Below are 57,439 nucleotides of genomic sequence, written 5' to 3'. Positions count from 1 at the left end.
CATGCTTATAGCCTGTAAAACGTTCTTCTTCTGCAGCCGAGAGAAGCACGCCGTCTTTAATCAGGCAGGCCGCAGAATCATGAAAGATTGCATTGATACCGAGTGTATACATATTCAGGGGATTAGTTCTCATACCCTAACGCAGGCGCCCGGTCTAACGATTTGACTATTTTGTTTTTCAGTAATTGACCAGTAGCCTGGCGTATTTACACACCAGCTGGAAACCGGTATGCGGCTACAGAATTGGAGGAGAGGCTGTTTGAGACGCGGAGGCTCCCGCCTTGCTGCTGCGTAATTAGCGCGCGGGGGTGTAAATTACGCATTGTGCTAACATGCGAAACACAAGTGCGGTCCCGGTGTTACCACATAACGCAAAGTTATTGTTAAACAGTGCTTTGCGCTTATCTGATTACCGCTATTATCAGGCCTGCAACCAGCTCATTTATGATCAATATTATTCTCGCAGAAGACCATCAGATTGTACGCAACAGTATCCGGGCTATCCTTGACGAGCAGGATGATTTTGCTATCCGGGCGGCAGTGGCCGACGGGTTCGAAGCGCTGAACGCGCTTCGTACAAACGTCCCTGCAGATGTCGTTCTTGCCGACATCAATATGTCTGGTCTTGACGGTATCAGCCTCCTTTCAAAAGCGCGTGAACTGAACTATACGGGAAAAGTTCTGTTCTTATCTTTGCTGGACAGTGAGAAGTATATCGCCGGCGCTTTCCTGGCCGGGGCAGACGGGTATCTGCTGAAAGATGTTGGCCCTGAGGAACTTGTGTTTGCCATCAGGCAGGTGCATTCGGGCTACCGGTATCTCAGCTCAACGCTTGCAGATCATTTTATTAATAAATTTCTTGGTAAGCCGAATGTAAGGCTCGCTAACGCGCGATCTATGGATTTTACCGCCCGGGAGATTGAAATTCTGCGCCTGATCAGTGAAGGTATGACGAACAATGACATGGCCGGTATCTTGAATATCAGCAAACGAACGGTAGAAGGACACCGGCAGACGCTGCTTGAAAAAACACATACAAGAAATACCGCCGCGCTGATCCGTTTCGCTATAACAAACGGTTACGTGATCTGATGGGCCACTCCCTCATAAATTTTTCCGTTTTCAGGGTCTGTTATGGTCATTATCCGGATCGCCGTTTTCGATCGCTGAGGTGTCGCCAAGCCCGAAACCCGGATCGCGCCGTTCAGACTCGGGGCTTCCGGACTCCTGCTGTTGCTGCGGAGATTTTGTCTGTTCTGCATTGTCCTGCATTTTTTCAATGATGCTTTCATCGTTTGCGCCTCGGCGGATGTCGGTCTCATCGCCGGTTCGCACATCATCAGATGCTCTGCCTACAGGTTTTTTGTTGCCTGATTTTTCTGAATTATCCATCATACTGTTTAGATTTATTTGTTCGATGTTGTCGTGTTCTGAGACCGCTTTTTCTTGTTTTTCCATACAAAGTAGAGAACAACTACTGCGATTAAAAAGACGATGCCAAATACCAGGGGAACGATCATAATTTATGTTTTTCTTATCCCGGTAACATGAAGTTTCAGAACAAGTTTTGCTTAATTCTCAAAGGCGTAATCGCATGCCCGATGTTGCGGCAACTACGCCCGGTACGGTGCTGCAGACCGGTCCGGCATCGGCACTTTAGCACCAACCCTCAATTAATGTATCCGGGAAACGGCTCTCCGTAAAAATACCTGAACAGAAACCATGCAGAACAATTACCGGTCAGAACGGTTGTTTGTAAGCACCCTGTTAAAGGCAAGTTCTTGCAACGTAAACCGGGGCATCTTAAATCAACCATAAAAAACATATGCAAAACGAATCACAACAAAATCCGGAAGAGGAGATTCCAAACCTGGAACAGTTTCAGGTAGGCCGGGCGCCTGCCGACGAAAAACACACAGACTCAGCATCTGAAGGTGACGAATTTGACAGCCCGGATGGCCAGAATGCCGAAGAAAATGAATATACACCCGGCGAGATCCAGTATGCGGATGGCGAGGGTACCCGGCTGGACGAAGAGATCGCAGATGACGGTGACGGGCTCACAGACGAAGATGTCGCGGGCGGAGGCGATGAAACATTTGATGAAGCCGAAGAGATCGACGACGAAGACCTGTCAGATGATACCTATCTGGAAGACGAGGACGACGATCTGGAAGAAAAATAAAGCATATGCCGGTATTGTCTTTTTCCGACCTTTTGTGCCGGTTGGGATTGGCAGTGCTGCTCGGAGCGGTGGTCGGTCTTGAAAGGGAGAGAAGAGAGTGGGCAGCCGGCCTCCGCACCCATGCATTGGTCTGCCTTGGTGCCTCGCTGGCTATGATCGTCTCAGCCTATGGTTTTGCCGATGTAATTGTTTACGAGGGTATTGAACTTGATCCGTCGCGTGTTGCCGCTCAGGTAATCAGCGGGGTTGGCTTTTTAGGCGCCGGAACTATTTTATTCTTTAAACAGCAAATCATTAAGGGCTTAACTACGGCCGCCGGTTTATGGGGCGTGAGCGCAATCGGCCTTGCCTGCGGCGGTGGCCTCTTCATTGCCGCTGTCTCAGCCACCATTTTGTTTCTTTTTATCCTGGTCGGCGTTAGCTGGGTGGAGAAACGGTTTTTTGGCAAACGTGCGCAAACCGTGTTGTCTATCGAAACAGAAAACCGCGAATCACTGCTGGACGAGATTCGCCAGGTACTAAATGAAGCCGGGCTGGTGATAAACAAGATAAGTCTTGTACCCGGCAGCGGCGCGCCTGATCACCTGCAAATTACCCTGGGCAAATTTTCGTCTCCGGAGAAACTGGTGCAGGCAGGCGGGCAAATATCCAAATTGCCCGGAATCACAAAGATTGAGTGGTAACCGGCCCTTCCTGCATACACTGACTCAAATTTTTATAACAATTTATCCTTGATTTAAATGGACGCATTCAATATTCATATTCCTTATGACCAGGAGCAAATAACGCTAACCATTCTTCCTGTGGAGGGTGGCTTTCAGGTAATCTATTATGGAAGAATTGCGGCCCTGGTCAGGCAGGGTGAAAACGCCTGGGAAAAGGCATCGCTTGCTTCTACAGACCTGGGCGATCTTCCGCTTTATGACCCTGATGCTTTTCCTGAAAATCCGCCCTTTTTGGTCAGCGATGAAGTAATCGCAGCTATCGGACAAGAAATTGATATACACCTGCAAACCATAGAACATTAACTTATGCATGAGGAATACACGCCTGCCACAGATCTGTACGAGCTAGAACAGTTACCTGGATCTGAATACCCACTGGGGGCCACGTGGGACGGTGCCGGTGTCAACTTTTCCATCTATGCCCAAAACGCAAGCATAGTCTGGCTTTGTCTGTTTGATACCGCCGACCCGGATACCGAGCAGATCCGTGTACCGCTGAAGAAGTTTACGCACGGCGTCTGGCATGGTTACTTTCCCGGCCTCAGGCCCGGGCAGTTATACGGTTTTCGTGCAGAGGGGCCTTATCAGCCGGAGTTGGGTGAGCGCTACAACGTTAACAAACTTTTGCTCGATCCCTATGCAAAGTCTACCTACGGCGATCTGCGCTGGGATGAAGCGCTGTTTGGTTACCAGATGGGTCATGAGGAGGCAGACCTGACCTTTTCTGACAAAGACAGCGCGGCATTTATGCCAAAGAGTGTCGTCGTCGATCCATCGTTTGACTGGCGGGACGACCATCTGCCGCGTATACCGCCCGAGCGGTCCGTTATCTATGAAGCACATGTGAAGGGACTGACCATGCTTCACCCGGATATTCCTGAGGAACTGCGCGGAACATACGCTGCAATAGGCCATCCGGTTATGATCGCTTATTTGAAAGAACTTGGGATCACAACGATAGAACTGTTGCCGGTGCATACCTTTGTATCTGATCATCATCTGCATGAAAAAGGCCTGAGTAATTACTGGGGCTACAACACGATCGGTTTTTTTGCGCCTGAAAGACGTTATGCAGCGGGCAAGGAGCCGGGAACCGAAGTTGCAGAATTCAAGGAGATGGTTCGCAGCCTGCACGAAGCAGGTATCGAGGTGATACTCGATGTGGTATATAATCATACGGGCGAGGGTAACCAGATGGGTCCCACGCTTTGTTTCCGCGGTATTGACAATGCTGAATATTATCGTCTGGAGCCAGACCTCCCCCGGTACTACCGGGATTATACCGGTACAGGTAATACGCTGAATACCAGGCTTCCCAATGTACTGCGCCTGATCATGGATAGCCTCCGCTACTGGATATCTGAAATGCATGTAGATGGCTTCAGGTTTGATCTCGCATCGACACTTGCCCGCGAACTTCATGATGTAAACCGGCTGAGTGCCTTCTTTGATATTATTCACCAGGATCCCCTCATTTCGCAGGTGAAACTCATTGCTGAACCCTGGGATGTGGGGGAGGGCGGCTACCAGGTGGGTAAATTTCCCCCTGGCTGGAGCGAGTGGAATGGCATGTTCAGAGATCTTTGGCGCCGGTTCTGGCGCGGGGATGAAGGTACGCTTGCGGAAATGTCCTGCCGTTTTCTCGGTAGCCCCGACCTTTATCAGGCCGACTCGCGCCTGCCGACGGCAAGTATAAATTTTATTACTGCGCATGACGGCTTCAGTTTGTATGACCTTGTCAGTTACAACGAAAAACACAATGAAGCGAATGGCGAGGATAACCAGGATGGTGAAAGCGAAAACCTTTCATGGAATTGCGGTGAAGAGGGTGAAACAACTGAAGAAGCCGTGCTCAACCTGCGCCGCCGGCAGCAGCGTAATTTTTTGTGCGGTTTGCTGCTTTCACAAGGCGTTCCGATGATGACGGCCGGCGCAGAATGCGGAAAAACGCAGCATGGAAACAACAATGTGTATTGCCAGGACAATGAAATTTCCTGGCTAAGCTGGACAGCCCGTGATCATGACCTCTTTGCTTTCACGAAAGCGCTGCTGGCGTTCAGGCGGGATAACCCTTTGCTTAGACAGGACACCTGGGTTATGGGCGACCGCGCACCGGGTAGTCCCGTTAAAAAGATTGCATGGTTCTCGCCGGCCGGCTCAGAAATGAAAACAAAAGACTGGCATGAGCATGGTCGGAAGACATTATGCATTTTTCTCAGCCCCACCAGTCTTGACCAGCCCGCGGGCTCATCAGAACTGTTTCTGATTTTTAATGCTTCACATGAGGCGGTTCAGATCACGTTCCCCAAGCGGCCATACCGCAGAAACTGGACGCTTGCATTTGCCAGTCTTACCCCTGAAGAGCAGGCTGGCCTTGCTTTTCAGGAGGAATTTTCCTGTCCGCCGCACAGCGTTCTGGTCTTCAGGCCCGGCGCATAAAAAAACGGGCGGGAGCAATCAACCGCCCCGCCCGTTTCTTTTGAACTTCGTTCTTATGCTTCTTTATCGCCGGCCGTATCCAGAAGTCCGGCAACGAGACTTTTCCACTGCGGGTAAGAGAATCCAAGTTTTGCGCCGAAGCCAACAAATGCATTTCTGATATTATCAAGCATATTGCCGGTCTCCAGGTTAGCCTGCTCGTTACGGCCGTGTTCTTCTGCAGTTACCTCGTTTCCAATCCGTTTGACCTGGAACGTTGATGTGGCGGTATCTTTCAGGAAATGTGCTGTGTTTTCGCTATCACCAAGGGGATGTCCGGATGGCCGCACACGCAGGGTTGTAACCTCGGTGTTTTCATCCTTGTCTTCCCGTACCTCCTCAACAATAACCCAGTCATAACCTTCGCCGGTACGGGTGCCGGGACCAGGTATGTCGATCCGGATAAAGTCGCCATCAGCCGGCTGCCGCTCCGCCGGGCGGCCGGCATAGTCAAAAAGTTTGAAGGCTGACATCGGGAGTTTTGACATTTCGCCCCAGCGGTCTATATCGAGTAACCGGCGTCGTACCAGCTGGTAAAAAGCCTCTGCGGCCTCGGTATTCGGTAGCGTGATCCGTTCTACAGCATCCATCTGGGCGCCTTTCTTTTGCCCCGGAACGTGTTCAGACCCGGGACCGCTGTTCGCATTGTTGTCGCTTATTTTCATAGGTTCTCTCTTTATCGTTTTAACAGCATCTAAACAGCCCTGCACCAGGCCAGGCTGACTTTCTTTATAACCAGCGTGGCAACGGAATGTTTAGGGCCTGACCATGGGACATGGTCAAATAAACTTTTCCCCTTCATGCCGTGTTCTTTCAAAAACTAAACCTGCATACATGGGACTAAAAGAATATGTTGCCAAACGGTCTAAAGAAAAAACTGCTGAACCTTTTGGGGGCACGCCGGATGGACAGGAACTTCGTTTTGTTGTTCAAAAGCATGCAGCGTCGCACCTTCACTATGATTTCCGGCTGGAAATGCGCGGACTGCTGAAAAGTTGGGCGGTACCGAAAGGCCCATCAACAGATCCTGAGGTAAAAAGGCTGGCCATGATGGTAGAGGATCATCCATACGATTACCGCACATTTGAAGGAACCATTCCCAAAGGTGAGTATGGCGGGGGTACGGTCATGGTTTGGGATGAAGGTACTTACCAGCCCGCTGAAGATGCAGATACCGACCTTGAGCAAATGCAGAAAAACCTGCTGCATCAGCTGCATGCGGGCAAACTGAAATTTGTACTGAAGGGAAAAAAACTTAAAGGCGAATTTGCGCTTGTTAAGGCGAAAGGCAGGGGCGAAAATGCCTGGCTGCTGATGAAGATAAAAGACCGCTACGCTAACACCGCCGATATTACAGCAAAGGACAAGTCGGTGTTATCAGGCAAAACCATGGATCAGATTACCAGGGCAGCAGGTCAGCCTGGCGGGAGCGCGGACAGCCCGGCATCTGAGCCGGCAGACGATGTAAGCCAGGCATTGGAAGAAAAAACTGCCCAACTGCCTGCGGCGGAGAAAAAGCTGGTCGATGCTGTCGAAAAACAAAGTAAGTCTGCGCCGGCTGCAGGTAACAATCTTAAAAGCCTGTTAAAGGACAGTGTAAAACAAGCCTTCTATACAAAAGTCTCGCCAATGCTGGCCACCCTGGTAAACGCGGCGTTTGATGATGCAGGATGGTTATATGAAGTAAAATGGGACGGCTACCGCGCAGTCGCTTTTAAAAAGGGCAGGCAGCTTGAAGTGAAGAGTCGTAACGATAAATCGTTTAATGAAAAGTTTTATCCCGTTTACGAAGCCATGAAGGACTGGAATGAGGATGTGATTGTTGATGGCGAGATCGTTGTAGTGGGTGAAGATGGTAAGGCAAATTTCGGCGCGTTGCAGAATTGGAGAAGTGAAGCCGATGGCAGCCTGCTATATTACCTGTTTGATGTGTTATGGTACAAAGGACATGATTTGCGGTCGCTTCCTCTGGTCACCAGAAAGGCGATTCTCAATGAAATCGCTCCCGCCAACTCACTTATCCAGATCAGCCGTGATTTTGAGACTTCGGGAATAGAATTTCTTGAAGCGGCCAAAAAAATGGGTCTTGAAGGTATCATGGCAAAACGGCGCGACAGCGCATACCATATGGGCGACCGGACCAGAGACTGGCTGAAGATCAAAGCCAATAAGCGTCAGGAAGTTGTTATAGGTGGGTTCACGCGGAATGAGAACACAAAAAAGCCCTTCAGCTCGCTGCTTGTGGGTGTCTTTGAAGGCAAATCGTTTGTGTATACAGGTAAGATCGGTACCGGTTTTTCTGTTAAGACCCAGAAAGATATGCTTGAACAGTTTCTGCCTTTACAAACAGATAAACCGCCCTTTTCGGTGGAACCGGACGTAAATAAACCCAGCCGCTTTCGGCCGAATCCGCCAAGGGCGACCGTAACCTGGCTGAAACCGGAACTGATCTGCGAGGTGAGTTTTGCCGAAATGACCAGCGATGGGGTCATGAGGCACCCTTCGTTTGAAGGTATGCGGACGGATAAGCGGGCCCAGGATGTTGTACTTGAAACCGAAGCCGATACCAAAACAGTGATAAGCGAAGACCGCAATCTTGAGACCTATGTGAAGCCCGGGCCAAAGAAGAGCCGCAAGACGCTGCTGAACCCCAGCGAGGCTACTCAGGTAAAAAAAGTGAATGGGCACGAACTCAAATTCAGCAACATAAAAAAGGTGTTCTGGCCTGTTGAGAAATACACCAAAGGTGATCTGCTGAATTATTATTACCAGGCGGCGCCGTTTATCCTGCCTTATCTGAAAGACCGCCCTCAGTCTATGAACCGTTTTCCGAATGGTATAGATGGCAAAAGTTTTTATCAGAAAAACGTAAAAGGCAAGGTACCCTCGTGGATGTCTACCTATGCGTATCACAGCGATGCAGATAACGAGGATAAGGAATACCTGATTGCGAACGACGAGGCGACCCTTTTATTTATGATCAATCAGGGCTGTATTGAGTTGAATCCCTGGAGCAGCACGGTCAAAAAACCGGATCATCCTACATGGTGTATGATCGATTTTGACCCTGATAAAAACACATTCGACCAGGTTGTGGAAGCTGCGCGGGTTACGCATGACATTCTTGAAGATATGGGCGTACCATCTTATCCCAAGACGAGCGGTTCAACCGGGTTGCATATTTACATCCCGCTTGGCGGAAAGTATACCTATGAGCAATCGAAAGAGTTTGCGCGTGTCATTGCACGTCTGGTGCACCGTGAGCTTCCGGAATATACCAGCATCGAGCGGGCCATACGTGATCGTAACGGGAAAATGTATATTGACTTTTTGCAAAACCGCCCGCATGCCACCATTGCTGCCCCGTACGTGGTCAGGCCAAAACCAGGTGCAACTGTGTCTATGCCCCTGCATTGGGATGAAGTTAAAAAGGGACTGAAGATGAAAGATTTTACCATCAAGAATGCGATAGAACGGATGCGGAGTGAGGGGGACCTCTTCAAACCCGTGCTGGGCAAAGGAATAGACCTGCGCAAAGTGATCAGCAAACATCAGGCAGCAGCCGCTGCCGAAAATGAAGAATAATACCGGCTTTTCTTGTATACGCGAGTCGGCTACACAATTAAGATCAGAGCAGTGAAACATATATTATTTTTTGGCGACAGCCTGACGGCGGGCTACGGTCTGACCAATGCGGCACAACAGTCATTTCCGGCGCTGATTAAGGCAGAACTGGCGCGTAAGGGCTACGACTGGACTATAACAAATGCAGGGCTGAGCGGCGATACAACGGGTTCCGGTTTAGCGCGTCTGCCCCGGTATCTTGATAAACCGGTTGATGTTTTTGTACTTGGTTTAGGTGCAAATGACATGATAAGGGGTTATGCACCGCAGGATACAAAACGTAACCTGGGCGAAATCATAGCGCAGGTTCAAGACCGCAATGCGGCTGTAAAGACGCTTCTGCTGGGAATGGAACTGCCGCCCTGGGTGCCGGCCGGCCTGGCCGGCGGGTTCAGGGATATTTACCGGGGCGTATCAGATGAGAAAAAAACGGCACTTCTTCCTTTTTTGTTGCATGATGTTGTTGGCCACCGCGAACTGAACCTGCCAGACGGGATGCATCCAAACGCATCAGGCTATAAGGTAATCGCAGCTGCTGTCTGGAAAATGCTCGAACCTTTGCTGGTCTGAGACAAGCGTTCAGGCCCATCAGGAATACAATTTTTTGCTTTTTGGAAAACTTCATATGGCCGGCCCTGTTCAACAAATGGACAATTAATCGCCAGCAAAAAAAACAAAACCTATGAAAGCAGCCGTGTTCCATAAACCGGGTCATATCAGCTATGATACCGTCGAAGATCCCAGAATTGAAGACCCGAGAGATGTTATTTTGAAAGTGACCTCTACCGCTATATGCGGTTCAGATCTGCATATTCTAAGTGGTGCGGTTCCACAAAAGTCAGACATGATTATGGGACATGAGTTTATGGGCGTCGTTGTCGAAAAAGGAACAGCTGTGACTAATCTCAACATTGGCGACCGGGTTGTTGTTCCGTTTCCGATTGCCTGCGGCCAGTGTTTTTTCTGTCAGCATGGTGCCTCGCCTGCGTGCGAAAATTCCAATTATAAACATTACGGGCCGGATGGCGGGCTGATGGATGAAAAAGGCGCGGCCTTGTTCGGATATACAGACCTGTATGGCGGCTACTCAGGCGGTCAGGCGGAATATGTGCGTGTGCCGTACGGCGACATCAGTCCGCGGGTTATTCCTGAAACCATCAGCGATGAGCAGGCGCTTTTTCTGACCGATATTTTTCCTACCGGATGGTCGGCCATTGACTGGGCACAGTTAAAAGGCGGAGAAGTAGTTGCAATCTTCGGTTCGGGTCCGGTTGGCCTTATGGCTCAGAAAGCGGCCTGGATCAATGGCGCGAGCCGGGTTATTGCTATCGATCCGCTTGAATACCGTTTAAAAAAAGCACAGCAGGTTAACCAGGTTGATATTCTCAACCCCAACGAGGTCGATGTCGTCGAAGCAATTCGCGACATGACGGGTGGAAGAGGAGCTGATGTCTGTGTTGATGCGGTGGGCTTTGAACCGGACCGGACCTTTATGGACAAGGTAAAAGCGACTGTAAACTTCGAGAAAGGGAGCATGAAAGTGCTTGAAACCTGTTTCCGCGCGGTGCGCAGAATGGGTACTGTATCAATCATGGGCGTTTATGGCAGTCCGTACGATAATTTTCCTATGCATCGCATTTTTGATAAAGGAATCACCATCAGGCAGGGACAGGCGCCGGTTCTTAACTACATAGACCACCTCGTGTCGCTGGTTGTAGAGGGCCGGGTTACGCTTGATGACATTATTACACATACCATGCCTTTGAGCGATGTTGCCAAAGGTTACGAATTATTTGATCAGAAACAGGACGACTGTGTGAAGGTTGTCCTTAAACCTTAAAGTCATGAAACAAACAGAGTATGCACTGGTCACCGGTGCCACATCAGGCATTGGCTATGAGCTTGCCAAATTACTTGCCAAAGATGGTCACAATCTGATCCTGGCTGCCCGTACGCAAGCCGATCTGGATCAGGTGAAAGGCGAATTTGAATCTTATGGCGTGAACGTTCAAACTTTCGCGGTTGATCTTTCCGTAAAAGACAATGCCCTGGGTTTTTGCCGGGAGGTACAGGACACGGGCCTTCGCGTGACAACGCTGGTGAATGATGCCGGAGCAGGCCTGTATGGTCAGTTTAAAGATACGGATCTGGAGCGCGAGTTGTCCATAATTGAACTCAATATTTCTTCCCTGGTTATTCTGACCAAACATTTCCTGAACGATATGCTTGCAAACAACGGCGGTAAAATCCTCAATCTTGCCTCGATAGCCAGTAAGTTGCCTGGACCATGGCAATCCGTTTATCATGGCACCAAGGCTTTTGTGCTTTCATTCAGCGAAGCGATCAGGGAAGAGCTGAAAGACACCTCAGTAACGGTGACGGCACTATTGCCCGGACCTACCGACACCAGGTTCTTCGAAAGCGCCGATATGCTTGACAGCAAAATGCTTGATGATGAAGACGCCCTGTATGATCCCGCGCAGGTTGCGAAAGACGGTTATGAAGCCATGCTGGCAGGGAAAGACAAAGTCATCTCCGGGTTCAAGAACAAAGTGCAGGTTGGTATGTCGCACATGATGCCGGACAGCATGGTGGCGCATAACATGAATGAACAGCAAAAGCCTTCAGAAAAGAGCAGCGATAAATAGTGGTTTTACCAGAATGATAACCTAAAACAGAACACAGAAATGATAGATGATCACGCAAGCCCGGCACCCCGTGATGGTGAACGGGTAAGTGCCTGGCAGCCGGAAGGCATAAAAACAGCGTCCGCATCGCCCGGCGCTGGTGATTTTTTTGATGTAATTATTGCAGGAGCCGGCCTGTCGGGAATGACGACCGCTTTGCTGCTGCAACAGCAGGGAAAAAAGTGTCTGGTACTGGAAGCTTCGAGTCCGGGCTTCGGAACCACCGGCGGCACAACAGCGCACCTTAATAACTTTTTTGACGCCACCTATCCGGAAGTCGAATCAGATTTTGGCGAGGAATCTGCCGCGCTGCTAGCCCGCTCCGGCAATGATGCCATCGGTATGATCAAAACCCTGGCGGAAAAATACGCGATTAACTGCGACTTCGAACCTAAAGATGCCTATCTTTTTTCGCAGGATGAGCAGGAGAACAAGGAGCTTGATGAAATGCGCGAGGCATCGCAGCGGGCGGGGGTAGAAGTAAGTGAATCGGCAGAAAACGGAACCAGTATACCCTTTGAGAAAGCGATTCGCTTTGGCGGGCAGGCACAGTTTCACCCCATCAAATACCTAAAAGGACTGGTCGAAGCCTTCAGTACCCTTGGCGGGACTATGCTGACCGGGAAACTTGTGACCGCAACCGAAACGACAGACAATGAGGTAACCGTGAGCTGTGGTGATGAAAAGTTCCGTGGCAGCCATTTTGTGTATGCAACACATATTCCACCCGGCATTAATCAGTTCAGTTTTAAATGTGCCCCGTACCGCAGTTATGTGATCGGGATTACTTTAAAAGATGATAACTATCCGGCTTCGCTGATTTATGATATGAAAGAGCCTTATCACTATCTGCGTACGCATGAGATTGATGGACAGAAATACTTGATCATAGGGGGAGAGGATCACAAGACCGGACACGGGGATCCGGAAGAATCTTTCAAAGCCTTAACGGCGTTTGCAGAAGCGCATTTCCAGGTTGGAAAAGTGGCGTTCAGCTGGTCGTCGCAATATTACTCTTCTGTTGACGGGCTTCCCTACATTGGGCAGATGGCCGGCGATCATGGCCGGATTTTTACCGGTACAGGTTTCAATGGAAACGGGATGATCTTTGGCACGCTGACAGGAATGATCGTAAGCGACCTTATCCTTGGAAGAGAAAATCCTTACGCTAAACTTTTTGATCCTTCGCGGATAAAACCGATTGCCAGTTTTACGGAATTCGTTAAAGAGCAGGCAGACGTAGCTTATCACTTTGTTGCCGACCGGATTGCAACCGAAAAGCTGCCCGATCTTTCAGACCTGGCGCCGAATGATGGTCGCGTTGTCGATTATGAGGGGAAAAAACTTGCCATTTATAAAGATGATCAGGGCAATGTAACGGCCCTAAGCCCGACATGCACCCATGCCGGCTGTATCGTCAGCTTCAATAAATTTGAGCAAACCTGGGATTGTCCCTGTCACGGCGGACGGTTTGATATCGACGGCCGGGTAATTACTGGTCCGCCGCAAAAGGCGCTCAAACAAATCAATATTGACGCCTGATCCATCCCGGACGCATTGACCCTTACCCAGGTCCAAAAAAAAGTCCCGGCATTTTGCCGGGACTTTTTTTATATAAGGAATATCTTATTTCATTGATTCCTGGATCTTTTTGATCATATTCAGGTGCGCCTGGACAGTTGTGCTGGTTTTGCCGGCAAAAGCTTTCAATTCAGGATCTTTACCATCATTGGCTTCTTTCTTCATCAGATCGAGGGTCATTTCATGACCTTCAACCATGGCGTCTACATATTTCTTATCGAAATCGGTACCTGTAGCCTTGGTCAGATCTGCTTGTTTCTCTTTGTGTTTTTCATCCAGGGCGGCAGGCAGGGTAATATTTTTGGCCATAGCCAGTTTCTCAAGTTCAGCATTTGCTTTACCATGGTCATTCACCATCATGTTTGCAAATTCCTTGATCTTTGGATTGGTTGTTTTTTCGAGGGCAAGTTTTCCGAACTCAACTTCAGCCATTCCGCTTGTAGCGGCAGCTGTGGCAAATTTTGCATCATCTTCAGGTGCGGCAATACCTCCGGTTTCAGTCGGAGCTGCTGTTGTGTCTTTTGCTTCGTTCAGGCTGTCAGAGGTTTCTTTGGCGTCTTTGCCCTCAGAGTTACAGGCAACAAAAGCCATACTCGCAGTGGCGATCATGCCGATGTACATTAATTTTTTCATGATTCTATTTGTTTTTTAAGCGAACAGAAACAATCGTAATAATGTTTTAGCTTTTTACACTGAGAAGGTTGGTTTACCGTTGAGCAAAAAAAACCGGGACAACTGTCTTGCCCCGGAAATCTTTAATTTATGCTTAAGGTTGGCCGCCGCCTCCGGCGGCACCGTAGATCTGGCCATTTGCATAACTGGCATCGTTCGCGGCGAGCTGCACATAAATGGACGCAAGTTCGGCGGGCTGGCCCGGTCTTGCTAAAGGCGTATCGCCGCCAAACTGTTTGAGCTTTTCGGGTGTAGCACCGCCGCTTACCTGCAGCGGTGTCCATATCGGACCTGGCGCCACGCCGTTTACCCTGATGCCTTTTGGACCGAGTTGTTTTGCCAGAGAACGAACAAAAGCCGTATTGGCGGCCTTGGTTTGCGCGTAATCGAACAGGTCGGCCGAGGGGTCTGTCGCCTGCACCGATGTAGTGGCAATGATGGCCGCTCCCGGTTTAAGATGCGGAAGCGCGGCTTTCGTGATCCAGAACGGTGCGTAAATGTTTGTTTTCATGGTCCAGTCAAACTGCTCTGCCGGGATATCAAGAATAGAGGGGTGGGTTTGCTGTCTGGCAGCATTGTTTACCAGAATGTCCAGGCCGCCCAGTTCTCTTACAGCCTGGTCGACTAGTTTCTTGCAAAATTCCTCTGTGCGGATATCTCCGGGAATGGCCACTGCCTTACGCCCGGCTGCGCGGATCAGGGCAACGACTTCCCGGGCATCAGGCTCTTCGGCAGGAAGATAATTAATGGCTACATCTGCACCCTCACGGGCATAAGCAATCGCGGCGGCCCGGCCCATACCAGAATCGCCCCCGGTAATCAAGGCTTTTCGTCCGTTAAGTCTGCCGGAGCCTTTGTAAGTTTTTTCGCCGTGGTCCGGTACCGGATCCATTTTGCTTGCCAGTCCGGGCCAGGGTTGTTTCTGATCCTTAAACGGCGGTGCCGGATACTTCGTTTTCGGATCGATGAGGCCTTCTGCTGCTGCCGGGGAAGCCAGTTGATCGGCTGCGATAGCCGGTGATACGGTGAGTGCTGCAATGCCGGCCCCCAGGCCGCCAATCGCTTCTCTTCTGCTAATCTTGTTCATTTTCATGGTAGAGTGTTTCAACTACATAAAAAGATAACGGGATAAGCAGACGAGGGTTTTTAGAAATGACCGGATTACGTAATTTACACAACAGCGTTGTATTAGAGATAGGGGTAATTCGCGTCTATGAGTCCCTCTGTCTTCAGCTCAGACCAGAAATCTTCAGGTATGGGGGCTGTGCCGATAAGGGCATTTTCTGCCGTGCGGCTGGCCGAACTGCTGTTCAAAGCGACTGAGGTGATACCCGGCACAGTAAACGCAAACTGCACTGCCGCCGCAGCCGGATCGATGCCGAACCGGTCACAGAGCCCGTAAAAATGGTCCCGCCAGGTATAAAGTGCAGGATGCGTTTCCCTGCTTACTTGGTTGTAGTTGAAATAGTCGCTGCCAGTTAGGAAGCCGCCATGAAATACTGCAGAATTGATGATCTGTATGCCTTTTTTGTTCATCTCGCTGATAAAAGCAAGCAGGTCGGCCGGATGCTGATAAACGGTAAGTGAATTGGCCAGCATCACCCAGTCGAGCGCTACATCTTCAGAAAGTTCCCTGATGGTTCGCCAGTCTTTGGCCCCGATGCCCACAGAAGTGATTTCACCGCGTTGTTTCAGCTCGTGGAGCGCACGATACGCCTCGAGAATGTTCCTGTACCGTTGTTCACGCTCCGCTGCGCCCGAGGCGGAGGTGAGATACTCGTCGGGATCATGAACAGACAGGAGCTGCGGTTTGTAAATTCCCAGGAAGTCATTGCCCTGTTGATAGCAGGCCATTATGCCGTCATAACTGATGTGCTGTTCAGCATCAGCATGAAGACCGAACCATACGCCTTTTTCAAAGGTTGGTTCAGGCGTTTTTAATGGCACGCTCAGCCAGCCCAGCTTATTGCTGATCAGCACCTGGCGCGGATCTGCGCCCAATTCATGGAGGTACCTGCCGAGCGACTGCAGCGAGAGTCCGGCTCCGTATTTACCTGCAGTATCAAAAAGAACCTGGTTTCCGGAGCGGAGGCAGGCCTCAACAATACCTTTTTTTTCCTGCTCCGGAACTTCCCGGTACAAATTGCCGAGGCTGCTTGTTCCAAAAATAATGCGGGGAAAGTCTGATACCATGGGCCGGGTCATGTGCTGAATCTAAAATGGTCGCTGACAAGATAAGACATTTTATGTGTATGGCGAATCGAACGCAATTTTTGGGAACACCTCTTGGATCAGGGAGAAAATAGTGAAGTGTTAAGTTGTAAGTTTTAGGTTCTAAGTCTGGGCGCAGGACCCCTCGATGAGACTTCAAGAACAAGGAAAAAGGATGAAAGACCGCGGCGCAGAGCCCCTCACTTGGCCAAGATGAGACCCAAAGAACCAAGGAAAAATGATGAAAGACCAACGCACACCCCCCGATACCGCTAACCGGCCTAGGGGCTATGCGCCCTGTCTCCAGACTCAAATTTCCCATCTCGCATCTCGGAAAAATGCGCCATGTCTTAATACGATCTACGAATATCTAACTACTATTAAGATCTCCCCAAAACCATTGGCGTTATTCCAGGTTGTCATTCCCCCACGGGTCATTTAGAGCGTAGCGAAGAATCTGACTCGGAATCTTATAGATTTTTCCGCTGCTCAGCTCTGTCTGGATGATGAAGAGAAGCACGACCCATCAATGATGACAGGACCTGGGCTTACAAACCTCGTTTCCCATTCATCTTTTTCTCCCTGTCACAAAATTGTTGTCTGCTGCATTTCAATTCGGTCCGGAAAAGCCGTGATTATTCAAACGGGTATCCTAAATTTACACCGCTGCCGGATGCTTCAACCATAAAAATATTACAAACGCAATGAAAATAAGATTAACAAGCCTTTTTGTAGATAACCAGGATAAGGCCGCCCAGTTTTATACAGAAAAGCTCGGGTTCAACGTAAAGATGAATATGGAAATGGGTGAGTTTAAGTTCATCACCCTGGTGTCTGGAGAGGAGCCCGATGGCCCGGAGCTGCTGCTCGAACCAAACAGCAGTGAAGAGGCATCAACTTATCAGCGCGGCATCTACGCAAAAGGCATTCCTGCAATGGCCCTGATGGCCGATGATGTGTTTGCAGAATATGAACGGCTTAACGCCCTCGGCGTGAAGTTTAAATCTGAACCGAACAATAACGGTTTTGTCATCGAGGTTGTATTAGACGACACCTGCGGAAACTGGATCCAATTATATCAGCCACTTGCACAATAGTTTTTCAGAAAGTGGGTAATCTTTAGTGGTTTCCCTCTTCATATTGCTCATAAGTCTGCTGTATCTTCTTTAGCATCAGAAATATGATGTAATCTATCTCGCGGTCAAGTCTTTTCGCACGCAGTGCTGCTTGCAGGTCTGCGGATGGAACCCTGATGTAATGCCATGTGTTCAGTTCTCTAACCGAGATTGTAAAAATCATGCGGTTATGCTGCTCATCATTTGTAATGATGAGTACAGGAAAGTATGCCCCCAACCTATCCTGTAAATACTGTCCCAAATCAGTCGACACCATTGTCGAAAATATGAAAATATTCGGCTACATTCAACTATCATTCTGACAATCAGTGTTATAACATAATTTTTTCTCGCTTTTAGATGCGCTCAAACGTTTGCGTTATTTTGAACTTGTGTTGGGCGATCAATAAATTTTCAATTCCATCGATCGTTTAATATCGGTCGCGCCTCGAGTACCGGTTAGCTGGCTTGCCGCTGTAGCGAAAATGCCGGTCAATGCCTATGAGCGGGTTCGGTCGCTCGTTGTTCCGGCCAGTACCTTTTCACTTCTGGCAATGATCTGCCTGACTACCTGGTCCAGTTCCAGGGCCGACTTATGCAAATGCTGCAGGAGCTCTTCGTTATCGGGCAGGGATTGTTCAGCTGCCATGAGTTCAGTAAGCGACATGATTTTTGTAAGCGGCGACCGGATCACATGTGCCTGCATAAAGGCGATCTCACGGAGGTGTTCGTTCTGGTGATTGATGGCAGCCAAATGGGTGACCCGTTCGGTCATGTCTGCGGAGATAACAAGAACAGCAGGCCTCCCGTTGAAAAAGATTTCCCGGCTGCTTAATTCTACATAAATAACGCTCCCATCTTTTTTTCTGAATCTGGACGCCCCCTTCATCAGAGCTGCCGGAAGGGCAGAAGCTGCATCAAGCCGGTCAGGCTCATGACCTTGTGCAGTCAACTCCTGCAGGTTCATTGAAAGAAGCTCTGTTTCTGAATAACCATAACTTTTTACGGCAGCACTGTTAACCTGGAGCAGCTTGTTTGAGTGTTTTTCTACGATCATTTTTGGCAAAGGACTAGAGAAAAACAGCGTCTTGTAATGTTCTTCAGATTCTGCAAGCTTTTCGTTCAGACGTTCACTGCCTGACAGCTCTTTTTGTAATTCCTGATACAAATTTGATCGCTGCCACATGGTTTGCTCAAAACCAACGTGTGTTCTGTGAATCAGCACAACTACAACAAGATTTAGAAACAATAGATTAAACGAAGCAATGATCAGCTCCTCATAAGGTACCGATTGCAGTCGCGGCAGGTTCAGCACATCAAAATAACTGTTCGCAGCAAGCAACAGTCCTGCAAAAAATCCGGCACCTATGGCAATCTTTGCGTATCTGACCGGAAACTGGAAGCCGATAAAAATATTCAGACCGAACAGGTAGGCAAAACCAACCGTTACATTTCCGAAGGCCATGATTTGTATCAGCGAAAAAATACCGACCATGACTGCCGTCAGCGTTTTCCTTGCCGTGAGCGATATCCGTCTGGCAACGACGAGACTTACAAAAAGAAATATGGCCGCTACATCAAATATGACCACGTCTATATGATGCATAAGGTATTCAAGGATCACGCTCGGAATAAGCGCCAGCAGACTGATCGGAATGGCGTAAAGAACAATGGTGGAAAAAAGGCCGTTCTGCCAGTCGGCAAGTTTCGGGCTTTTGGCTGAAGGCGACGAAGCCAGCGCGGCTGAAACAAAATCTTTATAACGGAGCCAAAGCCGTCCAAATGGATGAGTTTTTTTAACCAATATCATTTCTCAAAGGTTAGCACGCAGGTAACGTGCAGATAATAGGGGTGCGGGTTTTTCGAGCCCGGACGAATATAATGCAAACAATCGGTTTGCTGACTTGTTGGCCATGTTTAGCAGAGAATTTTTCCTCAGGAAACACATGATCAAAACATTTCTCTTGAAAATCTGCTTGTATAAATTCGAACCATTACATTGATTTATGATTGAGCCTTTCAAAATACAACTGGCCGTAACAGCCAGCTCCACAGTCGAAGCCGATGTGGTGCCCACGGGGCAGGATAGTTTTGAGCTGCGTGTTCAGGACAAACTGGTAGCAAAACTGCATCGCGACACTGATGGCTGGAAATACCTCAAGGAAGGTAAGGAACCCGTAGAAGATTGTGCCCTTGTTGTAAAACAGGTTGAACAACACCTGGTACATCATACCGGTGACTAAACTTAGCCGCTGCTTTTTAAGAACATCTTAATTGCGGTATCGTACCGCAAAAACGATGATCAGCGCATTGACAATAAAACCGAAACCATTTGTAACGATCAGGGGGTAATCATTTCTGAGTACTCCATATAACACCCAGCCGGCCAGACCGGTAACCAGGATTGACAGCATCCAGAAAGAAATATCTTCTGATTTCCTTATCCGGATCAATTTAATGAGCTGGGGTAGTGCAGATATTCCCGTACAGATGCCTGCGGCGATACCGATATAGAGTGCGTGTTCTTCCATGACTTATCGCATGCAACGTAAGCCGGGCCGCATTGTTTAAGCCATCTATGCTATTAATTTAAAAGCGGTAAGAAATGATATCAGGAATTGCGGTGGGTACGTCAGCTGCACTGTCGGCAAGCAACAAGCTTCCGTTCTTGTTTCTTGTCCAGCCGAGTTCGTAACAGTAATACGTAACAAGGCCCTCTGAATCAACCCGGATTCCGGTAAAGTAATCGGGCGCGAAGCCCTGATCTTTAAGATCGGCTTCTGCAACCTCAAGGGGACGCCGCAATATCATCCGCCTTTCAAGCGCCTGCTTCAGAATGGCGTAATTAAGCCTGATCCTGCTCAAAATGGCCGACAGGCTGCCCGATTTTTGTGGTTTCTCCTCAACAGATCCATGGAGATAGATATTCCGGCAATCAGCCGAGCAAAACGGCGTATGGATGTTATGATAGTTTTCAGCGCCGCAATAAAAGCAGGGCTGCTCAGGGATTTGGTTTGTATGCATTTCGGTAGTGTGTAGAAATTAAACGTCGGAATTTGCACGTTATTTTCTCCTTTTGTGCGCCTGATGTTAACTATTTACAACCCGGGCATCTCGTAATGCTTGGTAATGCTTGTTTGCAATAAAGGCCGGGCGGATGTACCCAAATCTTGTTTACGAAAAACCAAACAATTTTCTAATCGGATCGCTTAATAAAACATGGAATCAGATAAAAGAATTTTGATCGTAGATGATGATAAATCAATTCTGGACTCACTTTCCCTGCTTTTCGGATTGGTTGGCTACCGGGTTGATGTGCTGGAGAGGGGGTTGGATCTGCCTGTCAAACTCGCGGCTGCGCCGGATGTTATCTTGATAGATATCGCCTTACAGGATACAGACGGACGATTTTTATGTAAGTTCTTAAAAGACAGTCCTCAGTTCAGGCATATCCCTGTCATTATGATGTCCGCCGCATATGATCGTGGCAGTCTTGACAGATATGGTTGTAATGCTGAAGATTTCATAGCCAAACCTTACACCGTCGAACACCTGGTCAAAACGGTACAACGGTATGTGAGTGCCTGAAACTTATGTTTAATGACAATCAACAAGTTTTGCGGAAATACCATTATGTACTTCCGCCAGTGGAATTGGTTGGAAACGCTGCGGACAGTCTGTGCCTCAACTAGTGTGCTTCCAGCGCAGCTGATAAGGAGGAGAGGCTGTAGGCGTCGAGGCGACCCCATCGCTGAATCCAGATGCCATACGGATCTTTGTATAAAACGGCGAGTTTACGGTCGTCGAGAAAACAACTGTAAGCTGTTTCACTTGCCGATCGGTCTACAGAGACAATCAATTCTTCGGGAAGGTGGTCAATTTTAGCTTCTACTACAAAGCCTGCGGGGGTGTTGGTTGCATGCATCATCTTATCTTTTTCGGTTACCTGAATAACAACGCAGTTTCAGTATTGTTTGCGGTGGCTGGAAAAAAAAGCCATTTTTAATTTCAAACCGGCTAACCCTAATGGTTAATTTACGGGATTTATCTTCAAAAAGCCGATCAGGTCTTTCGTTTGAAATGCATTGGGCGGGGCATCTTGCAGGGCAGAGGTGAGAAGCGGTCCGGTAAAGAAAATCTTGGCATCCGGCGCGCTCTCGCAAAGATCTGCCACAAATGCGCGTAAGTCAGGTATGGCAAGTGCAGTGCTCAGGCCGGTTACTATCACGTCCGGCTTGCAAAGCCCGACGGCCCGATCTACCGATGCCTGCGGTACGGCTGCACCGAGATAATAGGTATGGTATCCGTGTAGCTTGAAAACATAGTTATAGAACAGTAGTCCTAATTCATGAGATTCCTCGCCCGGCAGAAACAGGAGAATCTTTTCTCGCCGGGTTTCACATCCCTGAAGCTTTGCTGTTTCAGATATCAGTTTTGACCTGATCAGATTTGAAAAAAAATGCTCCTGAGCGGGATCAACCGTGCCTGATTGCCAAAGCTGACCGATCTTTTCAAAAAACGGAAAGATAACAGATATGATGACCTGCTCAAATCCGGATTGCAAGCATAAAGCATCAAAGGTGCTGTGAAAACGCATTTCATCCATCTCCAGCATGGCAAATAGCAATTCCCGGTCGTGGCCTCCAAGCTGATCACTAACAGAGAGCAGCTCGGCACTCAGTTGCTCCCGTTCAGCGGTCGTCATTGACGATAGTCTCGAAATTTTGTATCCTGAGCGGTTTAATAAACTTATATTGATCAGATTTTTCAAATCCGCACTCGAATATCGTCTCAGATTTGTGGCGGTGCGGCCGGGAGTGAAAATTCCATACCGCTGTTCCCAGGTACGAATGGTGTGCGCCCGCACACCGCTCAGTCGCTCAAGGTCCTTAATAGTGTAATGGTCAGAGGTCATTTCCTTTTCAATCGAATATGCATAACAATCTCAGAGCTATTTTGCTTAAGGTTTTTGAAAAATGTTAAACAAAATGTTCGCTTTCATGTTTCTGGTTTAACTATATTGTGGTGGTATATCTCAGATGAAAGCATTATTTGACCGGGTCAGTTCAGGCTGCAGCACGTTAACGACCAAAGCATACAGTACTTCCTTTTCGCTCGGCATCAGGCTTTTGTCTGCAGGAATCCGGCAGCCCATTTACGGTATTTATGGTTTTGTGCGTCTTGCTGACGAGATCGTGGATTCCTTTCATGGTTATGACCAGGCGCATCTTCTTGCCGATTTCCGTCTGCAAACATACCGTGCGATAGACGATGGCATTTCGCTGAACCCCATCTTAAATAGTTTTCAGCAGGTCGTGAACCGCTATAACATCCCGGTTGAACTTATTGAGACATTTCTCGAAAGCATGGAGATGGACCTGGATGGAAGAGCTTATACGAAAGAACTATATGACAGGTATATTCTGGGTTCTGCCGAAGTCGTAGGACTCATGTGCCTGCGTGTGTTTACCGGGGGAGACGATGCGGTCTACGAAAGGCTCAAACTACCCGCTATGCGATTGGGCGCTGCATTCCAGAAGGTAAATTTTCTTCGGGACGCCGGTGCCGACTTTCATACGCTGGGGCGCACTTATTTCCCCGGAGTGAACCTCGAAGGTTTTTCCGCGATCGAGAAAGCACAGATCGAGGAAGATATTGCCTCAGACTTTGATGCTGCGCTCGTCGGGATTGAACAATTGCCACGCAGTGCCAGAATGGGTGTATACCTGGCCTATTTGTATTACAAGGTGTTGTTTGAAAAGATCAAACGCCTGTCGCCACAACATGTATTAACATCACGCGTCCGCCTGGCTAATGCCCACAAGATGCTGATTATGTGCCATGCCCTTATTCGCCGCCGCCCGGCTGCTTCTGTAAAATTAAATTATGCCGCAAACAACAAATGAGGTAGAGAATGTGATTCTGGTCGATGAAAATGATCAGGAGATCGGTGTGATGGAAAAGCTGCAAGCCCACAGAGAGGGCAGGTTACATCGTGCTTTCTCTGTTTTTATATTTAACGGGAACGGAAAGATGCTTTTGCAGAAGCGGGCTGATAACAAGTATCACTCGCCGGGGCTGTGGTCGAATGCCTGCTGCAGTCATCCCCGTCCGGGTGAAGACATCCTTGCCGCCGCAAACCGCAGGCTTCAGGAAGAAATGGGATTCTCCTGCCGCTTAAACCCGGCATTCAAGTTCTCATACCGCATTGCGCTTGACCAGGGTATGATTGAAAATGAATTTGATCATGTTTTTACGGGACGTTTTAATGATGATCCCGAGATCAACTTGGACGAGGTCTCTGACTGGAAGTGGATGGATACGGGTCTCCTGTATGAAGACCTGAAAAAAAATCCGGCGCATTATACATATTGGTTTAAAGCTGCCTTCCCGGTCTGGCTGCGTTTGATGTAGCTCTGGCAATTTTAGGCCGCAACCCAATCTTCAGCCGGAGGCCGGGCGGACTGTATATGAACCGATGCTCCCTGTTCTTTATCGAAATTGCTGCAACCTTTTTATTTCTGATGCGTTAGTTGCTTTACAGGATGTCCTGATTATAAAAACGATAACTATGAAAACGAAACACATTATCATGGCCTGTCTGCTGGTATGCGGGCTTGCGGCATGCAGCCAGGATGGGAAGCAACAAAGCAGCAGTCCGACGCTGACCGGTACAACCGGCGATTCATCAGCTGCGCCAACCGATACCACCAATACATCGACCAGCATGAAAGACACTGCAAGTGTGGTTGGAGATACCAGTGCCACACAATAGGTGCCATCCGCTGTCAATTTTTCAGCGCCCGACTGAAAATATTTCAGAATTGGGGCCTTCTTAGCCGCTGGCATGCGGGTTGATTTACAGATCCGGGATTTGAAACTCCCGGATCGTAAATTATAAAGGAGGAATTTTTATGATGTCACTGAGCAAATACACAGCTGGTAAACCAGCGATAAATGGATTCAGCGATGTTTTTGAGTCCATTTTCAACGATTCATTTTTTTCAGACCGCAGCGGATCCAAACTTCCTGCAGTAAATATTGCAGAAACCGCCGAAGCGTACCACATCGATATGGCCGCACCGGGTCTGCATAAGGAAGACTTCCAGGTTCAATTAGACCGCAATGTTCTGACGATCTCTGTCGTAAAAGAGCCTGCTGCCGAAAGCGATGGGCGGCATTACGTGCGGCGAGAGTTCAATTACAATTCATTTGTTCGCTCGTTCGCATTACCGGAAAGTGCTGACGACCGGCAGATCGATGCCAGTTATACGAATGGCATGTTGTCTATTCGTGTAGCAAAAAAAGAAGAGGCAAGAAACATAATGAGGCGTATCGAGATCAGTTGATCAGATCCTGTACATCTTAGGAAATAAAATGAGGAGTTTCAAACCGCCAACCGCCCGATAGGGCGGTTTTTGTTTTTAGGGACAGCGCCCCTGGCATGATGGCTACAGTAGCGACCGGAGTCCGTTTTTGGCCTGGTAACTGGTAAGCCGCTCAATACGTCCCAGCATCCGTACGCGTGGAGGCACCTTAGCGTCAGTCTTAACGAGACGCAGCGGCGTTGTTTCGGCTTTTCTGAGCTCATAGCCGGTTAATTGAATTCTTTTCATTTCCATATCAATGTCCTCCCATTTCTGAACTTCCCTTAAGCCTAGACAAAAAACGGATGTTTTTAAGATAGGCCTCCAGCTTGCTGAACTCCAACTGGTGAATTGCACGTACAGCAGATTTTAATGTTTCTTCGCTTACTTTCAACCGGCGTGACCAGTATTTTCTTGATGTTTCGTCAGAAATGTCTACCATTTCTGGCGCTCTCCTAGCGTGTGTGGCTGATGCTTTCATGGTCTTATTTGGTTAGCTTTATATCCTAATAACCTGAAGTAAAAGGTAAATGTTTGATGCAAACTACCCGTTTTTAAAGACTCATGATCCCGTAAACAGCCCCTGCAATGTTGCTTAAAGCAGGTTGCGCCGGGTATACGGCCCTTATGCGCTCGAAATGGTTTTGCCGGCCAGCACCGCCACTGTGTCAAGCAGTACAGTAATGTCAAAAGGTTTTTCAAGAAAGGCGTCGGCACCGAATTTTCGAAGGTCGGCGATCAGGAAGCCGGGTCGCGCCGACAGGAGCAGAACGGGCACGGCAGACAGGCGCGGCTGCAATTTAACCCAGAAACAAAGTTCCCTACCGTCTGTACAGCCGAGATGAATATCGATGATGACAAGGTCTGCTGCGCCATGCAGCAACGCAGACTGAAGTTCTGCAGCTGAGCGATAGCCCAATACATGATAATTGCCAAGACTAAGGGTTGCCAGGATCGCATCGAGATTATCATCGCGGTCATCAACCACCATTATTGTTTTCAAAGAAATCGCTTAGGTTTTCAAATGTATAACTTTTTATTATTAATTGTTAAACAAAACTGATTAAAAGTTAGCTCAATGGCAGCAGTTCTTTTTTGCATGCATATTCGTCTTCCGGTGTAAACCTTTGTTCAGCTATACGTGTTATCGTTGCACATGAAAGGAACCACATTTAGCCCCACATTCGGCGTAAAGTATAAGGATAAACAGGCAGAGATTTGTCTATGGGCGCCTGACGCGAACGATGTGCAACTCGCCATCAATGAGAACGGAAATCCACTATCTATGACAAAACAGGAGCGCGGTCTTTGGACGCTCTCGACAGATCAGCTAAGACCCGGGACGTCTTATCAGTTCGTTGTCGATGGCAGCCTCATCGCAGACCCGGCTTCGAAACTGCAGCCGGAGGGACCAGCCGGCCCGTCTCAGGCAGTCGATCTTTCAGAATTTTCCTGGACTGATGGCAACTGGGTGAATTTTGACCTCTCAGAATACATCATTTACGAACTGCACACAGGCACATTCACAGACGCAGGTACATTTTCGGGCATCGAAGAGCGGCTCGATTATCTGAAAGATCTGGGAATAACTGCGATCGAAATCATGCCGGTTGCCGCGTTTCCAGGTACGCGCAACTGGGGTTACGACGGCGTTTTTCCCTTTGCCGTTCAGGAAAGTTATGGCGGGCCCCAGGCCCTACAGCACCTTGTGAACGCCTGCCACGAAAAGGGTATGGCGGTGATACTTGACGTTGTTTATAACCACCTGGGCCCCGAAGGCAACGTGCTTACCACGGTTGGGCCATATACTACTGCTAAATACCCAACCCCCTGGGGCGAGGCTATGAACATGGACGATGCCGGCTCTGATTACGTGAGGCAATATTTTATTGAGAATGCGCTGCTGTGGTTATCCGAGTACCATATCGATGCTTTGCGACTCGACGCGGTACATGCCATCCGTGATTTCGGACCCAAACATTTTCTGGCAGAATTAGCGGATGCGGTGCGTGATCTGGAACAGCAGACAGGGAAAAATTACCACCTTATTGCAGAATGTGACCTGAACGACCGTCGCTTCCTGGAAAGTACAGACCGGGCGGGTTACGGGATGGACGCGCAGTGGGTTGATGAATTTCACCATGCCCTTCGTGTCACCTGCGGTGAACCGGCCGAAGGTTACTACAGCGATTTTTCCGGCCTGGCACATCTGGCGAAGGCATTCAGTTCGGGTTATGTATACGACGGAATCTTTTCGAGCCACCGTGATCGTACCTTTGGAACAAAGACGACCGGGATTCCGGGCAGCCAGTTTGTAGTATTCTCACAAAATCATGACCAGGTGGGCAACCGGGCATTCGGCGAGCGAAGCGTCGTGCTTTACGGCGCTGCGAAAGCCAGGCTGATGGCCGCTGCCACGCTGCTGTCTCCCTTTGTTCCGCTGCTGTTTATGGGTGAGGAATATGGGGAAACCAGGCCTTTTCTTTATTTCATGGATCACCAGGGTGCCGAACTCGTAGAGGCTGTCAGGAAGGGCAGGGCATCTGAATTCAGTTTTGCTGAAGGGCAGGAGCCACCAGATCCAAAGGCTGAAGAAACATTTCTTGATTGTAAACTTTCTTTTTCAACGGCCGCCGAACACGGGAAGATGTTTGCCTATTATAAGGCATTAATCAGTATGCGGAAAACAGATCCTGTGTTTAATGCAGCAGACCGTTCGGCATTGCAGGTTGATCACGATGAAAGTAAACAGCTGCTCATCCTCGACTGGAATACGGGCATGCACAAGCGCCGCGTCTGTTTTAATTTTTCTGATCAACCGCTCAAACTGGACTTACCCGACCAGGGGGAATATTCAGCGGTCTTCAATTCTGATGATCAATGCTGGGGCGGCAACGGGACTGCCGCTGCTGAGCCTGAACAAGCTTTCACTATTCCTTCATTAAGCGTTATCATTTTAGCAAACTAAGTCATGCATCCAACCACAACATACAGGATTCAATTTCATAAAGATTTCACCTTTCAGCATCTGATCAGACAGATCCCATATTTGCATTCTTTAGGCATAGATACCATTTATGCGTCACCGGTATTTACGGCTTCGCCGGGCAGTACCCATGGTTACGACGGAACGGACCCCCTGACAATTTCGCCCGAGATCGGGACGGAAGATGAACTGGTTAAACTGGCCGCTTTGCTCAAAGAGCGGGGTATGCAGTGGCTGCAGGACTTCGTGCCTAACCATATGGCGTTTGTTGCTGAAAATAACTGGCTGGCTGATGTGCTTGAACATGGAAATAATTCGGCCTACAAATCCCATTTCGACCTCTTTACGAATGATCTGGAGCAGGAGAAACTTATGCTGCCGTTTTTGGGGAGTGATCTTGAGGATGCTGCAGCGAAACAGGAGATCCGGTTTGTCTCAAAAAACGGCTCCTTCTATCTTGAAGCCGGCGGGCAATTATGGCCCGTCAACAAGCAGACGACAACAAGGTTGCTGAACGAAGGTATAACTGCATCTCAGGAAGATGGAATTGAGACAGCCGATGCCGTAAATAACAATACCGCTTTGTTGCTTGAGCTGATCTCGCTGCAATACTACAGGCCATGTAACTGGCAGGAAACCGCATCGTATATTAATTACCGGCGGTTCTTTACGGTAAACAGCCTGATCTGCCTGAACATGCAGGACCGGACGGTATTTGATGATTATCATGCATACTTGCTTGAGTTAATAGGCCGCGGGCTAATTCAGGGCGTGCGGATCGACCATGCCGATGGCCTTCAGGACCCGGGCACTTACCTGGAATGGCTTCGGGACGCCTGCGGTGAAGCCTGTTACATCGTTATCGAAAAAATCCTGGCCCGGAACGAGGTTATGCCTGACTGGCCCATGCAGGGAACTACCGGGTACGAATTTCTCGCCATGGTGAATAACCTCCTTACTGACCGGGAAGGTCTGGGGGAGATGAACGCCCTGTATGACCGTTTTACCGGAAAAGCAAGCAGTCCGGAATTAAAAGCCAGGGAAAAGAAACGGCTCATTCTGTCTGAACATATGCGCGGCGAACTGTCGTTATTGAGCAGTCTCGCTGCCAAAGCCGGTGCAGAACCGGATCAAGCCGCGGGGCACATCATGACACTGATGACAGAGATGCCGCGCTACAGGTATTATTTTGATGAAAACGGGGCGAGTGAAGAATTTTCGACGTTTCTGAACAAACTTCAGCAATCTTCAGACACCCGTGAGGCTGCAGTATTTGTGAGTGAATTACTGGAACAATCGTCGCAAAACGCTGAGGCCCGGATATTTTTTAAACGGCTCATGCAGTTCAGCGGACCTGTGATGGCTAAAGGAATTGAAGATACGCTGATGTATGATTTTAGCCGGTTCATCGCTCATAATGAAGTTGGCGATTCGCCCGAATTTTTTGGTATCCGCAGCAGCGAGTTCGTCAGAGAAATGAAGTTGAGGCTTGAAACATGGCCGGCCGCGCTGAACGCAACGGCGACGCATGACACCAAACGTGGCGAAGACTTCCGTACGCGACTGCTTGTCATCTCTTCGCTGCCTGAAAAATGGGCGCAATGGGTAAATTCCCGTCCGCCGGCAGGCGATATCAGGAAAGAAGATCTTTACTTTCTGTACCAAACCTATCTTGGTTCGCTTCCGCTGCCGGGGCAAAACCCGGCCGACTACCATGAGCGGCTAAAGGCTGCCATGCAAAAGTCATTGCGCGAAGGGAAAGTGAGCTCAGACTGGGCCGAACCAGCGGAAGACTATGAACAGCAGATCTTTGATCTGATTGACAGCCTCCCGGCAAGTCTTGAAGCGCTGCCTGGAGATCAGCAGCGACAGGTCCGTATTTTCCAGGACCTGGGCCTTCTGAACAGCCTCAGCCAGGTATTGATCAAATTTATCAGTCCCGGGGTTCCTGATGTGTATCAGGGGCGGGAAGCCTGGGACTTCAGCTTTGTAGATCCTGACAACCGAAACCCTGTAGATTATGATGCGCACGCCCGTCTGCGGTCGGGGATGTCGCCGAAAGAACTCTGGGAAAGCCGGTATGACGGTGCGGTAAAGATCAGACTTACGACCATCCTGGCCGGTTTGCGCAAACGTTTTCCTCAGTTCTTTGATCTGGCAGACTTTGAACAGGTTGAGCTGCGCGGAAAACATGCCTCAGACTTTTTTGTATTCAAACGAAGCTTCAAGAACCGCCATTTTCTTGTCATCGTACCACTTTCACTAAAGTTATTTGACGCAGATAGTGTTTTTGACCCGGCTGCGCCGGAATTAGGCGATACCCGGCTTGAGCTGGCTTTCCAGCCTTTTACGGCGTTTGATTACATCTCGGGCAAATCTGTAAACCTGGGTATGAAAGCAGATCTGCAATCGATTTTTGAAGAAGGCCTTCCATTGGCGCTCATCGAAATAAATGAAAAGGCGCGGGGTAGCGGTGTGCTCATGCCACTTAATTCCCTTCCCGGCAAAGGCGGCATTGGCGAGATGGGAAGCGAAGCCCGTGCGTTCGTCGACTGGCTGCACCGTGCCGGTCAGCAGTATTGGCAGGTACTACCGCTCAACCCGGTCGATAAGGCTGATCATTATTCGCCTTATAGCAGCCTGAGCAGTTTTGCAGGAAATATTCTGCTGATAGATTTGGCTGAATTGCGTGGCGAGGGCCTACTCGGTCACACACATGATGTCTCAGCGCAGACTGATGGCGCTATCGATTATGCTGAGGTGAGCCAACGCAAGCGCGATGCTCTTGAGCAGGCCTTTGTTGCCTGGCAACGGGATAAAAAAGATCTCGAGGCATTTCAACGTTTTTGCACCGAACAAACGTCCTGGCTTGATGATTATGCGTTGTTCGAAACTATTCGCGAGCAGGAGGGACCAGCCTGGACTGAATGGCGCGATGAGCTTAGGAGCCGTGATGCCATTGCACTTGCCGCTGTTCGTGAACAGCATGCAGAACGTCTTTTATTCTTTAGCTGGTGTCAGTTTATATTTTTTCGGCAATGGGGCGCTTTGAGAAAGTATGCCCGCGACCGACACATAGCCCTGATCGGTGACCTTCCGTTTTATGTAACAGGAAACGCCTGCGATGTATGGGTTAATCCTGAACTATTTCTGCTTGATGAATCTTTTGCGCCCGCCGAGGTTGCCGGTGTTCCGCCCGATGCCTTTGCTGCCACCGGCCAGCGCTGGGGCATGCCGGTTTTCAACTGGCGGGCTATGAAAGCACAGGGTTATAGCTGGTGGATAGACCGAATTGCCGCCAACCTGGCCATGGTAGACCTGGTACGGCTTGACCACTTCCGTGCCTTCGCCGCGTATTGGTCAATACCCGCAGAAGCGCCGGATGCGAGCGGAGGCAGCTGGCAGCAGGGACCGGCCAATGACTTCTTTGCAGCACTCAACCTGCGTTTTCCAAACCAGCCGTTCATTGCTGAAGATCTTGGCGAAATTGATGAGCCTGTATACGCACTCAGAGACCGCTGGCACCTGTCAGGAATGAAGGTTCTGCAGTTCGGTTTTTCGGGCCCCCAGGGTTTGAACGATCATTTACCACATCAGTTTGACTCACGTAACCTGGTTGTTTACACCGGAACGCACGACAATGACACCACGCAGGGTTGGCTTGACGCATTGTCGCGGAAAGACAAAGCTGAGCTTGACAGCTACCTGTCAGAGAGCGAAGGCACACAAGTTAAACAACTGATCCGCATGGCTTATGCTTCTGTAGCGTGGCTGGCGCTGGTACCGGTTCAGGACCTGCTGGGCCTGGGTACCGAAGCGCGGATAAATTTTCCGGGCAGTACCGAAAAAAACTGGACCTGGCGCCTTCCGGCCGGCAGCCTTACTGACGAGCTTGCCGCAGAACTCATGTGGCTGGCAAAACAATATGGGCGGCTGTAAAGGCTGCCCATGTTTCTAAGGCGGGGAACCGTATTGACAGGTTTAAGACAGGATAAAAATCTACGGCAGACAGCGGCAGGGCTGCTGCCGTCCTATTGAGGTGTTAACCGCTGAAATAACTTTCGTTGCTCCGGCGGCCCGCTTTAAGGTATAACTTTCCCGTTTCGCTGTCGATGATCAGGTTGAAACGTTTGAGTATATCGCCACCGATCAGGCTTACCTGCTGACGGCCAATGCTGCCTTCGAAAAACCCTGCGCGAAGTTCGAACAAACTGAGTCCACCGATCTGAATTTCAGGGAGGGTCGCGTTTGTGGTTTTCACAGCATTTCCAAACGCATCCCTGAGCGTTTTTTCACCGGTGATGACCAGCTTTTTGCCGAGGTTTTCTGAGCGTGCAAAATTGTCATTGAACAGCACGGCACCGGGATAGCCGGAATGAAGCATAAAACGGTGTACAATCTTTCTACCCATTACGAAGCAGTCCGCATCGATAAAGAGTTGGCCATTTTCCACGTGCAGGGGAATCAACTTATACTGTGCGGCGTATTCAGGTGTCTTTTTATGTATCAGTAGCTGACTTCTGTCATAGTCTATCTCAAGGATCTTGCCTGTAAAGAGATCTATCCCGCATTTGCCGTCAGAACCCTGCCCCGAATTCGTATTTTCCCATAAGGACTGATTTCTCCAGCTCAATTTACCTATCTCGAGCAGGTTACCCGTACTCATCCTCGAGCTGTTTCCGGCGCCGCCCCAGCTGCTGATGCGATCAGTTTCTGAACTGAAATGTACACTGTTCAGCTTTTTTACTGCTTCGGCCGTAAGTGTTATGGCGTTTGCCGCGGTATGAAACATCAGACGGACGCTGTCTTTTTTGTTTAACCGGGCGCCGATGATGATGTTGTTGTAGGCAGTTAGTTCAAAAGGGATGCTGGTTGGTCGTTGTCTTGCAGAAGCGTGTTCTGCAGTCAGGACAATGAGAAAACAACACAGCATAAGCTGAGAGAAATATTTTTTGATGACGCGCATGGTTCGGACGTTAAAGATGCGCTAAAATAGTATTCTGAAGTATGGCGGTCAATAGACAGCTGCTGTATAAATCGGCTACGCAACGCTGGTCAACCGGAGGGGAGGGCACATGGCATGATGTTTGAAAAGCTCCGCACTGATGGTTGACTAGGCCCTCCATCAGCTCGTATTGTTTGGTTGGTCGCAAGGCCAATACCCGGGACCAGTGTTTACTGATCCCGGGTTTTTTTTGGCACTTACTTTCAAAACATGACGACGGGCGTACAGGCCCTTCAATTTTCGACAGGCTCAGGCTCGACCGCTTTGCTTTTGATCATAGTTGGGCTCTTTTGTGGTTTAGACCGCTTGTTTTTCTTTTTGAATTTCCGGCCGTACCAGATCAGAAAACCGGTTATGGGCAAACTGGCGCCGATCAGCGTGACCAGGAAAGCCAGGACTTTCCCCGGGAAGCCCAGAATACTTCCTATATGGATGTCGTAGTTCATGCGCCGCAGTTTTCCTCCCGCAGAGGCCTCCTCATAATCGATACCGTAAATCCCTTCGCGGGCAAATTCTTTCAGCGTGTGCTGGTCGAACGTGTAACTCTGGTTGTTATAGAACTGACCCTTGCTCGGGTATACCGTTACACCGATGGTCGTCTTTGCTCTTGACGTATCCGGAAAGGTATAATAAAAACCTTCAGACGCGGGGTGCCGTGTAATTACCTTCTGCCAGGCAAGATCCATAGCCTGCTGCGGTGTAAAACGTTTGCCGGACTGCAGCGAATCTGATTCAAACCGTTGAAATTCGGTCAGTTTCTCGCCGCCGGTTGTTACCCAGTAAAGGCCCTTGCTGTACCAGCTGATGCCATAGACCATGCCGGTGAGGGCGATGAACAGCAAAAAAATCAGTGAGTAAAATCCGAGCACGTTGTGCAGGTCAAGATTAACCCGCTTGAAAGATGCACCCCATTTAATTTTGAAACTTTTCTCTCGTGTCGATTTATTCCATTTTTTCGGGTACCACCAGATGAGCCCGGTAATAAGCAGGATCACGAAGATCAGCGTTCCGTAATTGACAATCGGCCGTCCGATCTCATAAGGCAGCCATAGAAAGCGGTGGCCGTTGAGAACAAAACGAAAAAAGTCGACCTGGCCCTTTTTACGCTCTGTAACGCTTACCACCTTTCCTGTGTAGGGATTGATATTCAGAGTTGTACCGCCGGCACGCCGGCCCTGTTCTTTCGGGCTTTTGAGGTTAAGCGTAATGCTGCGGCCCTGCTGATATTGGGCGTAGGCCGGGCTTTTATCCGGATACAGCCGGTAGGCAATCTCATAAAGGCGGGAAGGCATGATAACCGGTTTATCCTGCCGGGCTATTTTTGTCTCAGGCTGCAGCAGACCTGTAATCTCCTCATTAAACACCCAAATACACCCGGTCAGGCAGACCACAAAGACAATGACGCCCGATATCAGGCCCAGCCAGAGATGCAGCCACTTGTTGATCCTGGTAAAAAGGGTTTCCCTGTTTTTTTTCTTAACGTGATTTTTCATACCGTTTGTCATTGTCTTTTGGCTGAGATGAGAAAATTAACGCAGATGCTGAATTGCCGCGATGGTACCGCCTTCAACTTTTAAACCCCTGGTTGCGGTTGCATTCACCGCGTCTATCTTGTACACGTAACTTGTGCCGTCTTTGAGATTGAGGCCGATATACGCCGTGCGACCATCTTTCGGGCTGTAATTATTTGATGAAATGCTGTTGATCTGTGAAGCCTCAGGCATACCTGCAGCAAGTTTGAATGTTTGATCTGCAACATTGAGGATGCCGATCCGGTTGCCCACCAGGAACTGGCCACGTTCTGCTTTGGGAATCGCGTTTACAACGAAGTTATTGTTGCCGATATACAGCCAGTTGGTGATCACCATTCCGCCCGATACGTTTTCAAAATTGAGAAAATAACTTTTGTCAAATTCGGTTGTTCCCGCTTTAATCCTGGTAATCGCCGACGGTTTGGTTGAAGTAAATTCTTTGTTGTTCATGGCAACAGATGAAGAGAATGCGTATACGTCGCCGTTTTCTGTGAGCCCTAAACCGTCGGTGAAGTAGCGGCCGATAAAACTTGTCCGGTTGTCTGTGATCACTTTTTCCAGCTTCATGTCGGGGTAGGAGTATACAGCAATCCAGGCCTGGTCAGGAAAGTTCGTATCGAACGCAGCGTTGCAGCATGCTTTTATGGAGAAATAAGGGGCATAGACCTTGTTGCCTACCTGCTTGATCCAGCTAAAGAAACCCGATTCGCCGTTTTTGTTCAAATCCTGCACGTTGACCGTTCCCTCGCTGCTGATCAGCAGGCTATTGGTGTTAACGCGGTACCAGTTTGCCAGCGGATTGGTGATGGCCCGGGGAATCTTTACCAGCAGGATATCATCGTTAACAGGAGCAAACGCCTGTACGGTTTCGGTTTGAAAATTTGAAAGTTTGTTCAGCCTGCCGTCAGACAGGTCATATGTCGTAACCGCGCCCGGGTTACCCTGGCCGTATAACATGCTGAAAAAACGGTTGTTGTGCGTAACATAATAACGGTAGGTGCCATCCTGTTCCACGCCATTTTTTTCGGTAGTAATAGAACCTTCGTCAAGCGAACCGGCATTGATCAGGTAGTCGGCAACGGCCGTGGCAGCCACGGGTGTTACGGCAAGTACATACGGACCGCGAGTCCGGGTATCTTTTTCACTGTCTTTTTTACATGCGTTGAGCCCGATGGCCAGCATAGCGAGCATTGCTGCCGCGGTAGATTTCAGTTTCATATCGATTTTGATTTAATTTTATTTAGTGCTGATGAAGTACCTGAGGTTCAGGAAAAATGCGCGTCCCGGCTTCTGGAGACTGAAGTTGTCGAAGAGGTCCGCATTGGTAAGATTTTTGGCCTCCAGACCGATGTTGTACCGGCCGCCCCGTACACTGTAGACGAAGTTCAGATCATGGTTGAGTTGCCTCGGCACCATTAACTTGCTGTCGCCCTCGGTGCGTCCGCCGCGACTCGGCCAATAAAGCCAGAAAGCATGAACATATAGCAGATTGTAGCCAATGGTCAGGTTGTTTCCTTTGCGACCTACATTTGGCAGCGAAACAGATACATCTCCGTTGCCGTAGAAATAGGGAATGTTTGGCATCTGGTCTTTATAAACTGCGCTTATGCCGGAAAAGCCGGGCTCATACATCTGCATGTTCTGCAGATACTGATAGGTAAGGGTAGCGCCGGCCGTAAGCCAGTTGCTGTATGCATAGCGTAGTTCGGCGTCACCGCCATAGGTGCGCACGCCGTCCCGGTTATCAGCAACCAGCCTGCTTTGATTGTTATTCAGCCTGTTATAGATGAAGTTAGTGGCGTTCCGGTAAATGGCATTTGCATTCAGGATAAATGCATGCTGATCGTTCAGCCTGAAGTTGTAACCGACGCCGATGTTCACATTATTACTTTGCTCAGGTTTCAGCGACGGGTTTGCTTCCTGATTTTCGACATCGCCAAAAATCTCCAGCGCCTCGGGCATCCTGTTGGTAAGCTCATACGATGCCTTAAGCTGGAGTGCCTGGTTCAGGAAATAAGTAGCTGCCATTCCATAACCGATACGATTGGTCGTGTTTGATCCGGCAGCCCCATTAGTCCCGTTCAGGTTGAACTGGCTGATGTATTTCCCAAACACGGTTGCACTCCACCGGTTTGGTACATTGAAACTATAGCCGGCGCCGAGGACATTTTTATTTGTTTTTCTCGGCCGCTCGTATTCGGCATTGGCAGGATTCAGCTCATCACTGCCACGGCGGTCGAATGTACTGAAGACATTGCTCAGCGCGAGCGATTGTCTGTCGTCTATACGGTAGTTCAGCATAGTCGTGGCCAGACCGTTGTTGTTTTTGTACTTGTAAAGACTTCTGGCACGTTCGCCGTTGGCGCCGTTTGGTTTGCTATTGCCATACCAGTCGTACCGAACGTTCAATGTATCGATGTTCTGTTCCTCGCCAAGATTATAGTTGGCGTTTACCGTCACATCCAGTCCTTTAAGCAGGTTGTCTTTCTTGTATTTCAGCGTAGGCATCAGAATATTTCCCCGCCTGTGCCAGCCGCCGAAAACGGAGGCCATGCGCGCACCCGTTTGAATTTCCTTGTAATTTTTGCCAACTGTAACACCAAGTAAAAGCCGGTCTGCATACCGCTTGCCCACTACACCAACACCGGCAACCAGCGTTTCATTGTGGTAGGTGTCATGAAATCTGCGCAGCAGCGATGCCGGCGCGTACGCGCCGGTATAGATATCTGATGCTTCAACACGCACCTTGTAATTATTGTCTGAATAGTTTTGGAACGCATTCAGCTGAACAGTGAATCCGTTTTCACTTGTAACGGCGGCGTTGATGACGCTCCTGTGGGTATTAAATGAGCCGTATGAATAAGATGCATCAATAAAATTCCGGTATTTGTTGCCGGTTACGATATTGATGGCACCGCCAAGAGCGTCTGATCCCAGCCACATTGGCACAACGCCTTTGTATACTTCAACACGGTCGGCAATATTGATCGGGATGTTGTTAATCTGGAACGATGAACCAAAATTATCCATCGGAATGCCGTCAATGAAATACCTTACATGGTTGCCCGAAAAACCGTTTAATGAGAGATTGAAATTTGAACCAACGCCGCCCGATTCGCGTACGCGGATTCCCGCTACCCGGTCTAACGCTCCTGAAATATCAAGTGTGGTATTGTATAGTTTTGAGGCATCGATGGCTGTTACATTAAATGCCTGCCTGTTTACTTCCTGGCTTGCCGACCTGCCCAGAATACTGACAGTTTGCATTTCATGAGCAGCGTTTTCCAGCCTGAAGTCTGCGATCAATTGCTGACCGGCCGCCAGTGTGATTTTTCTGCTGCGCGGAACGTAACCTATTGAGCTGACAGTCAGGGTATAGGTGCCGGCAGGAACCTGGCTGATGCGATACTGGCCGCCACTATCTGATACCGTGCCGAATGATGTATTCTGAAGCGTGATGCTCGCAGCAGCGATGGCATTCCCGTCGTTGCTGCGAACTGTTCCGCTTATAGCCGATGGCTGATTTTGAGCGTAGGTGAAAATAAACTGGGCACAAAAGATTCCCAGTAGCAAAATTTGTTTAATTTGCATGGCTTTTAATACAGATTAAAGGTAAACCGGGCTAGCCCGGCCGCCACACGGGTCCGAAACCGTGTGGCATTTTTATGCCGCAAATATAGTTTTATTTAGAATAAGTCCAAATAAAGAATGTTTAATGACGTGTTATTCTTCATCATCAAGGTATAAATACGTTCTGATAATGAATTGAGGTGACCAGAGGGCGGGGTTTTTGGTTCGATAAGCTCTTCGATAATTTCCGGATCTATTATTTGCATGAAGCTGCACCAGAGTACCGAACAGTTGACCACTGCAGCGCCTGGTGGTTGTTTACGAATAAGAATAGCCTGAACGAAGGCCGGAGGTTCTTGTAATGGAACGAGCGCTTTCGGCTATGCCTCAGGTGCTTGTTTTCCAAGAAAAGAAGAGGCCCCGGCGACGGTGAGCGGTCCGATACCACAGTTTCACATTTGTTGACTACCGAAAGGCTATATACTTCGCGACACTTTCCCCATACAACAGTGTCTCATTACTTATGAAGCATTCCTCTTTGCGTTTATGGTCATGAAGCAGTTTCCTGCTCAATGATATTGTAAAGCTGTTCCAGGCGATAAAGCAGGGGGTCGGCAATTTTTGGGGGCGGATTAAATTTCAAACTGAACAGGTGTACTTTAACAAAGTGGGCGGGATCCTGAATTACGGTTGCTGCGTTGAGGCGTACAGGTCCTGCAGGCAGTGCTGCGGTTTCAAAATAAGTTTCCAGTTCGGCTTGAGACATCGTGCAAAAATGCAAAATCCGGCTGGTCCTGCCGGATTTTGTTGATAAATTAATGCGTTTGTTCGCGGCCGGCCCCAGCTACCAGAACCGAACGTACAAGACAGTCAGCAGCATCAGCGTCAGCACGATCAGCGCCATGGTCGAAGGTGCGACCCGGAACATCTCTTTGTTCAGAATAAGTGCCTTTGGATTCACTTTTGGACCGGCAAGGCTGATTCCGATCATCACCAGCATGGTAAATGCAAAGGCAAGACCCATACAAATCAGAAAGGGAATTTCATAACCGCCCTTTCCGTTCGGAAATGCTGTGTACAGCCAGGTTTCATTTCCAAACCATTGCGGGGCGTAATTATTGAAGACTACAGAGAGAATAAAACCGGTTAATAATCCTGCAATAGCTGCTGCGCCGCTGGTCCTTTTCCAAAACATCCCGAGGAGGAACATAGCAAATACCCCCGGACTGATGAATCCTGTATATTTCTGGATAAAGGTAAAGCCGCCTTCACCACCGATACCGAGCAAATCGTTCCAGGTAAGCAATACTGACAAAACGATGGCCAGCAGGATGGCAAAGCGGCCTACACCGATCAGCTTTTTCTCGCCTGCATCTTTATTAATGTACTTTTTATAGATATCCAGCGTAAAGATTGTGGAGATGCTGTTTGCCTTGCCGGCAAGCGAGGCTACGATGGCGGCGGTAAGTGCTGCGAGCGATAGACCTTTCAGACCGGAAGGCAGGAAGCCGAGAAGTGCAGAGTAAGCATTGTCAGCGTTGAAGTGCCCGCCGGGAGCCATCTCTGCCTGCAGCTGCCCGTTTTTATGCAATACGTACGCTGCTATTCCCGGCAGCATGACAATAACAGGCATACCCAGTTTCAAAATACCGGCGAAAAGGATACCTGTGCGAGCCGTTTTGAGGTCGGCGCCAAGCGCGCGCTGCGTAATATATTGGTTGCAGCCCCAGTAATTCAGGTTTACGATCCATTGTCCGGCAAAATACATGGCAATGCCGGGCAGCATCAGGTATTTATTGATTTCTGCCTGCGAAGCGCCCGGGCCGGGTTTATTCAGGATCATCCTGAAGTGATCGGGGGCGTCTTTCATCATCGCAGTAAAACCTGCCAGGGCGTCTTTGCCAAGACCGAACTGCTCGCTCACCATTGTCAATGCAATATATGTCGTGGCCAGACCACCTATAATCAGTACCAGCACCTGTATCACATCTGTAAAGCCGATTACCTTCATGCCGCCCAGGGTAATGATCAGTGCAAATACAGAAAGCGCAACCATGATCAGGTGGAAATTAGCACCCTCGGCAAGGTTGCTGATCGCCAATGCGCCCAGATAAAGGATCGATGTCAGGTTTACAAAAACGTACAGGAACAACCAAAAAATAGCCATGATCAGACTAACCGTTTCATTGTACCGCGTCTGGAGAAACTGCGGCATGGTGAAGATCTTATTTTTCAGATACACCGGGATAAACCATACGGCGACGATAATCAGCGCCACCGCGGCTACCCATTCATATGCGGCTACGGCTATGCCGACAACAAATCCGTTTCCGCTCATGCCGATAAACTGCTCAGCAGATATGTTTGAGGCGATGAGTGATGCGCCTATAGCCCACCAGGTCAGCGATCCTTCGGCCAGAAAGAAGTCGTGGCTGCCGCTGACCTTTTTATCATTTTTGCGGCGATAGATCCAGTAACCGTAACCGGCAATCAGGATAAAATAAAAAACAAAGACAAGATAGTCTAAGGTTGAAAAGCTGCTCATGGTTTATAGTTTGGTTTGGTCGTTGTTTGCGGTTATTTATAAAACATTTCGTTCCACTGCAGCTCTTTTCGCAGTGCAGGCAGCTGCGTATGGGCGCCAATATGGACCATCTCGATTCCGGCGATAGCCGCAAAATCGGCAAGCTGAGAAGCCTTCAGGTTTTGGCTGTAGACAGTATGATGTGCGCCGCCTGCATAAATCCATGCAGCACATCCGGTCTTCATATCCGGAAGCGCCTTCCACAGTACCCTGGCCACCGGCAATTTAGGCAAGTCTTCTGAAACTTCAATACCTTCCACTTCATGAACAATCAGCCTGAAGCGATTTCCCATATCTACCAGTGCGGCGTTGAGCGCCTGACCGCCGCCCGCGTTGAATACAAGCCTGGCAGGATCCGCTTTACCGCCTATTCCCAACGGATGTACCTCCAGTCTGGCTTTTCCTGCTGCAAGTGATGCGTCAACCTCCAGCATATGTGAGCCAAGTACCAGGTTGTTGCCGGGCTCAAAATGGTAGGTGTAATCTTCCATGAACGCATTTGCGCCCGGCAGCCCTGCACCCATTACTTTACATGCCCTGACCAGGGCGGCGGTTTTCCAGTCGCCTTCGCCGGCAAAACCATAGCCATCTGCCATGAGGCGCTGAACTGCAAGTCCGGGGAGCTGGACCATACCATGCAGGTCCTCAAAAGTATCGGTAAATCCTTTGAAATCGCCTTGTGTTAAAAAAGTTCTGAGGCCAAGTTCAATCCGGGCGGCCTCGCGCACCGAATGATGCCGGTTGCCCCCCGGAAGCAGGTCGGCAGCGATTTCGTAATCATTTTTATAGATGGCTACAAGTTCATCAATATCACTGTCAGAAACGGCCTGGATGAATCCGACCAGGTCGCCCACGCCATAGGTATTAACGGAGAACCCGAATTTGATCTCGGCTTCGACCTTATCGCCTTCAGTTACCGCGACCTGGCGCATGTTGTCCCCAATGCGGGCAAATTTCGCTCCCTGCCAGTCGTTCCATGCCGCCGCCGCCCGGGCCCATTCGCCAACTTCGGTTTGCAGCGCTGGATCCTGCCAGTGTCCGACCACAACTTTCCTGTCCATTCGCAATCTGCTCACCATGAAGCCGAACTCCCGGTCGCCATGTGCGCTCTGGTTAAGATTCATGAAATCCATGTCAATTTCATTCCATGGAATGTCCCTGTTGAATTGCGTATGCAGGTGCAGCAGGGGTTTCTGCAGAATATTTAATCCACGGATCCACATTTTGGCAGGCGAAAAAGTATGCATCCAGGTTACCACGCCAATACATTCCGGGGCCGTGTTTGCCTGCAGCAAGGTGTTGTAAATTTCTTCCGGTGTTTTAACAACCGGCTTCCAGACAATCCTGACCGGAATCCGGGCTGAAGCGTCGAGTGCAGCGGCAACCTGCTGTGCATGCTCTGCCACGCGGGCGAGCGTTTCTTCACCATAGAGGTGCTGGCTCCCTGTGAGAAACCAGAGTTCGTATTTTTTTAAGTCCATCATAGTGGTTGATTATTTTTGCCCGTAATAGGCGTTTTGACCATGTTTTCTGTCGTGATGTTTTTTGATAAGGCTGTCTTTCATGCGTCCGGCCGAAGGATTGATCAGGCGGCTCATGTAGGCCATATGCGCCAGGTTTTCGAGTACAGCGCTGTTGTACACGGCCTTTTCGGGCGTTTTTCCCCATGTAAATGGCGCGTGGTTTCCGACCAGCACCATTTCGGTCTGCGTGTAGTTGAGATCTAAGTCCCGGAAATGATCCATGATCTGAAACCCGGTCTCATATTCATAATTGCCCGTAATGCGGGAATCGTCCATAGGTGGCGCGCAGGGAATATCGCAGGTCAGGTGATCCGCATGCGTTGTGCCCATAAGTGGAATAGGGCTTAATGCCTGTGCCCAGGCGGTAGCGTAGACAGAGTGTGTATGGGCTATGCCGCCAATACCTGGCCAGTTTTTGTACAACACGGCATGCGTCGCCGTGTCTGATGACGGCCGCAGTCTGCCTTCTACAGTTTTGCCATCAAAATCGACAATAACCATGTCCTCCTCCCGCAGGTCTGCGTAAGGAACACCACTTGGTTTGATGGCGAAAACGCCCGCATCTGCATCTGCTGCGCTCACATTTCCAAATGTGAAAAGTACAAGACCCAGTTCTGGCAACTGCAGATTAGCCAGGTAGGCTGCCTCACGAAGATGCTGGTATTTGCTCATGATGAATACTGTTGGTGGTTAAGTCCTGCTGTACAAAATTTCCTAGCGCTGCATAACGCGCGTACCGACGGCGCAGATATGGGAAGCGATGGCTGTCTGGCATGTATGTTTTCTCAAAGCCCTGGCCCATTTTTTTCATGGCGGTATCTATGTCAGGGTAGATGCCTGCTGCAACCGCGGCGAACATGGCCGCTCCGATCGCACAGGTATGTTCTGACTGATGGATGCGGATCGGCATTTCCAGGACATCTGCCAGTAACTGCATAATAAAGGGAGACTTTTTTGCCACGCCGCCTATGCCGATCAGCCCGCGTACCGGAACACCTTCGCGTTCAAAACGTTCTACAATACTTTTTGCGCCAAAACAAGTAGCTTCGGCGAGTGCACGGAAAAGAGCCGGCGCGTCTGTACCCAAACTTAACCCTGTTACCGCGGCTTTCAATTCCTGATTGGCGTCGGGCGTCCGGCGGCCATTGAGCCAGTCGATAGCCAGCGGCGCGGAGTCATCATCCGGCAGTTGAGCGGCTTGCTCGCTAAGCATGGCAATCAGGTTATTTTCAAGGCCCAGCAACGCTGACTCAAGTTCAGGACCCGCGTTTGCAGCAAGCTGACTGAGGGGCCAGGATATCAGGTTTTTAAACCAGGCGTATACATCGCCAAAGGCCGACTGCCCGGCTTCCAGTCCCAGCAAACCCGGGATAACCGAACCGTCAACCTGGCCGCAAATGCCGTTTACAGTCTGACCGGCAATCGTCTCTGGCGGGGCAACCAGAATATCGCAGGTGCTTGTGCCCATAATTTTGCATAGGTGATAAGGTTCGATCTGTCCGCCAACGGCCCCCATATGCGCATCAAAGGCACCAACACCGACAACGACTGTTGTTTGAAGACCCAGTCTTTCCGCCCATTCGCTGCTCAGTGTTCCGGCAGCCATGTCTGATGTCTGCGTTTCGCTGAAAAGACGGCCGGTAAAGCCGTCAAGTAATGGATCGATAGCCCGGAAAAAATCATTTGGCGGCAAGGTCTCTGCCCATAGAGCCTTATGACCGGCTGCACACCGGCTGCGTTTCATTTGGTGAACGTCTGTTCCGCCGGTTAGCAGAAATGGAATCCAGTCGCAATGTTCTACCCAGGAGTAACATGCTTGTCGAACCGATTCATCGTGCCTTAAAATATGCAGCAGTTTCGACCAGAACCACTCAGATGAGTAAACACCCCCGCTGAATTTCAGGTAGTCCGCGGCATCTTTTGCTGCCGCCGCATTAATTTCCGCAGCTTCACGAATGGCGGTATGGTCTTTCCAAAGCACAAACATAGCATTGGGATTTTCTTCAAAGCCGGGGAGCAGCGCCAGCGGTGTACCCTGTGCATCGACGGCTACAGGACTGGAGCCGGTTGTATCTACCGAAATTCCTTTTACAAGTCCTGCTTTCTCAGCGCCTGCCTGTGCCAGACACGCTTTAATGGTGTGCTCAAGACCTTCGATATAATCGAGGGGGTGTTGACGAAATCGATTTTTGGATGGTTGACAATATTTACCCTGACGCCACCGGGGGTAATAGTATACGGAAGAGGCGAGCTCTGTTCCGTCGGTTGTATTTACGAGAACCGAACGGACAGAGTCTGTTCCGTAATCTATGCCGATTACATAACTATCTGTGCTCATAACAAGTAATAAACGTCTAATTAACGTTTATTTTTTAATAAAACGAAGCGTTTACCTGGTTTAATTGTTAATTGGTTTATTATTAGCGCCTTATGTTGTTTTTAGGGCTGATTTAAAGCTTGTAGGGGAATGCAGGATATTCCAAAATGGCGAAGCTGAAACGTATTAAAAATCAAAAGCGGGCAGAAGTCCGAAGCCTTTTATGATTCGTGTGGAGAGGTGTAAACCCTCATTTAACCCTCATACTACAGACTTCGCTTCAATGCTCTCTGAAACCGGTTTGCGAAACCCTGGCCGCATCCAAAAAGTCAACGAACATGGATTTTCTGACAGAAACTGAGCGCTGCGGTGGTCGAACCCTAGCCGAGCAACTGATCGGGGTTGGGAATGAAATTCAGGAAGGATTGAAATTTCGCTTTGTATTTCTTTTTATCCAACTTGAAATAAAACGCGCCGCGTTTTGATCCGGATTTGTCTTTCTCCTGCAGTTTAATCAAGAGACCGGTCGAAGTAACCTTGCGGATAAAATTGCGGTTATCAATGCGCGTGGCGTAAACCTGTTCGTAAAGGTTCTGGAGTTGCGGAATGGTGAACTTCTGGGGGAGCAGTTCAAACAGAATGGGATGCAGGGCGGCTTTGTAACGAACGCGTTTACGGGCTTCCTCAACCATTTCATTGTGGTCGAAAATCAGCTGCGGGGCCTCATCTATCTGGAACCACTCAGCGTGATACTCATCGCTAAGCTGATTTTGATACTTTTTGATGTCGATAAATGCAAAATAAGCGACACAAACGGTCCGTGCGTAGGGATCGCGCAGCGGTTCGCCGTACGTTTTTAACTGCTCAAGATAAACATTGTTCAGGCCGGTAAGTTCAAAAAGCACACGGCCTGCGGCAGCTTCAAGGTCTTCACCCTTTCCGACAAATCCACCCATTAAACTCCACTGGTCTTTTGCCGGCTCAAAACCCCGTTTAATAAGAAGAATCTTCAGGTTTTCGCCGTCAAAGCCAAATACAATGCAATCAATGGCTACCAGCATGGCTGTCTGGTCTGCATATTTGTTTAGTAAAGGTTTGTTCATATGATCCCTGGCGGTTAAAAGCTGCTAAATATATGATTTTACTGGTATTTTGTGTTGCCCGCGCTTGCGGCAGGCCAAGCATTACCGCTGTTACTGCAATGTTTGACCTTATTTACAACCTGTTTTGACCGGTCATTGTGACTGAAATACTCCCGTTTTCATTGAGTCGGGGTAGGTGTTTCGCTTTCTGCGCAAAGGGCGACGACACTTGAAAAAAACGAATGGGCGGTCTGCCTCAGGTCGTGGATCTGAAACCAGCGGCCGCGACTGAAGTCATAACCTATCCTGACCTGCACTTTAAAACATGCGCTTATCTGTTCGCTTTCGCCGGAAGATGTTATTCGTCAACGAGCATTCCGTCTTATGGAAATGGGACAGCTTGTGTATTGAAGTTTATGTATGCCGCATTTATGACAATAAAGCCTCTTTCACTACCAATTTTTCTGATAAATTTGGAGCTGATCGAGCAATTCATTCATGTTGGAAAACACGTTTTACCAGGAAATCCTGGATAGACAGGGCCGGGTTGAATCTGTACCGGCGAACCAGGCTATCGCAGACTGGGCACTGGCCTTACTGAATCTGATGTATCCCGAGCGCGGTGCTGCCCCGGTTGTAGATTCAGATCAGTTGACCCATGCTTTTCAGCGAAGTAAACTGGAGTTAACCCGCATGCTGAATGCCACGAAAGCATGCTCAGATTGCAACAATGAGCAGGTTGCCGATCTGTTTTTTAACAGGTTGCCTGAACTGTACCGGCTCATGAATACAGATGTGCAGGCTATTTTATCCGGCGACCCCGCAGCTAACAGCGAATTTGAGATTATACGTTGTTATCCGGGCTTTTTTGCCACTGCCCTCTATCGGCTTGCCCATGAGCTGCTTCTCCTGGATGTGCCGGCTATTCCTCGTATATTGACTGAATACGTGCATTCGGTAACAGGTATAGATATTCACCCCGGCGCAGAGATCGGCGCATTCCTGTATATTGATCACGGGACGGGCCTTGTTATCGGCGAGACTACGGTGATCGGCAACCACGTTAAATTATACCAGGGCGTAACGCTCGGGGCTTTAAGCGTTGAGAAATACATGGCCAATACCAAACGTCATCCTACTATTGGTGATCATGTGATCATTTATTCAGGCGCAACGATTCTTGGTGGCGATACCATTGTTGGAAATAATTGTATTATAGGAGGGAACGTCTGGTTAACCAAAAGCGTACCTCCAGACTCTGTGGTTTACCACCAGTCTGTTGTGAAAATTACCGAATCAAAAAACCCAACGCATGAATAGCATTATCGACTGTATAGGTAACACGCCACTGGCAGAAATCCGCAAACTGCATGATAATCCGCAGGTCAGAATTTTTGCTAAACTCGAAGGAAATAATCCTGGCGGAAGCGTAAAAGACCGCGCGGCGCTGAATATGATCAGAAGCGCCATAGAGCGGGGCGATGTGAATCCAAATATCAGGCTTATTGAAGCGACGAGCGGAAATACGGGTATCGCACTGGCCATGATCGCAGCTATCTATGGCATCTCTATCGAACTGGTAATGCCTGCCAGTTCTACGCGCGAGCGGACCCTGACCATGGAAGCTTTTGGCGCCAGGGTTACGTTGCTCGAATCAATCGAAGTCTGCCGTGACTACGCTGAAGACCGGGGTTCCAGTCCCGGTTATTTTTTGTTGAACCAGTTTGCCAATCCGGATAACTTCCTGGCGCATTATAAAACAACAGGACCTGAAATCTGGCACGATACGCAAAGACAGATCACACATTTCGTGAGCAGTATGGGAACTACGGGAAGCATTATGGGTAATTCCATGTTTTTAAAGGAGCAAAATCCGGATATCCAGATTGTTGGGTGTCAGCCGACCGAGGATTCTTCGATCCCGGGTATCAGGCGCTGGCCTGAAGCCTACCTGCCAAAAATATTTGACCCCAGCCGTGTAGACCGGATAATGGATGTTTCGCAGCACGAAGCAACGCTCATGGCCCGAAGAATGGCGCGTGAGGAGGGTATATTTGCGGGCATGAGCAGCGGAGGGGCACTTCACTGCGCCCTGCAGCTTGCCGGCGAACTGGACAGCGGTCTGATTGTCTTTATTGCCTGCGACCGCGGCGACCGGTACCTGAGTTCGGATTTATTCTCGGAGGCAGTGGAACCTGCAGTCAGGTCGCAGATATAAGTTTTGTATTCCGAAACAATTTCGATACAATCCACTTTTCTGCGAGTAAAATGATTTAGCAGGCTTATTTTTACGTAATTAAAACCAAACACATGAAGAAATACACTTTAGCTGCCGCAGCAGTGATCTTATTATGGACCGCTTCTGCGCAGGCTCAGAAACGCAAACGCTGGGAAGATATTGACAGTACAGGCTATTTTAAAAAGGAAGTAATTACAAAGAAAGGGTATACCCTGACCTTTATCAATACCGATTCAAATTTTAGCGCTGCAACCGGAGAGCGTTTAAAAGATCTTTTCTGGAAAGTATACCCGGCTGAACTTAAGCGATTTAATAAACAAGGCCGTCGCAACGTAACCGTAGCGGTAACCAGCGAATACAAAGGTGTTGCGGCAGCAATGAACGGTGTGATCAAAATTGATCCAAGCTGGGTTGCCAAAAATCCTGAAGATATCGATTTGTTAACGCACGAGCTTATGCACATTGCCCAGGGTTATGCCTATGAATCGGCACCGGTCTGGCTTACAGAAGGCATTGCTGACTATGCCCGTTTTCACTTCGGTAAAAATAATGAGCAGGCCAAATGGTCGCTGACTCCTTTCAACGAGAAACATAATTATACAAACTCCTACCGCATTGCGGCCCGTTTCCTTGTATGGCTTGAAAAGAATAAAAAGAAAAATATCGTTGATCAGCTGAATAAAGCTGCGCGCGAGAAAACATATACACCTGAGCTGTGGAAAGAGCTGGCCGGTGCAGATTTGGATACCTTGTGGAATGAATACAAGGCTAATCCAAACAAAGGCATGGTCTCATAATCAGGCAATACGATAGAAATAAAAAAACCGGAAGACAATTCTTCCGGTTTTTTTGCATTTGGGCATGTAGATCAGAAATCTGAATAGGCCGTCGGACTAAGCAAGAGGCTGATGTTCCTTGACACGTTTTTCTGATATTCCGGTCTTGCAGACAATTCCTTCCACTGGCTGTCTGCGCCGAAGGTCTTCCAGTGCGCATCGCGATCAGCTTTATCATCAAATGCGGTCATATACATCAGGTTGGGCATGGTGCCGCCTGCAATCACTTCACCATAAAATACAGCATTGAAATTGAGGCGCTTAAAGAGGCCGATTTCATCTCCCGCATTAAACATTTCGATCTTGTTCCTGGAAATCATTTCGGTTGGTCCTTCATAACTTCTGAGCTCATAAACGCGTTTTGGTTTGCTGTTCTTCAGTTGGGGAATGTCCGGCTGCGGAGCTTTTACAAAAGGTGTCATCAGGATAGTTTCGATACGCTGGTATACAGGAGCGTCATGCGGAGCACGAAGATAAGCGGCGCCTTCTGACAGGTATTCGCGGTCTTTGTCCAGCCTGGGCTGCAAACGGGTGAGTTCGTCAAATGAACGGAAAGGAATAAATACATAGATCTTTCTCTCATCTGAAACACCCGGATTAAAGGGTTTAAAAACACCCACATGCGGAATTCCGGCACGGTGCAGGGCGGGCAGGTAGGCTCGTTCGAGATATTGCTCGACAGCATTTTGCTGGATACTATCTTTCAGATGATAAATTTTAAGCTGGTAAAGCCCGGTGCGTGCCGCAGAGCCCATCAGCGGTAACGCTAAAAGTAAAGTGCAGATCAAAAGCGACCTGAAGCTGTTGGATAATTGTGTGTACATACGGTAAAGCTAACTAATGATTCTAACACTCAAAATAACCATGTTGTTACCGTCGCCACAATTTTTCATGCCGTCCTTTAACCACCAGGAATGGCTTTAAAGCTATTATCATCAGTATACCGGATTTTTAACCTGCCGACTGACTTTTTACATCATCGTTTGTGATGCGGCGTTCATTTTTCCTGATCGAGCCCTGCAGTTTACCGAACTTCCAGACTAAATTTACGTTGAAGCGCCTGAAGTAATTTTCTCTTGAATAGGCATTGCTGAAATTGCTTCCCTCTACAAAATTGGTATATGCCCTAAACTTCCTGAAAGGGTTGGCAGCCATTGCAGATACGATAAGTTTATCTTTAATCAGGTCTTTGCTGCCGCTTACTGCCATGAAGTAATAGTCGTTGGATGCGCCCTGAAGCAGTACATCAGGTGCGCCGTAATTAAATGAAAAGGTAGTTTTCCAGGTTTTTTCAAACTTATAAGAACTGTTTGCAGAAACATATCCTGTCATTCCCGAATTGCGGGTCAGCAGACCTTCAATCATCCCTTCCAGCCAGATATAATTCAGGTTACCATTGGCGCTTACATTCCACTTGGCTGTAACCGGATAGTTGATATTCAGATTTGCGCCGAGCTTGCGGTCTCTTCCTATGTTCAGAAAAGTAATGCGGGTAATGTTGCTGGCTGGATCATAGCGGAGCACGGTCTGCTGCGTATTGTTGGCAAAATTGTAACTGAATCCAAGATTTAACGAACCCTTTTTTGAATAAGAATAGCCAAGATCAAAGTTGTTGCTAAGCACCGGCACAAGGTCAGGATTGCCGTACTGTTCAATGTTTGGCCTGGAGCGGTCTACAAACGGGTTCAGAAAATAGATTGCAGGCCGTTCAATACGCTGCGTAAATCCAAGGCTGATACTTTCCCCATCTCTCAGTTTCCTGTTGAGAGACAGCGTTGGTATCACGTTAAAATAATTTTGTCTTACTTGTTCATCGCCGGTTGCAAATAAGCCCTTAACATAGGTATATTCGATTCTGGCGCCGCCTTTCAGTGTAAACTTTTTAAAAGCCAGAGCCGCGCTGGTATAGGCGCCATATACATTTTGTTCGTTCGAGTAACCGTTGCTCTGCCCAACCTGCAGTTCGTAAATTTGTGTTCCGGGATTAAGCGTGTAAGATTGAAAATCTGTGCTCCCTTCCCTCAGGATGGCTTTCAGACCAGCTTCGAGCGTTACTTTCCTGATCGGCACCACATAGTCTGCCTGCGCGGTCTGTTCGCGGAAAGAACTTTTATTTTCTTGTTGTACATCGCGCAGATTGAAGTTTTGCCGGTTCAGATAGGCAATTGCGCTGTTATTGGGTTCGCGGGAGCTAAAATGTTTGTATGAAAAAGTGAGCAGATGATCTTTGTTGTTACGAAAACCCCGCTGGTAATTGGCCGTATAATCACTTCCCCGCCATTCGAAAAGCCGGTTGTTTTCGGTATTATAGGCACTGTTTGTTTGTCCGCTCAGGTTAAACTGCTGTTTAGTGATCTGCCGGTTGTAACCGCCGTAAGGATTAATCTCTAAGGTAAGAAGATTGAGCGTATCGAGTTCATAACTCAGGGAAGCTGTTCCCCACAACCATTTATTATCTACGCTGTTATTGCCTGCGCCGACAAGCGTCGTTGCATTCGCTCCGGTAGTGATCCTTGTTTCGAGCACCCTGATGCCAGAAACCTTCCAGATACCGGTGCCACCGCTCAGGTCGGCCCCGAAGCGGCCCTGCTTCCAGGTCAGGTACACATTTGCACCCGGTCCGCCAGGGGTCTGATGCCGAACATTTACAGAACCGTTATAGCCGTTGTCTACCTTTTTTGTGGTTATAATATTAATGATACCTGAAAGGCCTTCTGCATCAAAACGAGAAGGCGGCGTTGTGATTACTTCAATTTTCTGAATGCTTGCGGCAGGCATAGTTCTTAAAACTTCTTTCGGATCGCGCGTTACCATACCCGATGGCCGGTTATTGATCAGAATCTTAAAGTTTCCGCTTCCTTTTAATTTGATGTTATCATCGGCATCGACAGAAAGCAGGGGTACTTTACGCATCATGTCGAGAACAGTTAAGGTTTTACTTTCCGCATCCGCCTGTACATCGTAAGCAATACGGTCTGCTTCATGTCTGATGACGGGACGGTTGCCTGTTACTGCTACTTCGCCGAGGTTGCCAACAGCTGGCTGCAGCAGGATGGTGCCGAGCTGGTGATCCCTTCCGTTAAGGTCGATCTTTATCTTTTTTGTTGTATAACCGATTGATGCAAGGCTGAGCTGATAGCTGCCATTATCGGAATAGGTATGTGTAAAACGGCCGGCACTATCTGTAAGTACGGTTTTAAGTGCAGTTTCTGCCCGTTGAAAATTAACTGTTCCAAAAGCAATTGGTTTTTTTGTTAGAGAATCTGTCAGGATACCGGAGACAGTGGAAGTGCCCTGGGCAATTGCAGAGGCACTGAAACAAAAAATTACGGCAAAAAGCAGAAAGTATCTTCTTAACATGAGAGGTGGTTTCTTGGGTTTGGTTTTCTTTTGTGAAAATGACACAGGCTTTTTCCAAACGTTGCATGGCTCTTCAAAAAAGTGCAGCATCATTCCGCAACCATTTGTATGCGTAACTGTTGTTTAAGCATGCAAGAAGGAAAAGTACATCTCAGGGTAATTGGCTGCGGCGATGCATTTGGCAGCGGTGGACGGTTGAATACCAGTTTTCTGCTGCAGGCAGAAAACCGGCGACTACTTATAGATTGCGGGGCGAGTACATTGGCAGGTCTTAAAAAATATGATCTGGCAGCGGCAGATCTGGATGCTGTTGTAATCACCCATTTCCATGGCGATCATTATGGAGGTATTCCTTTTCTCCTGATGGATCTTGCTTATTCGGCAGGAGCCAGGCCGCTTCAGATCATTACACCTGCCGGTGGAGAAGAGAAAATCAGGTCCTTGCTAAATTTGTTGTACCCTGGTGCCGACCCGCTTTCAAAAATAACCGTTAACTTTCTTGAATACAGTGCCGGCCAATTACTGGATTTTGAGTTTTTTACCCTGCAGGCCTGGCGGGTTCTGCATACGGCGGAAAGTGAACCGCATGGTTTACGTATTGGAATAGCAGGAAAAACTGTTAGTTACTCGGGAGACACATCGTGGACAGACGTGTTGTTCGAGCTTAGCGATCAGGCAGACCTTTTCATGTGCGAATGCAACTTTTACAACACCGAAGTTGAAGGGCACATGACTTTTACGACGCTACAGGATAAACTGGATTATTTTACCTGTAAAAAAGTCATTCTGACCCATTTGGGTCCGGATATGCTGGCTCGGTCCGTTCCCGGTATATGCCTGGCTACTGACGGAATGTTGTATGAGATTGTGTAGGGAAGTAAGAAAATGTTTCTATAAAGTGTATAAAATTTAACTTAAAGTTGGTAACTTTACAAAAGTTACCAACTTTGCAGGAGTCGAGGTCTGTTTTAGCCAACGCGTAAAAAAGCGGAACGCCTAGTTAGGATAAACAAATACCTTTCTCATTCACTATTATAAATTCATCCTTGTCCGGTAAAAATTCGCTGAATGAAATAAGATCCTTCTGAACAGTCTCAAAGCAGTATTTGCCTGAGTCTTCTGAATTAAGCCCCCCTGAATTTTATGTCTATGGGTTTTAAGTACAGGCGGCGGTTTTGATGACGGTTTTGCCTGATTACTGTCACTAATAGGTGCGGACCGGCCTTGTATCTTCTCGCCGCAGAAAAGTATTAAAAGTCTTGCACTGTTTTACGGAGGTTGGGAAGAACCAAGGAGGGGAACCAGCCCGGAACGGAATGGTGCAGGGATAATCCGGGCCTTTTCCCGCCGCCGTCGGACTTTTGATGCTTTTATGCAAGAAGAGATACACAGCCGGAGCGTTTATTCGTGTCTCTTTAATGAATTTCAAAGGTACGAACGCTTTCGGCTATGCCTCAGGTGCTTCTTTTCCAAGAAAAAGAAGGAGCCCCCGCGGCGGTGAGCGGTCCGATACCCCAGTTTCACTTTTGTTGAAAAGCGAAGGCTATAGACTCCCGCAAAACTTTCCCCGGACAAAAATGATTATAAATTCATGGCCCAATAGTATTTATCATTTTCCACAAACCTGTGCAAAACTGTATTGATTTTTTTTAAATTGCTAATATTTTTAGCATTACTTTTGTTGCATTCTACCGGAATATGATCCCTGTCCGAATGCCTGAGCTATGCATATGGCTGGGCTGAATAGCTAATACTCCGCTTATGAATGCAAATAACAGCAATAAACGAGACACCATAGATAAGTTAAGACAGGAAATCTTGCATATGCAGGGATTTAAACCTGGCGGTACGGGCACTACAAAAATGCCAGGTTTAGAAGTTATTGAACAAGCTTTTCCAAATGCAATTTTTCCGCTTGGAGCTGTTCATGAGTTTATTTGCGAAGGTCAGGAGGGTAGTGCAGCATCGGGCGGTTTTATAGGCGGTTTACTCGGTTTATTAATGCAGGAAACCGGCGCCTGTTTATGGATCAGCACATCCAGAAAACTTTTTCCTCCTGCGCTCGAAAGTTTTGGTGCCGCTCCGCATCGTGTCATCTTTGCAGATGTAGATAAAGAAAAAGACCTGTTATGGGCTACTGAAGAAGCATTAAAATGCGAAGGCCTTTCTGCAGTCATTACAGAATTACGCGACATTACCTTCGCCCAGTCGCGCCGGCTCCAGCTAGCTGTAGAAAAAAGCAGGGTAACATCATTTATCATGCGAAAGGACCCTGCAAGACTTTCATCAACTACAAGTGTGGCAAGATGGAAGATCTTACCTGCCCCGAGCGTAAATGAGGCCGGTTTGCCTGGTGTAGGCTTCCCGCACTGGCAGGTAGAGCTGCTCAAAGTACGCAATGGTTATCCCGGCTGCTGGGAAGTTACCTGGTCGGCCGGGAAATTTGAGACGCAGCAAAAACGCTCAGGTGCATTAACAATTCCTCTTGACGGACAAAGGAAAACCGGCTGATCATGCAAAAGAGATTTCTTTCTTTATGGTTTCCTTTCCTTGTTTCTGACTGGTTATGTATACGCCGCCCGGAGTTGAAGGAAAGTGCATTTGTGTTTGCCGGCCTGGTACGCGGCCGGAAGATCGTCAGCATGGCAAGTGCTTTAGCCGCCCGTAAAGGAATCACTGCAAAAATGACGGTAGCAGATGCCCGTGCGCTCGTGCCTGAACTGGATGTGTTTGATGAAGAACCCGGCAGGGAACAACGCCTGTTGCGGGCACTTGCCAAATGGTGTGTACGTTTTTCACCATTCGTTGCAGTTGATTCTCCTGAAGGCTTATTTATTGATATTTCCGGGTGCACGCACTTATGGGGTGGTGAGGCCGCGTATCTGGATGACCTGCTGTTGCGGCTCAGCAAACCAGGATATACTGTTTATGGCGCCATTGCCGATACGCCTGGTGCCGCCTGGGCTATGGTAAGATGCGGCAGGAATAAAATGATTGTTGAATCAGGCTCGATAACCGAAGCATTGCTGCCCCTGCCACCTGGCGCCTTACGTTTAGATCATATACTCATACAGCGGTTTGCGAAACTTGGTCTGAACCGTATTGCAGATTTTATTAGTATGCCACGCAGTGTGCTGCGCAGAAGGTTTGGCGAGAGCCTTTTGCAGCGTCTGGCACAGACCCTTGGTCAGGAAGATGAATACCTGGAACCTGTTGTGTTCCCAGATCCTTTCCACGAACGCCTGCCATGTCTGGAGCCTATTAAAACTGCAGTTGGTATTGAGGTAGCAGTAAAGAAACTGCTTGAAATGTTATGCAAAAGACTTAAAGATGAGGGTGTAGGTTTGCGGAAGGCAATACTTACTGTTTTCCGCATTGATGGTAAAAAGATTCGAACCCTGATAGGTACAAATCGTGCAGTACAGAGTGAGGAACATATTTTTAAGTTATTTGAATTAAAAATCCCTGGTATAGCACCTGGAATGGGTATTGAACTTTTCACGCTCGATGCCCAGCAGACTGAGAAGATGCCCCTTCAGAACGAAGCTTTGTGGAAAACCGGAGCCACTATAGACGATGGGGAAGTAGCCAGCCTCTTAGACCGGCTGGCCTGCCGCATTGGTTCCGATCGCATTCGAAGGTATGTGCCTGCTGAACATTTCTGGCCGGAGCGCTCTTTCAGGCTTGCCGCATCTATCATAGAAAAACCTGCATCAAACTGGGCACCCGAAAGGCCCCGCCCGGTACAGTTGCTTAATCAGCCTGAAAAAATTGAAGTCACAGCACCCATACCGGATTATCCGCCTATGCTTTTTCGCTATAAAGGCCAGACACACCATATCAGTAAAGCTGATGGCCCTGAACGCATTGAGCGCGAGTGGTGGCTTGAAAGCGGAGAGCACCGGGATTATTACCATGTAGAAGATAAGGAAGGCAGGCGTTACTGGTTATTCCGTTCAGGTCATTACCGTGGCGATTCAGGAAACCAATGGTTTATTCACGGTTTTTTTGCATAAAGACATGAGAACGTATACAGAACTGCAGGTAACCACCAATTTTAGTTTTCTGAAAGGCGCTTCCCACCCCGACGAGCTGGTGATACGGGCTGATGAACTGGGTTACCGGAAGATTGCCATTACCGATTGCAACACGCTAGCAGGGGTGGTTCGCGCGCATGTAGCTGCACGCGGAAGGGACATCAGTATTATTCCTGCCTGCCGTCTGGAACTGCTAGATGGTCCGCCATTGCTTGCCTATCCAACCAACCTGGAGTCATACAAACGTCTTTCAGCGCTCCTGACAACCGGAAATATGCGCGCCGAGAAAGGTTCATGTTTCTTATATAAGTCTGATGTTTTTGAACAGGCTGCTGGGATGAAAATGATCGCCGTTCCGCCGCAGACGCTGAATGCGGCATTTGATTTTGACCCCGCATTTAAACAACACCTTAGCGATTACAGGAAGGCTTTTGGTGCCGACCTTTCGCTGGCAATGGTGCGTAGCTACAGCGGAAATGATCAGAAAAAAATGTTCAGGATTTATCAGCTTGCAAATGAACTGGATATTCCCCTGGTAGCCTGTAACGATGTATTTTACCATGACCCCGGAAGACGGGAGTTACAGGATATTCTGACTTGTGTGCGTGAAAAGTGCACCATTTATACGGCAGGTTTCTTGTTAAACAGCAATGCAGAACGCTTTCTGAAACCGCCTGAAGAAATGGAGCGTCTCTTCTCAAGGTATCCTTCCGCACTTGAAAACGCCTGTAAAATTGGTGAAGCCTGTACTTTTTCTCTTGATGAACTCAAATATGTTTACCCGAGAGAAGTTACGCCTGAAGGCCGGACCCCGCAGGAGGAGCTGGTTCATCTTGCCTGGAAAGGTGCCGCGGAAAGGTTTGGAGAAAATATACCTGAGAAAATCCAATCTGCAATACGGTATGAACTGTCATTTATGGAAGAAATGAATTATGCCTCCTACTTTCTGACCGTATATGATATTGTGCGTTTTGCACGCGATAAAGGTATTCTATGCCAGGGCAGGGGATCTGCTGCAAATTCGACGGTATGTTATTGCCTGGGCATTACTTCTGTTGATCCTGATAAATTTGACCTGCTTTTTGAACGCTTCATTTCATCTGCACGCAATGAACCACCCGATATTGATGTCGATTTTGAACACGAGAGGCGCGAAGAGGTAATCCAGTATATATATAATAAATATGGCCGTGACCGTGCCGCCATCGTGGCCACCGTTACCCAACTTCATCAAAAAGGTGCCATAAGAGACGTTGGTAAGGCAATGGGCCTTTCTATTGATACGGTTAACAGACTCAGCGGAGCAATCTGGGAGTTTACAGATGAATGGTTTGAAGAGGAACGTCTTGTAGAACAGGGGTTAAACCCAGGCGACCCGCATCTGCGGAAGGTTTTGCAGCTTACCGCGCAGATGATCGGCTTCCCGCGGCAGCTTGGTCAGCATACGGGCGGGTTTGTCATCACGGAAGGGAAACTTACAGACCTTTGCCCCATTATCAATGCCCGTATGGAAGACCGGACCAACATAGAATGGAATAAGGATGATATTGAAGCACTAGGGTTTCTGAAAATTGATGTTCTCGGATTGGGGATGCTTACCTGTATCCGCAAAGCTTTTGAACTGGCAAAAAAGGATTATAACCTGGACCTTACCCTGGCAAATATTAAGCATGATGACCGCGTATATGACATGATCTGTAAAGCAGATACGATCGGTGTGTTC

The 57,439-nt window shown here is 48.6% G+C and carries 53 protein-coding genes (2 of these 53 only partly in view); 26 read left to right on the top strand and 27 right to left on the bottom strand.

The window, feature by feature from the left end; all coding sequences use genetic code 11:
• Positions 1-112: the beginning of a carbamoyltransferase C-terminal domain-containing protein gene (locus EJV45_RS11655; protein ID WP_129715916.1), read on the bottom strand. 1,667 nt of this gene lie to the left of the window's left edge; the window shows 112 of its 1,779 coding nt (coding positions 1-112); its start codon is at positions 110-112; its stop codon lies beyond the left edge, outside the window.
• A 332-nt stretch (positions 113-444) separates the two neighbouring features.
• Here EJV45_RS11655 and EJV45_RS11650 point away from each other — a divergent pair, with 332 nt between their 5' ends.
• A complete protein-coding gene (locus EJV45_RS11650; protein WP_129715848.1) occupies positions 445-1,092 on the top strand; it encodes a response regulator transcription factor in 648 nt (215 codons plus the stop codon).
• A gap of 30 nt (positions 1,093-1,122) precedes the next feature.
• Here EJV45_RS11650 and EJV45_RS11645 read toward each other — a convergent pair whose 3' ends face one another.
• Complete coding sequence (locus tag EJV45_RS11645) at positions 1,123-1,458, bottom strand: hypothetical protein (protein WP_129715847.1); 336 nt, start codon at positions 1,456-1,458, stop codon at positions 1,123-1,125.
• Positions 1,459-1,825: 367 nt separating this feature from the next.
• Here EJV45_RS11645 and EJV45_RS11640 point away from each other — a divergent pair, with 367 nt between their 5' ends.
• The 4 genes from EJV45_RS11640 to glgX are packed head-to-tail and all read left to right on the top strand — an operon-like array spanning position 1,826 to position 5,349.
• Entirely contained in the window at positions 1,826-2,185 is a 360-nt protein-coding gene (locus EJV45_RS11640; protein ID WP_129715846.1) for a hypothetical protein, read from the top strand.
• 5 nt (positions 2,186-2,190) lie between these two features.
• Positions 2,191-2,868 (top strand): MgtC/SapB family protein, encoded by a 678-nt coding sequence (locus EJV45_RS11635; RefSeq protein WP_129715845.1) that lies wholly within the window; start codon positions 2,191-2,193, stop codon positions 2,866-2,868.
• A 57-nt stretch (positions 2,869-2,925) separates the two neighbouring features.
• Complete coding sequence (locus EJV45_RS11630; protein WP_129715844.1) at positions 2,926-3,213, top strand: hypothetical protein; 288 nt, start codon at positions 2,926-2,928, stop codon at positions 3,211-3,213.
• A gap of 3 nt (positions 3,214-3,216) precedes the next feature.
• The gene (gene glgX / locus EJV45_RS11625) at positions 3,217-5,349 is read left to right on the top strand and encodes a glycogen debranching protein GlgX (RefSeq protein WP_129715843.1); all 2,133 of its coding nucleotides are present in this window, start codon (positions 3,217-3,219) and stop codon (positions 5,347-5,349) included.
• A 53-nt stretch (positions 5,350-5,402) separates the two neighbouring features.
• Here glgX and EJV45_RS11620 read toward each other — a convergent pair whose 3' ends face one another.
• Entirely contained in the window at positions 5,403-6,053 is a 651-nt protein-coding gene (locus EJV45_RS11620; protein ID WP_129715842.1) for a hypothetical protein, read from the bottom strand.
• Between the two features lie 169 nt (positions 6,054-6,222).
• On the opposite strand from EJV45_RS11620, the gene ligD reads away from it, so the two are divergent.
• From ligD to EJV45_RS11595, 5 genes are all read left to right on the top strand, one after another.
• Positions 6,223-8,973, top strand: coding sequence for a DNA ligase D (ligD, locus tag EJV45_RS11615; RefSeq protein ID WP_129715841.1), 2,751 nt, complete (start codon positions 6,223-6,225; stop codon positions 8,971-8,973).
• 51 nt (positions 8,974-9,024) lie between these two features.
• Entirely contained in the window at positions 9,025-9,582 is a 558-nt protein-coding gene (locus EJV45_RS11610; protein ID WP_129715840.1) for an arylesterase, read from the top strand.
• Positions 9,583-9,694: 112 nt separating this feature from the next.
• On the top strand, positions 9,695-10,852 hold the full coding sequence (locus tag EJV45_RS11605; RefSeq protein WP_129715839.1) for a zinc-dependent alcohol dehydrogenase: 1,158 nt from the start codon (positions 9,695-9,697) through the stop codon (positions 10,850-10,852).
• Between the two features lie 4 nt (positions 10,853-10,856).
• Positions 10,857-11,660, top strand: a complete 804-nt coding sequence (locus EJV45_RS11600; protein ID WP_129715838.1) for an SDR family oxidoreductase — start codon at positions 10,857-10,859, stop codon at positions 11,658-11,660.
• 39 nt (positions 11,661-11,699) lie between these two features.
• Positions 11,700-13,241, top strand: a complete 1,542-nt coding sequence (locus tag EJV45_RS11595) for an FAD-dependent oxidoreductase (protein ID WP_129715837.1) — start codon at positions 11,700-11,702, stop codon at positions 13,239-13,241.
• Between the two features lie 84 nt (positions 13,242-13,325).
• Here EJV45_RS11595 and EJV45_RS11590 read toward each other — a convergent pair whose 3' ends face one another.
• The 3 genes from EJV45_RS11590 to EJV45_RS11580 all read right to left on the bottom strand — a co-directional run bounded on the left by EJV45_RS11590 (position 13,326) and on the right by EJV45_RS11580 (position 16,157).
• Positions 13,326-13,913, bottom strand: a complete 588-nt coding sequence (locus EJV45_RS11590) for a DUF4142 domain-containing protein (protein ID WP_129715836.1) — start codon at positions 13,911-13,913, stop codon at positions 13,326-13,328.
• 133 nt (positions 13,914-14,046) lie between these two features.
• On the bottom strand, positions 14,047-15,039 hold the full coding sequence (locus EJV45_RS11585; protein ID WP_370291339.1) for an SDR family oxidoreductase: 993 nt from the start codon (positions 15,037-15,039) through the stop codon (positions 14,047-14,049).
• A 101-nt stretch (positions 15,040-15,140) separates the two neighbouring features.
• On the bottom strand, positions 15,141-16,157 hold the full coding sequence (locus tag EJV45_RS11580; protein WP_240755266.1) for an aldo/keto reductase: 1,017 nt from the start codon (positions 16,155-16,157) through the stop codon (positions 15,141-15,143).
• A gap of 710 nt (positions 16,158-16,867) precedes the next feature.
• Between EJV45_RS11580 and EJV45_RS11575 the strand changes: the two genes are divergently transcribed.
• Positions 16,868-17,260 carry a VOC family protein gene (locus EJV45_RS11575; protein WP_129715834.1) on the top strand — a complete coding sequence of 131 codons (393 nt, stop codon included), beginning with the start codon at positions 16,868-16,870 and terminating at the stop codon, positions 17,258-17,260.
• Between the two features lie 22 nt (positions 17,261-17,282).
• On the opposite strand, the gene EJV45_RS11570 is transcribed toward EJV45_RS11575, so the two are convergent.
• Together EJV45_RS11570 and EJV45_RS11565 are read right to left on the bottom strand one after the other, a co-directional pair.
• Entirely contained in the window at positions 17,283-17,462 is a 180-nt protein-coding gene (locus tag EJV45_RS11570; protein WP_129715833.1) for a hypothetical protein, read from the bottom strand.
• Between the two features lie 315 nt (positions 17,463-17,777).
• Entirely contained in the window at positions 17,778-19,088 is a 1,311-nt protein-coding gene (locus EJV45_RS11565) for a PAS domain S-box protein (protein ID WP_129715832.1), read from the bottom strand.
• Between the two features lie 196 nt (positions 19,089-19,284).
• Between EJV45_RS11565 and EJV45_RS11560 the strand changes: the two genes are divergently transcribed.
• Positions 19,285-19,521: a hypothetical protein gene (locus EJV45_RS11560; RefSeq protein WP_129715831.1), complete on the top strand. Its 237-nt coding sequence runs from the start codon at positions 19,285-19,287 to the stop codon at positions 19,519-19,521.
• A 27-nt stretch (positions 19,522-19,548) separates the two neighbouring features.
• On the opposite strand, the gene EJV45_RS11555 is transcribed toward EJV45_RS11560, so the two are convergent.
• Together EJV45_RS11555 and EJV45_RS11550 are read right to left on the bottom strand one after the other, a co-directional pair.
• Complete coding sequence (locus EJV45_RS11555) at positions 19,549-19,809, bottom strand: SemiSWEET transporter (RefSeq protein WP_129715830.1); 261 nt, start codon at positions 19,807-19,809, stop codon at positions 19,549-19,551.
• A gap of 58 nt (positions 19,810-19,867) precedes the next feature.
• On the bottom strand, positions 19,868-20,302 hold the full coding sequence (locus EJV45_RS11550; protein ID WP_129715829.1) for a hypothetical protein: 435 nt from the start codon (positions 20,300-20,302) through the stop codon (positions 19,868-19,870).
• Between the two features lie 195 nt (positions 20,303-20,497).
• Here EJV45_RS11550 and EJV45_RS11545 point away from each other — a divergent pair, with 195 nt between their 5' ends.
• Positions 20,498-20,866, top strand: coding sequence for a response regulator (locus EJV45_RS11545; RefSeq protein WP_129715828.1), 369 nt, complete (start codon positions 20,498-20,500; stop codon positions 20,864-20,866).
• A gap of 100 nt (positions 20,867-20,966) precedes the next feature.
• On the opposite strand, the gene EJV45_RS11540 is transcribed toward EJV45_RS11545, so the two are convergent.
• Positions 20,967-21,206 (bottom strand): hypothetical protein, encoded by a 240-nt coding sequence (locus tag EJV45_RS11540; RefSeq protein WP_129715827.1) that lies wholly within the window; start codon positions 21,204-21,206, stop codon positions 20,967-20,969.
• A 102-nt stretch (positions 21,207-21,308) separates the two neighbouring features.
• Positions 21,309-22,193 (bottom strand): MerR family transcriptional regulator, encoded by an 885-nt coding sequence (locus EJV45_RS11535; protein WP_129715826.1) that lies wholly within the window; start codon positions 22,191-22,193, stop codon positions 21,309-21,311.
• 124 nt (positions 22,194-22,317) lie between these two features.
• Between EJV45_RS11535 and EJV45_RS11530 the strand changes: the two genes are divergently transcribed.
• From EJV45_RS11530 to EJV45_RS11515, 4 genes are all read left to right on the top strand, one after another.
• Positions 22,318-23,184: a phytoene/squalene synthase family protein gene (locus EJV45_RS11530; RefSeq protein WP_129715825.1), complete on the top strand. Its 867-nt coding sequence runs from the start codon at positions 22,318-22,320 to the stop codon at positions 23,182-23,184.
• On the top strand, positions 23,165-23,692 hold the full coding sequence (idi, locus tag EJV45_RS11525) for an isopentenyl-diphosphate Delta-isomerase (protein ID WP_129715824.1): 528 nt from the start codon (positions 23,165-23,167) through the stop codon (positions 23,690-23,692). Before EJV45_RS11530 ends, idi begins: the two co-directional genes overlap by 20 nt.
• A 157-nt stretch (positions 23,693-23,849) precedes the next feature.
• The gene (locus tag EJV45_RS11520) at positions 23,850-24,053 is read left to right on the top strand and encodes a hypothetical protein (RefSeq protein WP_129715823.1); all 204 of its coding nucleotides are present in this window, start codon (positions 23,850-23,852) and stop codon (positions 24,051-24,053) included.
• Between the two features lie 139 nt (positions 24,054-24,192).
• Positions 24,193-24,627 (top strand): Hsp20/alpha crystallin family protein, encoded by a 435-nt coding sequence (locus tag EJV45_RS11515; RefSeq protein ID WP_370291336.1) that lies wholly within the window; start codon positions 24,193-24,195, stop codon positions 24,625-24,627.
• 102 nt (positions 24,628-24,729) lie between these two features.
• Here the strand turns inward: EJV45_RS11515 and EJV45_RS19485 are convergent, their stop codons facing one another.
• From EJV45_RS19485 to EJV45_RS11505, 3 genes are all read right to left on the bottom strand, one after another.
• On the bottom strand, positions 24,730-24,894 hold the full coding sequence (locus EJV45_RS19485; protein WP_165305047.1) for a hypothetical protein: 165 nt from the start codon (positions 24,892-24,894) through the stop codon (positions 24,730-24,732).
• A gap of 7 nt (positions 24,895-24,901) precedes the next feature.
• Positions 24,902-25,126: a DUF3606 domain-containing protein gene (locus EJV45_RS11510; RefSeq protein ID WP_129715822.1), complete on the bottom strand. Its 225-nt coding sequence runs from the start codon at positions 25,124-25,126 to the stop codon at positions 24,902-24,904.
• Between the two features lie 144 nt (positions 25,127-25,270).
• Positions 25,271-25,648 carry a PleD family two-component system response regulator gene (locus EJV45_RS11505; RefSeq protein ID WP_129715821.1) on the bottom strand — a complete coding sequence of 126 codons (378 nt, stop codon included), beginning with the start codon at positions 25,646-25,648 and terminating at the stop codon, positions 25,271-25,273.
• Between the two features lie 153 nt (positions 25,649-25,801).
• Here EJV45_RS11505 and treZ point away from each other — a divergent pair, with 153 nt between their 5' ends.
• Positions 25,802-27,613 (top strand): malto-oligosyltrehalose trehalohydrolase, encoded by a 1,812-nt coding sequence (treZ, locus tag EJV45_RS11500; protein WP_129715820.1) that lies wholly within the window; start codon positions 25,802-25,804, stop codon positions 27,611-27,613.
• Positions 27,614-27,616: 3 nt separating this feature from the next.
• Entirely contained in the window at positions 27,617-31,570 is a 3,954-nt protein-coding gene (gene treY, locus EJV45_RS11495) for a malto-oligosyltrehalose synthase (RefSeq protein ID WP_129715819.1), read from the top strand.
• A gap of 103 nt (positions 31,571-31,673) precedes the next feature.
• Here the strand turns inward: treY and EJV45_RS11490 are convergent, their stop codons facing one another.
• The 10 genes from EJV45_RS11490 to EJV45_RS11445 form a co-directional block, all read right to left on the bottom strand.
• On the bottom strand, positions 31,674-32,597 hold the full coding sequence (locus tag EJV45_RS11490) for a hypothetical protein (protein WP_129715818.1): 924 nt from the start codon (positions 32,595-32,597) through the stop codon (positions 31,674-31,676).
• 272 nt (positions 32,598-32,869) lie between these two features.
• The gene (locus EJV45_RS11485; RefSeq protein WP_240755265.1) at positions 32,870-34,129 is read right to left on the bottom strand and encodes a PepSY domain-containing protein; all 1,260 of its coding nucleotides are present in this window, start codon (positions 34,127-34,129) and stop codon (positions 32,870-32,872) included.
• A gap of 36 nt (positions 34,130-34,165) precedes the next feature.
• A complete protein-coding gene (locus EJV45_RS11480) occupies positions 34,166-35,386 on the bottom strand; it encodes a DUF4374 domain-containing protein (protein WP_129715816.1) in 1,221 nt (406 codons plus the stop codon).
• 18 nt (positions 35,387-35,404) lie between these two features.
• Positions 35,405-37,759 carry a TonB-dependent receptor gene (locus tag EJV45_RS11475; RefSeq protein WP_129715815.1) on the bottom strand — a complete coding sequence of 785 codons (2,355 nt, stop codon included), beginning with the start codon at positions 37,757-37,759 and terminating at the stop codon, positions 35,405-35,407.
• Between the two features lie 529 nt (positions 37,760-38,288).
• Positions 38,289-38,504 carry a hypothetical protein gene (locus EJV45_RS11470; protein ID WP_129715814.1) on the bottom strand — a complete coding sequence of 72 codons (216 nt, stop codon included), beginning with the start codon at positions 38,502-38,504 and terminating at the stop codon, positions 38,289-38,291.
• A gap of 78 nt (positions 38,505-38,582) precedes the next feature.
• Positions 38,583-40,283, bottom strand: a complete 1,701-nt coding sequence (locus EJV45_RS11465) for a sodium/solute symporter (protein ID WP_129715813.1) — start codon at positions 40,281-40,283, stop codon at positions 38,583-38,585.
• 32 nt (positions 40,284-40,315) lie between these two features.
• Entirely contained in the window at positions 40,316-41,806 is a 1,491-nt protein-coding gene (araA, locus tag EJV45_RS11460; protein WP_129715812.1) for an L-arabinose isomerase, read from the bottom strand.
• 9 nt (positions 41,807-41,815) lie between these two features.
• Entirely contained in the window at positions 41,816-42,517 is a 702-nt protein-coding gene (gene araD / locus EJV45_RS11455; RefSeq protein WP_129715811.1) for an L-ribulose-5-phosphate 4-epimerase AraD, read from the bottom strand.
• On the bottom strand, positions 42,492-44,183 hold the full coding sequence (locus EJV45_RS11450; protein ID WP_129715810.1) for a ribulokinase: 1,692 nt from the start codon (positions 44,181-44,183) through the stop codon (positions 42,492-42,494). The genes araD and EJV45_RS11450 overlap by 26 nt, the downstream gene beginning before the upstream one ends.
• A gap of 359 nt (positions 44,184-44,542) precedes the next feature.
• Positions 44,543-45,265: an NUDIX domain-containing protein gene (locus EJV45_RS11445; RefSeq protein WP_129715809.1), complete on the bottom strand. Its 723-nt coding sequence runs from the start codon at positions 45,263-45,265 to the stop codon at positions 44,543-44,545.
• A 477-nt stretch (positions 45,266-45,742) separates the two neighbouring features.
• On the opposite strand from EJV45_RS11445, the gene EJV45_RS11440 reads away from it, so the two are divergent.
• The 3 genes from EJV45_RS11440 to EJV45_RS11430 all read left to right on the top strand — a co-directional run bounded on the left by EJV45_RS11440 (position 45,743) and on the right by EJV45_RS11430 (position 48,280).
• Positions 45,743-46,564 (top strand): serine O-acetyltransferase, encoded by an 822-nt coding sequence (locus EJV45_RS11440; RefSeq protein WP_129715808.1) that lies wholly within the window; start codon positions 45,743-45,745, stop codon positions 46,562-46,564.
• Positions 46,557-47,462, top strand: coding sequence for a cysteine synthase CysM (gene cysM, locus EJV45_RS11435; RefSeq protein WP_129715807.1), 906 nt, complete (start codon positions 46,557-46,559; stop codon positions 47,460-47,462). Before EJV45_RS11440 ends, cysM begins: the two co-directional genes overlap by 8 nt.
• Before the next feature lie 92 nt (positions 47,463-47,554).
• On the top strand, positions 47,555-48,280 hold the full coding sequence (locus tag EJV45_RS11430; protein ID WP_129715806.1) for a basic secretory protein-like protein: 726 nt from the start codon (positions 47,555-47,557) through the stop codon (positions 48,278-48,280).
• Positions 48,281-48,351: 71 nt separating this feature from the next.
• Here EJV45_RS11430 and EJV45_RS11425 read toward each other — a convergent pair whose 3' ends face one another.
• Positions 48,352-49,143 carry an NIPSNAP family protein gene (locus tag EJV45_RS11425; RefSeq protein ID WP_165305046.1) on the bottom strand — a complete coding sequence of 264 codons (792 nt, stop codon included), beginning with the start codon at positions 49,141-49,143 and terminating at the stop codon, positions 48,352-48,354.
• A 127-nt stretch (positions 49,144-49,270) separates the two neighbouring features.
• The gene (locus tag EJV45_RS11420; protein ID WP_165305045.1) at positions 49,271-51,679 is read right to left on the bottom strand and encodes an outer membrane beta-barrel protein; all 2,409 of its coding nucleotides are present in this window, start codon (positions 51,677-51,679) and stop codon (positions 49,271-49,273) included.
• 129 nt (positions 51,680-51,808) lie between these two features.
• On the opposite strand from EJV45_RS11420, the gene EJV45_RS11415 reads away from it, so the two are divergent.
• The 4 genes from EJV45_RS11415 to EJV45_RS11400 form a co-directional block, all read left to right on the top strand.
• Positions 51,809-52,552 carry an MBL fold metallo-hydrolase gene (locus EJV45_RS11415; protein ID WP_165305044.1) on the top strand — a complete coding sequence of 248 codons (744 nt, stop codon included), beginning with the start codon at positions 51,809-51,811 and terminating at the stop codon, positions 52,550-52,552.
• Positions 52,553-53,440: 888 nt separating this feature from the next.
• Positions 53,441-54,190, top strand: a complete 750-nt coding sequence (locus tag EJV45_RS11410; protein ID WP_129715803.1) for an ImuA family protein — start codon at positions 53,441-53,443, stop codon at positions 54,188-54,190.
• 2 nt (positions 54,191-54,192) lie between these two features.
• Entirely contained in the window at positions 54,193-55,695 is a 1,503-nt protein-coding gene (locus EJV45_RS11405) for a DNA polymerase Y family protein (protein ID WP_129715802.1), read from the top strand.
• A gap of 4 nt (positions 55,696-55,699) precedes the next feature.
• Positions 55,700-57,439: the 5' portion of an error-prone DNA polymerase gene (locus EJV45_RS11400; RefSeq protein WP_129715801.1), read on the top strand. The gene runs 1,485 nt beyond the window's last position; the window shows 1,740 of its 3,225 coding nt (coding positions 1-1,740); the start codon lies at positions 55,700-55,702; its stop codon lies beyond the right edge, outside the window.

Origin of the sequence: Pedobacter sp. SYP-B3415, assembly GCF_004138205.1 — a bacterium.
In the GTDB taxonomy this organism is placed as follows: domain Bacteria; phylum Bacteroidota; class Bacteroidia; order Sphingobacteriales; family Sphingobacteriaceae; genus Pedobacter.
The sequence above is the reverse complement of the archived record's forward strand: the minus strand, read 5'-3'. Positions and strand labels throughout refer to the sequence as shown.

What these genes read in the sequence shown, in the direction of transcription:
- EJV45_RS11640 (WP_129715846.1), top strand. Translation starts at nt 1,826, where the DNA reads ATGCAAAACGAATCACAACAAAATCCGGAAGAGGAGATTCCAAACCTG.
- EJV45_RS11535 (WP_129715826.1), bottom strand. Translation starts at nt 22,193, where the DNA reads ATGACCTCTGACCATTACACTATTAAGGACCTTGAGCGACTGAGCGGT.
- EJV45_RS11475 (WP_129715815.1), bottom strand. Translation starts at nt 37,759, where the DNA reads ATGCAAATTAAACAAATTTTGCTACTGGGAATCTTTTGTGCCCAGTTT.
- EJV45_RS11555 (WP_129715830.1), bottom strand. Translation starts at nt 19,809, where the DNA reads ATGGAAGAACACGCACTCTATATCGGTATCGCCGCAGGCATCTGTACG.
- EJV45_RS11410 (WP_129715803.1), top strand. Translation starts at nt 53,441, where the DNA reads ATGAATGCAAATAACAGCAATAAACGAGACACCATAGATAAGTTAAGA.
- EJV45_RS19485 (WP_165305047.1), bottom strand. Translation starts at nt 24,894, where the DNA reads ATGAAAAGAATTCAATTAACCGGCTATGAGCTCAGAAAAGCCGAAACA.
- EJV45_RS11425 (WP_165305046.1), bottom strand. Translation starts at nt 49,143, where the DNA reads ATGTACACACAATTATCCAACAGCTTCAGGTCGCTTTTGATCTGCACT.
- araA (WP_129715812.1), bottom strand. Translation starts at nt 41,806, where the DNA reads ATGATGGACTTAAAAAAATACGAACTCTGGTTTCTCACAGGGAGCCAG.
- EJV45_RS11645 (WP_129715847.1), bottom strand. Translation starts at nt 1,458, where the DNA reads ATGGAAAAACAAGAAAAAGCGGTCTCAGAACACGACAACATCGAACAA.
- EJV45_RS11405 (WP_129715802.1), top strand. Translation starts at nt 54,193, where the DNA reads ATGCAAAAGAGATTTCTTTCTTTATGGTTTCCTTTCCTTGTTTCTGAC.
- EJV45_RS11465 (WP_129715813.1), bottom strand. Translation starts at nt 40,283, where the DNA reads ATGAGCAGCTTTTCAACCTTAGACTATCTTGTCTTTGTTTTTTATTTT.
- EJV45_RS11605 (WP_129715839.1), top strand. Translation starts at nt 9,695, where the DNA reads ATGAAAGCAGCCGTGTTCCATAAACCGGGTCATATCAGCTATGATACC.
- EJV45_RS11440 (WP_129715808.1), top strand. Translation starts at nt 45,743, where the DNA reads ATGTTGGAAAACACGTTTTACCAGGAAATCCTGGATAGACAGGGCCGG.
- EJV45_RS11590 (WP_129715836.1), bottom strand. Translation starts at nt 13,913, where the DNA reads ATGAAAAAATTAATGTACATCGGCATGATCGCCACTGCGAGTATGGCT.
- EJV45_RS11450 (WP_129715810.1), bottom strand. Translation starts at nt 44,183, where the DNA reads ATGAGCACAGATAGTTATGTAATCGGCATAGATTACGGAACAGACTCT.
- EJV45_RS11575 (WP_129715834.1), top strand. Translation starts at nt 16,868, where the DNA reads ATGAAAATAAGATTAACAAGCCTTTTTGTAGATAACCAGGATAAGGCC.
- EJV45_RS11580 (WP_240755266.1), bottom strand. Translation starts at nt 16,157, where the DNA reads ATGACCCGGCCCATGGTATCAGACTTTCCCCGCATTATTTTTGGAACA.
- EJV45_RS11560 (WP_129715831.1), top strand. Translation starts at nt 19,285, where the DNA reads ATGATTGAGCCTTTCAAAATACAACTGGCCGTAACAGCCAGCTCCACA.
- EJV45_RS11430 (WP_129715806.1), top strand. Translation starts at nt 47,555, where the DNA reads ATGAAGAAATACACTTTAGCTGCCGCAGCAGTGATCTTATTATGGACC.
- EJV45_RS11595 (WP_129715837.1), top strand. Translation starts at nt 11,700, where the DNA reads ATGATAGATGATCACGCAAGCCCGGCACCCCGTGATGGTGAACGGGTA.
- EJV45_RS11565 (WP_129715832.1), bottom strand. Translation starts at nt 19,088, where the DNA reads ATGATATTGGTTAAAAAAACTCATCCATTTGGACGGCTTTGGCTCCGT.
- EJV45_RS11585 (WP_370291339.1), bottom strand. Translation starts at nt 15,039, where the DNA reads ATGAACAAGATTAGCAGAAGAGAAGCGATTGGCGGCCTGGGGGCCGGC.
- EJV45_RS11650 (WP_129715848.1), top strand. Translation starts at nt 445, where the DNA reads ATGATCAATATTATTCTCGCAGAAGACCATCAGATTGTACGCAACAGT.
- EJV45_RS11570 (WP_129715833.1), bottom strand. Translation starts at nt 17,462, where the DNA reads ATGATTTTTACAATCTCGGTTAGAGAACTGAACACATGGCATTACATC.
- ligD (WP_129715841.1), top strand. Translation starts at nt 6,223, where the DNA reads ATGGGACTAAAAGAATATGTTGCCAAACGGTCTAAAGAAAAAACTGCT.
- EJV45_RS11470 (WP_129715814.1), bottom strand. Translation starts at nt 38,504, where the DNA reads ATGTCTCAAGCCGAACTGGAAACTTATTTTGAAACCGCAGCACTGCCT.
- EJV45_RS11420 (WP_165305045.1), bottom strand. Translation starts at nt 51,679, where the DNA reads ATGTTAAGAAGATACTTTCTGCTTTTTGCCGTAATTTTTTGTTTCAGT.
- EJV45_RS11550 (WP_129715829.1), bottom strand. Translation starts at nt 20,302, where the DNA reads ATGCATACAAACCAAATCCCTGAGCAGCCCTGCTTTTATTGCGGCGCT.
- EJV45_RS11490 (WP_129715818.1), bottom strand. Translation starts at nt 32,597, where the DNA reads ATGCGCGTCATCAAAAAATATTTCTCTCAGCTTATGCTGTGTTGTTTT.
- EJV45_RS11445 (WP_129715809.1), bottom strand. Translation starts at nt 45,265, where the DNA reads ATGAACAAACCTTTACTAAACAAATATGCAGACCAGACAGCCATGCTG.
- EJV45_RS11530 (WP_129715825.1), top strand. Translation starts at nt 22,318, where the DNA reads ATGAAAGCATTATTTGACCGGGTCAGTTCAGGCTGCAGCACGTTAACG.
- EJV45_RS11635 (WP_129715845.1), top strand. Translation starts at nt 2,191, where the DNA reads ATGCCGGTATTGTCTTTTTCCGACCTTTTGTGCCGGTTGGGATTGGCA.
- EJV45_RS11515 (WP_370291336.1), top strand. Translation starts at nt 24,193, where the DNA reads ATGATGTCACTGAGCAAATACACAGCTGGTAAACCAGCGATAAATGGA.
- EJV45_RS11520 (WP_129715823.1), top strand. Translation starts at nt 23,850, where the DNA reads ATGAAAACGAAACACATTATCATGGCCTGTCTGCTGGTATGCGGGCTT.
- EJV45_RS11480 (WP_129715816.1), bottom strand. Translation starts at nt 35,386, where the DNA reads ATGAAACTGAAATCTACCGCGGCAGCAATGCTCGCTATGCTGGCCATC.
- glgX (WP_129715843.1), top strand. Translation starts at nt 3,217, where the DNA reads ATGCATGAGGAATACACGCCTGCCACAGATCTGTACGAGCTAGAACAG.
- EJV45_RS11620 (WP_129715842.1), bottom strand. Translation starts at nt 6,053, where the DNA reads ATGAAAATAAGCGACAACAATGCGAACAGCGGTCCCGGGTCTGAACAC.
- treZ (WP_129715820.1), top strand. Translation starts at nt 25,802, where the DNA reads ATGAAAGGAACCACATTTAGCCCCACATTCGGCGTAAAGTATAAGGAT.
- treY (WP_129715819.1), top strand. Translation starts at nt 27,617, where the DNA reads ATGCATCCAACCACAACATACAGGATTCAATTTCATAAAGATTTCACC.
- EJV45_RS11415 (WP_165305044.1), top strand. Translation starts at nt 51,809, where the DNA reads ATGCAAGAAGGAAAAGTACATCTCAGGGTAATTGGCTGCGGCGATGCA.
- idi (WP_129715824.1), top strand. Translation starts at nt 23,165, where the DNA reads ATGCCGCAAACAACAAATGAGGTAGAGAATGTGATTCTGGTCGATGAA.
- EJV45_RS11545 (WP_129715828.1), top strand. Translation starts at nt 20,498, where the DNA reads ATGGAATCAGATAAAAGAATTTTGATCGTAGATGATGATAAATCAATT.
- EJV45_RS11600 (WP_129715838.1), top strand. Translation starts at nt 10,857, where the DNA reads ATGAAACAAACAGAGTATGCACTGGTCACCGGTGCCACATCAGGCATT.
- EJV45_RS11510 (WP_129715822.1), bottom strand. Translation starts at nt 25,126, where the DNA reads ATGAAAGCATCAGCCACACACGCTAGGAGAGCGCCAGAAATGGTAGAC.
- EJV45_RS11485 (WP_240755265.1), bottom strand. Translation starts at nt 34,129, where the DNA reads ATGAAAAATCACGTTAAGAAAAAAAACAGGGAAACCCTTTTTACCAGG.
- cysM (WP_129715807.1), top strand. Translation starts at nt 46,557, where the DNA reads ATGAATAGCATTATCGACTGTATAGGTAACACGCCACTGGCAGAAATC.
- EJV45_RS11540 (WP_129715827.1), bottom strand. Translation starts at nt 21,206, where the DNA reads ATGATGCATGCAACCAACACCCCCGCAGGCTTTGTAGTAGAAGCTAAA.
- araD (WP_129715811.1), bottom strand. Translation starts at nt 42,517, where the DNA reads ATGAGCAAATACCAGCATCTTCGTGAGGCAGCCTACCTGGCTAATCTG.
- EJV45_RS11630 (WP_129715844.1), top strand. Translation starts at nt 2,926, where the DNA reads ATGGACGCATTCAATATTCATATTCCTTATGACCAGGAGCAAATAACG.